The following is a 56992-nucleotide window of genomic DNA, read 5'->3' as shown; positions in this document are numbered from 1 at the left end:
GACGGATCTGTCAAAGAGGCGATAAACTCACTGGCCTGGGCCTTGATGATGGCTTGCTCCAGTTCCTCTTCAGTGGCATCGGGACGACCATAAAGAATATTTTCTCTGATGGACCTGTGCAGCAAGGAGGTATCCTGAGTCACCATGCCTATCTGTGAGCGCAGCGAATCCTGGGTGACTTTACGTATATCCTGACCATCTATCAGAATTTTTCCCTTTTCCACATCATGAAAACGCATCAGCAGATTGACCAAGGTGGACTTACCGGCACCCGAGCGACCCACCAGACCGACTTTTTCACCTGGCTTGATCTGTAAATCCAAGCCTTCCAGCACGCCGCTCTGTTCTCCATAGTGAAAGCTGACCTTATCGAAATCGATTTGTCCTTGCTCAACCAAAATGGCTTTGGCGTCTTCGGCATCCAGAATGCGGGTGGGTTTGGACAGGGTGCTCATACCATCGGCCACTGTCCCTATATTTTCAAACAGTGAGCTGATTTCCCACATTATCCATTGCGACATGCCGTTGAGCCGCAGAGCCAGGCTGACGGCGATCGCTATGGCGCCGACACTGATGGCACTGTCGCTCCAGAGCCAGATGGATAAGGCTGCCACGCTAAAGGCCAGGAAATAGTTCAGCAGCTGCACACTGACGTTAATTCCGGTGACCAGACGCATCTGCCGGTGCACGGTATCCAGGAAGGTTTTCATGCTCGACTGAGCGTATTCGGCTTCCTGCTGGGTGTGGGAGAAGAGTTTGACCGTGGCAATATTGGTGTAGCTGTCGACGATTCGACCCGTCATGGTTGAGCGGGCATCGGCCTGCTCGGTAGACACGGCTTTCAGCTTGGGCACGAAATACCACTGCAGGCCGATATAGATGGCAAGCCATGCCAACATGGGCAGCATCAAGCGCATATCGGCACTGGCTATCATCACCAACATGGAGGTGAAATACACCATTATGTAGACCAGCACGTCCAGGAGTTTCATCACGGTTTCCCGCACCGCCAGAGAGGTTTGCATCACCTTGGTGGCTATGCGGCCGGCAAAGTCGTCCTGATAGAAGGAAACACTCTGTTTCAACAGGTATTTGTGCGCCAGCCAGCGGATGGCCATCGGATAGTTGCCCAGCAGACTTTGGTAGACAATCAAGGCGTGCAGCAAGATGAGTACAGGCAAGAGCACGAGTACCAGCAAGGTCATGCCGAGTAACTTGAGTCCTTCATCCTGCAGCAGGGTTTGTGGATCCTTGTCTACCAGCCAGTCAACCAACTGCCCCATAAAGCCAAACAGCGACACTTCCAGCATGGCCAGAATCGCGGTCAATATTGACATCAATATCAGCGGTCGTTCGAAACCTTTGGTGTAGTGGCGGCAAAAAGCATAGAGCCCTTTGGGCGGCGGAGATGGATCTATATCCGGCAGTGGATCCGTCCAGTGTTCAAAGCGGGAAAACAACGTCTTTATCATGGCCTTCTCTTGGCAAACTGTTATGGGCGATTTATCTCTTGGCAAAGAATGATTCTTGCCCGGTTATGCGGGCAGACATCGGGCCTTGCGGATCTGGAGTGATTTTTATTCAAGCCGTTCCAGCATACCCAATTTTTATCTGTAGGGCAGCTATTATTCCGGATCAATAGTTTGGGTTTGGTCTCGGGGTTCAGTTCCGTTTTCCGCTGGTTTCCCCCGTGTTCGCGGGGTAATCTGCATCCAGGTTATAGACGATAGTGAAACAGATGATGACGATTTTTACCGAGCTCAGCGCAGACACCTGTCGCCGGGCGAGACTTAGTCGCGATCCCAGGTTTGATGGCCGCTTCTTTATCGGGGTGAAGACGACGGGGATCTATTGCCGGCCTATCTGTCCGGCGGTGGCGCCGAAAGAGGAAAATGTCGATTACTTTTTCTCGGCCGCCGCCGCGGCAAATCAAGGTTTGCGCCCCTGTTTGCGTTGCCGACCGGAAAGTGCGCCCGGCTCCTGTGCCTGGAAAGGCACGAGAACCACGCTGGAGCGGGCGGTAACTCTGATAGAGCAGGGCGCCTTGAGCGGCGAGTCGGCGAAAGGTGTCGAGCACTTGGCACAGCGCCTCGGGATCAGCAGTCGTTATCTGCGCAAGCTGTTTGTCGAAGCGCTGGGCCTGTCTCCCAAGCAATACGCTGCGTTTCAGCAGTTGATGTTTGCCAAGCAGCTGCTGCACCAAACCCGGCTCCCTATCACGCAGGTGGCCTTGGCTGCGGGATACACGAGCATTCGCCGCTTCAACGAAGTGTTTCAGAGTCAGCTGCAGCTTACCCCGTCGGCGCTCAGACGCAGCGCTGATACGCAAATGGACGACAGTAACAGGCTGCAACTTTTTTTGAGTTACCGGCCGCCATATGCCTGGCAAGCGTTGCTTGATTTCTATCGCCTGCGGGCGGTAACAGGAATGGAGTGGTTTGAACTTGATGGCCGCCAGGGCTATGGTCGCAGCCTGTTACTCAACAGCGACAAAGGCGGGTTCAAAGCTTGGTTTTTTGCCGAGTTGCAGGCCTCGCAAAATAGAGTCGCAGTTACCCTGGCATTGGAAGAGGGCGCCGAGTTTAGCTTGTTACCGGTATTGGTCAATCGGATAAGAAGGATATTGGATCTCGACGCTGATATGCAGCAGGTTGAGCAAGTGTTGCAACCTCTCACACTGGCAGACTCCACCTTTGGTTGGGAGCCGGGGCTGAGGCTGCCGGCAGTAGGCTCTCTGTTTGAAGCTGGGGTGCGGGCTGTTCTGGGCCAGCAGGTCAGCGTTACCCAAGCCACAAAACTGTTGGGGCAGTTGGTGGCTGTCAGAGGTGAGAGGCGAGTTATCGCCGGGCGCGAAATCAGCTTTTTCCCCGAGCCCGAAAGCATGTTGGCGGCGGACTTTGACGAGTTGAAAATGCCCGGAAGCAGAAAGACGGCATTGGCTGAGTTGGCGCGTTTTCAGCTTGAGCATGGTGATACCGAGCCCGAGGCTTGGCTCAGTTTGAAAGGGATTGGCCCCTGGACCATAGCCTACGCCAGAATGCGCGGGTTGTCGGATCCTGATGTGTTGCTCGGCGGCGACTTGATAATCCGTAAACGTCTGCTGACGCTGTTTGGTAAAACGGCAATCTCGACCGGGGTAAACGGGAACTTGGCTCAACTCAACCCGGATTCGGCTAAACAAGGTGCAGTTGGTCAGCATAAAGGCAAGAAAAGTGCTGACAAGAAAAGTATGGACAACAAGAGTGACGCCAAGAAAAGTGCGGCCCATTACCAAGCGTTACTGCAAGGTGTCACTGAAGCGGCGTCGCCCTGGGGCAGTTATCTTACTCTACAACTTTGGCAGTCGGCATAGAACCCATTAATAGCAATGAATGAAGAGCTCTGAGATGGGTTGCAGAGGTGACAGGCATCAGAGTCAAACCCCTATTCAAAAGCCATAAAATCAAGGGATTAATCCTATGAATACACAAGATAAACCGAGCTTGGCCGTATCGCTGAGTAAAGAGTGGCCGGCAGCAGAATTGGTGCCGGTAGCGGAGCTTATCATGGATTCGGCTGTGGGCCGGCTATGGCTTGCTGCGGGGCCCCATGGGCTGTCACATCTGTCGGTTTTGACGGGGGATGACAGAGAGCGCCGGATCCCGCTGGCGAGCGCGAATGCGGCGCAAAAGGCGCGGGCTGAGGCGATATTGGCGCAGACCAAGAGCCAGCTATTGGAGTATTTTGCCGGCGCCAGACAGGTCTTCGAGCTGCCGTTGGCTCCCAAGGGGACACGCTTTCAACGCGCCGTTTGGCAGGGGTTGCTGAGGTTGCCATACGGCAGTTTTACCAGTTACGGCGAGCTGGCCGTAAAGATTGATAACCCGAAAGCGGTCCGCGCTGTCGGCACTGCCAATGGTGCCAACCCGATAGCGATCATCGTGCCTTGTCACAGAGTCATAGGTAAGGATGGCAGGTTGACCGGCTATGCCTGGGGCCTGGCCATGAAGCAACAACTGCTTGACTTGGAAGCAGGTCGTCCAAGTTAATCTTTTGGCATAAATCAACGAAATCCTCCGGCGATTTGAGGTATTCTGAAGCCTGATTGAAGTCGCGTATTACTGAGGAAAACACAGATGCAACCACTCTTTTGGCTGGAAGAGGGAGAGTTGGCAGGAAGCCGGGGCCCAGCAGGCCAGAACTGGGATCTCGATGAGCTGCAGCGCTCCGGGATAGGTGCCATTCTTTCCCTGGCTGAAAATGTGGCGGCTGATTGGCCTCAGTCGCCATTTGAGTTTGCCTGTATCCCTTTGCCGAGTGGAGAAACCCCGCTGGATGCCGATTTACGGCTCTGTGTTGAACAGTTGCCCAAGGCGCTCGACTTTATCAAGCGCCAGCGTGCAGCCGGGCTTGGGGTACTGGTTCATTGCGAGTCTGGGCAAAACCGTACTTGTCTGTTGCTGGCCTACTATCTGATGGAACATGGTGTGGCACCGCTGCATGCGGTTTCCCGTGTTCGAGCGGTGGCCGATGCCGCCTTTGAATCCCATGGCTGGGACCAGTTTGTGTTCGATGTGCTCTATGCTTTACAGGAATAGCAAGCCAGAGCAGGAGGCGGGAATGCTGGATCCCGGAACGAATTAATGCTTGAATACTCTTCACTATTTCGAAGAATATTCAAAATGTTGCCACAGTTTGGAATACTGTTGATCCTCTTGTCATTGCTGAGTGCCTGTAGCTCGGCACCGACACGGGATCCCGCTTACAGCGACTCCAGCTATCTGGCAACGCCGGAGAGTTCTGTCTTGCTGGATTATCTGGAACCTCAATTGTCCATCCACCCATCGCAGACGGGTGTGCTGCCGTTGACCGAAGGTGTCGATGCCTTTATTGCCAGGTTGGCGCTTATCCGCAGTGCCCAGAGCAGTATCGATCTGCAGTACTACATTTATCGGGCCGATGAAACCGGCAAAACCCTGGTGTGGCAACTGTTGGAAGCTGCCGAGCGCGGTGTGCGGGTAAGGCTGCTGCTGGATGACACCACGAGTGCGCCGCTTGAATCCGGACTGGCGGCCTTGAATCATCATCCCAATATTCAGGTTCGCCTCTATAACCCAGTATATTCCCGCACCTTCAGAGGCTTGTCTTGGCTGTTCAGTTTCGCCCGCTTGAACCACAGAATGCACAATAAGTCGCTGACGGTGGACAACATGGTTTCTGTGGTGGGAGGGCGCAACATAGGCAATGAGTACTTTTCTGCCAACGATGAACTTGAGTTCGGTGACTTTGACTTGCTCGCCATAGGAAAAGCCGTCCCGGCTATCTCTGATCAGTTTGATCTTTACTGGAATGCGCCGCTGACCATTCCACTTGAGCAGCTGCTGCCCAAGCGTCTGACCCGGGAAAAACTGCTGCAGGCCGATGCCAAGATGCGGCAGGAGCAGCAGGCGATGCAGGATCACCCCTATTATCAGCGCCTGTTGCAGAGCCAGTTGATAACCAACATGGAGCAGCAGCAACTCGACTGGTATTGGGGCGAAGCCAAGGTGTTGTTTGACCCGCCCGATAAGCTGCGCAGCGCCGAGCCCGAGAGTTGGATGCTGGCCGATATCGGTCGTTTTCTGTCCCAGGTTGAAAACAACATACTGATCATCTCGCCCTATTTTGTGCCCACCGCCAAAGGGGCTGATGCCCTGGCACAGGCGGTAGCCAATGGAATTGAGGTTACTGTGGTGACCAATAGCCTGGCAGCCACAGATGTAGTGGCCGTGCATGCCGGCTACAAGAAGTATCGTAGGCAACTGCTGGAAGCCGGTGTCAGCCTCTATGAAGTCAAGGCCGACCCTGACCATAAGCCTTCTTCATGGCGCGGCAGCTCACGCACCAGCTTACATGCCAAAACTTTTGTGCTGGACGATAAAGATGTGTTCGTCGGCTCGTTCAATTTTGATCCCCGCTCTGCCTGGATCAATACTGAAATGGGAATTCTGCTACATCAGCCCAAGCTTGCTGAACACATGCAGCGGCAGCTGGGCGGCGCCTTACTGCGCAATGCTTACCGATTGGCGCTGGAGGAGGATGAGCTGGTGTGGCACGACGATGCCAAACAAGAGGTGTTCTATAATGAGCCTGCCGCCGGTTTCTGGCGCCGTCTCAGTGCCGATATCCTCAGCCTTTTGCCTATTGAGTCGCAATTGTGAACTGCAGTAGGCCACCATAGGTTCAAGCCTGTGTTATCCTGAAGCGTTTAACTTATTGTCTGTTATGGTGTTGTTATGAAGAGTAAGGCCAATCAATCTCAGGGACTGCTGCTGTTTCATCTGTCGGCAAGCCAGCTGTTTGCCATCGGCACCTTGAAGATCCGTGAGTTGGTACCTTATATGCCTCTAAACCAGATCCCCCAATCTCATTCAGCTGTGATGGGGGCGGTAAACTTCAGAGGACACACTATTCCCGTAGTGGATATGGCGGCGGCCGTTGGTTATCGCCCGGTCACCGCAGAGGAGCGCAAGAGCTGTTTTATCATCATCACAGATTGTCAGCGGATGGAGATAGGCTTTCTGGTTCGCGGCATAGACAAGATCCTCGAATGTAACTGGCGAGATATTGAATCACCGCCGGATAACCTGGGACGCAATGCCTATCTCACCGGAGTGACCCGCTACGACAATAAGCTGGTACAACTGCTGGATGTTGAGTTGCTGCTGTCGAAGATTTTCCCGATTGCGGCCCAGAGTGTGGCCATGCTGACCGATGTGCAAAGGGAAAGGTTGAAACCGCTGCGGATCTTGCTGGTGGACGACTCCAAGGTGGCCAGAAAGCAACTGTCCGATGCACTGGACTCCATAAATATCCCCTATGAAGTCACCTCAAACGGTGCTCAGGCTTTGGCCATCATGGAAAAGGCCGCGGCCGAAAAGCGCCCTGTAGATCTCCTGGTGAGCGACATCGAAATGCCGGGTCTGGATGGTTATGAACTCGCCTTTGAGGTGAGAGACAAACCGGCACTCGCCGGAGCTTATATTATTCTGCATACCTCGCTTTCCAGTGAGATCAGTGTCAGTCAGGCGCACCAGGTAGGTGCCAACGAAGCCCTCACCAAGTTCGATGCCCATGAACTTATTGATGCCATGCTCAGAGGCGCCCAAATTGCGCAAGATAGTCAAAAATGACATCACTGTTGCCAAAATGCGTGCTCAGGGTTATCCAGACGACACAAATAGGCTTCAAAGCTAGACATTAGCGGTTTCATCCGCTAAAAACGTAACTCCTGTGGCACTGGTGCCAGAAAGATAATAACGACAGGTCAGGCAATGAACCAATCTTCTTTACTTTTGGCCCGATTGGCCAAGAGCAGTCTTGTACTGCAAATCCTTTTGGGGATCATCGCGGGCATGGGGCTCGCACACTTTGCTCCGGAATGGGCAAAGAGCGTTTCTTTCCTTGGAGATCTTTTTGTCGGCGCGCTTAAGGCGATAGCGCCGATCCTGGTATTTCTGCTGGTGGCGGCATCGATTGCCAATCAGAAGAAAAATACCAAGAGCAATATGCGGCCAATTATCGCCTTGTACCTGTTCGGTACTTTTGCCTCGGCACTTACAGCTGTGGTAATGAGCTTTATGTTTCCCACCACACTCAAGCTCAGGGCGCCTGAACAGTTATTGTCGCCGCCGCAAGGTATTCTGGAAGTTCTCAATACTCTGTTGTTCAAATTGGTCGACAACCCAGTCAATGCTCTGATGAATGCCAACTATATCGGTATTCTGGCTTGGGGTATTGGTCTTGGATTGGCACTGCATCATTCCAGTGATTCGACCAAACAGGTATTTGCCGATGTCAGTCATGGGATCTCACAGATGGTGCGCTTTATTATCCGCTTGGCGCCGATAGGCATCTTCGGTCTGGTGGCCGTGACCTTTGCCGAGAGCGGTTTTGAGAAAGTGTACAATTATGGCCGTCTGCTCGGTGTCTTGCTGGGAAGCATGGCTATCATAGCTCTGGTCGTGAATCCGCTCTTGGTGTTCTACAAGACAAGACGCAATCCTTACCCGCTGGTGTTCGCTTGTCTGAGAGAGAGTGGCGTAACCGCCTTCTTTACCCGTTCGAGCGCCGCCAATATTCCGGTGAACATGGCCTTGTGCGAGCGCCTCAAACTGCATAAAGACACCTACTCGGTTTCTATTCCTCTGGGGGCCACTATCAACATGGGCGGGGCGGCAATTACCATTACCGTACTGACCCTGGCAGCTGTGCATACCACAGGCACCAGTGTCGACTTGCCTACCGCTTTGCTGTTGAGCCTGGTGGCCGCTGTGTCGGCTTGTGGTGCCTCCGGGGTGGCAGGTGGTTCACTGCTGCTGATCCCTCTGGCTTGTAGCTTGTTTGGCATCAGCGACAGCATCGCCATTCAGGTGGTGGCTGTTGGCTTTGTTATTGGGGTCATTCAGGATGCGGCCGAAACTGCACTGAACTCTTCCACCGATGTGTTGTTTACCGCGGCAGTCTGCCAGGCCGAAGAGCGCAAGCTAAGCTAAGGAAGGTGCGAACAAGCCCCATGTGTGCTCTGCGTCGACTTACAGGCCTGGATGCAAGGCGTGGTTCGCAGCAAATGGCCCTAGTCCTTTGCAAGAAGCACAACACAGCAGGCAGGCCTGTAAGCCACGCCCTTCGGGGCTTTCACAGCAACCGGCTCTCAGCGTTATCCGACTTCGACAGGCCCCGGCATGCCTTCAGTCAGATGCCTTGAACGCCAATTGCTGTGCAAGCCAGAGTGCCACGAGGACTTATTCGCACCTTCCCTAAGAAATATTGTTGAAGATAAAGGGCGGCCTCGGGGCCGCCCTTTGTTTTTGGCCCCCATTTGCCATGGTGTGACCGTTTAAACGGCCGACGGGAAGGGCATTGTGTGAGTCATTTCATAAATTGCTTAAATTAGCTGCAATAAGTGATCTTGATCACACTTTTATTTTTTCACTGGGCTACACTGCGCACATTAGAGAGATTTCATTCTAACTTATTGGTTTTTAATGATTTGGAATCAAATTTTTCACTTTTCTGTTACTTTTGGCCGGGTAAAGGGGCACTATGAGTTCTATGCTTAATGTCATGCATTTGGGGTCAGCCAAAGAGGCTGGGCTGACATGGTTTAAGGGTATGGATATGTCTGGAGTAGAAAAGCGCAAGCGTCTGCACCGACAGAACGAACAACAGCGAGAATTTCTTGGTTGTTGGCAGGATAGTCGCCCCGGCAGTGGTGAAGAACTGACCTTGTATCGTGAAGGTGGCAAGCTGTTTTTGGAAACCTGGTTCAGCGATGGTTGCCACAGCGTGGATGAGATGAAGTCCAAACAGATCAATGCCGGTTTATGTCTGGAAGATATGGGTGGTAACCTGTTTGGTGAGTACTTTATTTTAACCGCAGAGGGCAAGCTGCAGTTTTGCACCGAAGGAGGTGATAGCTTCAGTCTGGAACCCAAATCTGTGATGAGTGCCTGATAGCAGTTTGACTAAGTCTTGAAAAGAAAACGCCCGCTTAGCGGGCGTTTTCTTTAGCTGTTTTTTCTAAGGCTTTCTTTATCAAGCCTTGCAAGGGTCAGAAAGGTGACAGGCTGACAAAATGCATCTCGGCGCCCGAGTAAGGGTGGCAAAATGCCAGGCTGGCCGCATGCAGACAGAGCCGCGGACGGGCACTTTCAATCTCACTCTCACCATAGAAATCATCCCCTAAAATCGGATGCCCCAATGCGAGCATGTGGACTCTGAGCTGGTGAGTCCGGCCGGTTTCCGGTTGCAATGCCACCAGGCTGGAATTTTCACGGTGCTCAAGCACCTTGTAGTGAGTGACCGCTCTCTTACCTTGCTCCGAGACTTGCTGCAGAGGCGGATTGGCCTTGTCCGCTGCCAGTGGCAAGTCGATAACACCAACTGGCTGTTCAAGATGTCCTGCCACCTCGGCCACATACAGCTTATCGCTTTGCCGCTCCTGAAACTGGGTCTTGAGACTGGACTCGGCGGCCTTGTTACGGGCGAATACCATGATCCCTGAGGTGGCGCAGTCCAGCCTGTGCACCAATATGGTTTCCGGATACAGGCGTTGCAAGCGGGTGAGGGCGCAGTCATGGGTTACGGCGGCGCGCCCAGGGTTGGACAACAGCCCGGATGGCTTGTTGATGATAATAATATCGCGATCCAGATAGCGGATATCGAGCCAGGGCAGGGCCGGTGGGCGGTACTCAAAAACTTGCATGAACTCTCCTTCGTGAAGGCGCAATTCTAACAAAGCCATGGGCCCGGCAAAAGTGGCTTTGAGGGTTCACCGAACGTGGCAGTTGGCACTTTGCTTCAATCAGAGAAATTCTGCCGGGGTCTTTCTGGCCCATATCCGGCTGTAAGCCATCAATTGTGGGTAAAAGGTTCGAAAGGCGATTTCAATTTCGGTATCGAGTTTTTGCAGCGCCTGTTGGGCGCCGTTGAACAGCTCAGGTTTTGAAAGGCGACGACTCACACCTGTCACCGCACTGTTGAGTCCCTGGCGGCTTTGATAACTCAATAGCCAATTCTGCTGTTCCATCACAGGCGCCAGTTTGGTTAAGCCTTCGGGTAGGGAGGGAGTTTGCCTTAGGCTCTCGTAGGCCTTGTTGCAAAAGGCAGCTAAAGGTTGATGATGATATTCCTCCCAGTATTTGGCCAGCATATGGTCAAAGGCCAAATCCATCAGTACAGGCGCCACTCTGGCAAGTGGCTTGGGGAAAGTACGCACTAACTCGCGGGTTAACTCGTGGCTATCGGTCAACTTGTCTATCTGTCTGTGGAGCCAGAGCCCTTGTTGCAAATGTTTGGGAAACTGTTGGATATTGCCTTTGGCAAAGTCGCCGGCGAGATTGGCGCCGAGAGAGGTTTGGCTGATATCGGCCAGATGCAGGTGTGCAAGGAAGTTCATATTGGCTACTGGGTGTCGAATTCGCCCTCAAGTTACCATGACAAGCCGGCAAATGAAAACAGTCTCTGGCGCCTCGATGAATGTTCTCTTTTTGCTCAGTGAAATAAGATGCTACGCTTAGCGTTCGGTGACGCAGAGGATCAAGGATGATGTGGGACTGGTTCAATAAACTTATCAACAAAACGCCACGGCCCCAGAGACGCAGGGTCGAGGTGGACATTCCGTTCGAGCAACTCGAATATCGGCGCGAGCCCTTCGATGACAACAAGCCCCTTGCCGAAACGGCAAACGAACCGCTGGAGCCTTGATCTTAACGCCTCAAATCCCTAGACTAGCCGCCGTTTCCAGCTAAGCCGAGGCCCATTCATGCGTGTAGCAGACTTTTCTTTCGATCTTCCAGAGGAACTGATTGCCAAGTTCCCTATGGAGAAACGCAGTGCGTCCAGATTATTGACTCTGGATGGTAACAGCGGGGCCCTTAGCGACTGCCGCTTCACCGAATTGTTGAACCTGGTTCAGCCAGGCGATCTCATGGTATTCAACAATACCCGGGTTATTCCGGCGCGCCTGTTCGGGCAGAAGGCAACCGGCGGTAAGCTGGAAATCCTGGTGGAGAGGATGCTGGATGATAAGCGGGTGCTTGCCCATGTGCGTAGCTCCAAGTCACCGAAAGAAGGCAGTGAAATTTTACTCGATGGCGGCTTCAAGATGTTGATGAGAGCGCGTCACGATGCGCTGTTTGAACTTGAACTGGTATCCGGTCCGAGTGTGCTCGAAGTGCTTGAGCAGGTAGGCCATATGCCGTTGCCACCCTATATAGACCGTCCCGATGAAGATGCCGACAAAGAGCGCTATCAGACAGTTTATAACCAAACCCCGGGCGCAGTTGCGGCGCCGACAGCCGGTTTGCACTTTGATGACAATATGTTGGCCGAGCTGAAAGCCAAAGGCGTGGATATTGCCTTTGTGACCCTGCATGTTGGCGCCGGTACTTTTCAGCCGGTGAGGGTCGATAACGTCCTGGAACACAAGATGCATTCTGAGTGGGCCGAAGTGCCGGCCGAGGTGGTGACAAAAATCCACAACACCAAGGCGGCCGGGAAACGGGTGATCGCGGTTGGCACCACTTCGGTGCGCTCGCTCGAGAGCGCAGCCCGCGCCAGTGAAGGCGAATTGCAGGCCTTCAAAGGGGATACAGATATTTTCATCTATCCCGGATATGAGTTTCAGGTAGTGGATGCCATGGTCACCAACTTCCACCTGCCGGAGTCGACGCTCATCATGTTGGTCAGTGCTTTTGCCGGCTTTGATGAGGTGATGAACGCCTATCGGCACGCGATTGCCGAAAAATACCGCTTTTTCAGTTACGGTGATGCCATGTTTGTGACTAAAAAAGCTCACTGATTACGACTTTTGTTTTAAAATACCCGCCTCAATGAGCGGGTATTTTGTCTTAAGGGTGAACCTTTGCCTTTTTGACCCTCTGTTGTCTATACGCTGCGGCCTAAGTCCGCGTAATTAAGGTCAGACTGTTTCTCTGACGAGGTAAATCATGAAATTTGAATTGGATACAACTGATGGCCGCGCACGCCGGGGCCGATTGATTTTTGACCGTGGCACAGTCGAAACCCCGGCTTTTATGCCGGTTGGAACTTACGGCACTGTGAAGGGGATGACTCCGGAAGAAGTGCGCGCCACCGGAGCCGATATTCTGCTGGGGAACACTTTCCACCTCTGGCTGCGCCCAGGTGAAGAGATCATGCGTAAGCATGGTGACCTGCACGATTTCATGAACTGGCAGCGGCCGATTCTTACTGACTCGGGTGGTTTCCAGGTTTTCAGCCTCGGTGATATCCGCAAGATCACCGAAGAAGGGGTGCATTTCCGCTCGCCCATTAATGGCGAAAAGATTTTCATGGATGCCGAGAAGTCGATGCAGATCCAATATTCGCTCGGCTCGGATGTGGTGATGATTTTCGATGAGTGCACGCCGTATCCGGCCACTCACGACGAAGCCCGCAAGTCGATGCAGATGTCACTGCGCTGGGCAAAACGTTCACGGGACGAGTTCGACCGCCTGGAAAACCCCAACTCACTGTTTGGGATTATTCAGGGCAGTGTCTATGAAGATCTGCGTGATGAAAGCCTCAAGGGCTTGTTGGAAATAGGTTTTGACGGTTATGCCGTCGGCGGCTTGGCTGTAGGGGAACCCAAGGCGGACATGCACAGAGTACTGGAGCATGTTTGTCCGCAGATCCCAACAGACAAGCCCCGTTATTTGATGGGGGTAGGCAAACCGGAGGATCTGGTTGAAGGCGTACGTCGCGGTATCGACATGTTTGACTGTGTGATGCCAACCCGTAATGCCCGCAATGGCCACCTGTTTGTCACAGAAGGTGTTATCAAGATCCGCAACGCGCGGCATCGTGACGACACATCACCGCTGGATCCGGAATGTGACTGCTACACCTGTAAGAACTACTCACGGGCGTATCTGTACCATCTGGACCGCTGTAATGAAATTCTCGGGGCCCGTCTCAATACCATACATAACCTGCGTTACTACCAAAGGTTAATGGAAGGTTTGCGCGGCGCCATTGAGACAGGTACATTAGACGCCTTTGTGAAGGACTTCTATGGTCGTCAAGGCCGTGAAGTACCTGAATTGGTGGATTGATTTTATTTGCTGATAAGAAGAGAAAAATATGTTTATTTCAAATGCTTACGCTAGTGCGGCCGGTGCTCCTCAGTCTGGCGGTACCATGGAATTGGTGTTCATGCTGGTGATCTTCGGTCTGATCTTCTATTTCATGATCTTCCGTCCTCAGTCCAAGCGTGTTAAAGAGCACAAAAATCTGATGGCGTCCCTGGGTAAGGGCGACGAAGTCCTGACCAGCGGTGGTATCATAGGCAAAATTGCCAAGATCAGCGACGAGAATGATTATGTTCTGCTGAGCCTGAACGACAGCACCCAGATCACCATCAAAAAAGATTATATCGCGGCGGTATTGCCAAAAGGCTCTATCCAGTCGCTATAAGCCAAGGGGGCTGAGGCGTGTTAAATAAGTATCCTTTATGGAAGAACCTGATGGTGGTGATTATCATCGCCATCGGGGCTTTCTATGCCGTACCTAACCTCTTTGGTGAGGATCACGCGGTACAAGTGGTGGGCACCCGCGGTGCGGATGTGACTGTCACTACCCAGACACAGGTTAACGACTTGCTGCAAAGCAAGGGGATAGGTGTCAAGCGTTCCGAGTTGGAAAACGGTCAGTTACTCGTCAGAGTCAACAATGCCGAACAGCAGTTGTTGGCCAAAGAAGCGATAGCCGAAGCCTTGGGTGACAAGTTCAGCGTGGCGTTGAACCTGGCACCGGCGACACCGGCTTGGCTCGAGTCTCTCGGTGGTTCACCGATGAAACTGGGTCTTGACCTTCGTGGTGGTGTGCACTTCCTGATGGAAGTGGACATGGGCGAAGCCATTCGCAAGATGGAAGAAGCCAAGATCGCCGATTTCCGCAGTCAGCTGCGGGAAGAGGGGATCCGCTACTCGGGTGTCAAGGCTACGGCCAAAGGTATTGAGATCAAGTTCCGCGATGCCGAGAACCTGGCCAAGGCCGAGAGTTTCCTGAAGAGTCGCTCCAACGATATGGTATTCAGCGATGCCAGCGAGGGCAGCAACTTTGCCCTGATGGCCACCATGAGCGAAGTCTACCTCAAGCAGGTGAAAGAAGACGCTCTGTCGCAGAACATCACCACTATTCGTAACCGGGTGAACGAACTTGGGGTTGCTGAACCTGTAGTACAACGTCAAGGCGCCGAGCGCATTATCGTAGAACTGCCTGGGGTACAGGATACGGCTCGTGCCAAAGAGATCCTCGGGGCGACCGCTTCCATTGAATTCCATATGGTCGATGAGAAAGCCGACATGAACGCGGCGCAATCGGGACGGGTACCACCCGGTTCCGAGGTGTATCCTCGTCGTGAAGGCGGTATTGCCGTATTGAAGAAAGAAGTGATGCTGACCGGTGATCATATTACCGGCGCTCAGCCAAGCTTCGACCAATACAGCCGGCCTCAGGTGAGTATCAGCCTGGACGCCAAGGGCGGCAGTATCTTCTCCAACGTGACCAAGGACAACATCGGCAAACCGATGGCGACCCTGTTCATCGAGTATAAGGACAGCGGCAAGCGTAACCCTGATGGCAGCGTGAAGATGGATAAGATAGAGGAAGTGATCTCTGTCGCAACCATTCAGGCTCGCCTCGGCCGTAACTTTGTTATCACGGGTCTGTCTCATGGTGAAGCCCAGAATCTGGCGTTGCTGCTGCGTGCCGGCGCGCTGATTGCACCTGTATCCATAGTTGAAGAACGCACCATAGGCCCAAGCCTGGGTGCCGAAAACATTGAAAATGGTATGCAGGCGATGCTCTGGGGTATGGCAGTGGTATTGATCTTCATGCTGATCTACTACCGTGCCTTTGGTGTTATTGCCAACCTGGCGCTGTGTGCCAACCTGATCATGGTTGTTGGTGTGATGTCGATGATCCCGGGCGCAGTACTGACTCTGCCGGGTATCGCCGGTATGGTGCTGACAGTGGGTATGGCGGTGGATGGCAACGTGCTTATCTATGAGCGTATCCGTGAGGAGCTTCGCGCAGGTCGCAGTGTTCAGCAGGCTATTCATGAAGGTTATGGCAACGCGTTCTCCACCATTGCCGATGCCAACATTACCACCTTCATCACCGCACTTATCCTGTTCGCTGTGGGCAGCGGCGCCATCAAAGGCTTCGCCGTGACCTTGATGATAGGTATCGCGACATCCATGTTTACCGCTATTGTCGGCACCCGGGCGATTGTAAACGCCATGTGGGGCGGCAAGCGCGTGAAGAAACTGTCGATCTAAGGAAGCTGATTATGTTGCAGATTTTATCATTTAAAGGCTCTATCAACTTCCTGCGTCACGCTCTGCCCATCAGTATTATGTCGGCAGTGCTGGTAGTGGCTTCCCTGGCTTCCCTGGCAACCAAGGGGATCAACTGGGGACTGGATTTCACCGGTGGCACCTCTGTCATCATGGAATTCAGTAAACCCGCTAACCTGGACGAGCTGCGTCTTGCCTTGGACACTGAGCTGACCTCGGGCGCCGTGGTACAGAACTTCGGTTCCAGCCGCGATGTGGTAGTGCGCCTGCAGGTGCGAGAAGGCATCAAGAGCGACCTTCAGGTCAAGGAAGTCTTCGCCGCTGCAGCCAAACAAGACCCGGCTGTGCAGCAAAAGAGCGTAGAGTTTGTTGGCCCTCAGGTCGGTAAGGAATTGGCAGAGCAGGGCGGCCTGGCGGTACTGGTTGCGCTTATCTGTATTCTTATCTACGTCTCTTTCCGGTTCGAGTGGCGTCTGGCCATGGGCTCGGTTGCCGCGCTGGCGCACGACGTGATAGTGACACTGGGCTTGTTCTCCTTCCTGCAGTTGGAGTTTGACCTGACGGTACTGGCAGGCTTGCTGACCGTGGTGGGTTACTCGCTCAACGATACTATCGTAGTGTTTGACCGTATCCGTGAGAACTTCCTCAAGATGCGTAAGGCAACACCTGTGGAAGTGGTGAATACCTCAATCACCCAGACCATGAGCCGTACCATTATCACCACCGGAACCACGCTTATTACTGTGGTTGCGCTGTTCCTCAAGGGCGGCACTCTGATCCACGGCTTTGCCACGGCATTGCTGATGGGGATTTTGGTGGGTACTTACTCCTCCATCTATGTGGCGAGCTTCCTGGCAATTAAGCTTGGGATCAATCGTGAGCATATGATGCCGGTGGAAGTAGAGAAAGAAGGCGCCGATCAGCCCTCGCTGATGCCCTGATAAACCCAAGTTGAAAAAGCCACCTGCGGGTGGCTTTTTTGTGTCTGGATAGCTGGAAACGATTTTGAAGTCAGGCTCCCCAATCAGTTTTTGGTGTAGATTTGCGGTTTTGTTATCAAAAAGTAAATTCACTTAATTCTGTCACTCGACAGTCCAGGCGTTTATCAGTAGCATGGGCAGCGGATCCTTCCACAGGATCCATTCCTTAATTTCTCTGCTGCGGTAGAGCCTAAAGTTGTAGGAAGAAACATGGAAGAACGAAAAGTCATGGTAGCCGGTGGTAATCTGCTGCAGGCTCATACCTGGAAGGGAATGCTTGAGACCTCAGGATTGAGGGTCGAACTGCGTGGTGAAGCTCTGCTGGGCGGTGTGGGAGAGTTGCCGGTTGATATGCAAACCGTTGAACTTTGGGTCCCGGAATCTCAGCGGGAACAGGCTCAATCGCAGCTGGCCAGTCTCAATGCCGATAGACCCCAGTGGCAGTGTCTGCAATGTCATGAATTCAACGACGCCAGTTTTGAGCTCTGTTGGCAGTGCAGCGCCGAACGCAGCGAGTGCCATAATTAAGTTATCGCTGGCACAGCCGGAGAGTGGCAAATGACAAACAGCCTTGATTTTATGGCCTTGGTCGAACAGGCAAGAGGTCAGGTCCGTGAGCTGAGCATTGAAGAGTATCAGCTGGACGACGGTTGGCAACTCATCGATGTACGTGAAGATCATGAGTGGCTCAAAGATCGTCTGCCGCTGGCCAAACACTTGTCCCGCGGCATACTGGAGCGTGATATTGCCAAGCGATTTCCGGACAAGTCGGCCGTACTGTTACTCTATAGTGCCGGTGGGCAACGCGCCTTATTGGCAGCACTGAGCCTGCAACAGCTGGGATACCGAAATGTGGCCTCGCTTGCCGGTGGTTATCGAGCCTGGTGCGCCCACGAACTGCCTTTGGTACAGGATTAATGCAATATTTTCCCCTTTTTGTTGATACATCGCGGATAAGAGTGCTGCTGGTCGGTGCCGGTGAAGTGGCCAGCCGCAAACTGGATCTCTTGGCCAGAACCGAAGCCGAAATTCACGTTGTGGCGCCCAAGGTGAGCGCCGAGGTGGAAGCCTATGCGGCCAGTGGCCGAATTTGGCTGTCGCGCCGGGGCGTGGAGGAGCGGGATCTTGCCGAGCGGGAGCTGGTTTATCTGGCTACAGCCGACAGTCATCTGAACCAAACACTGGCGTCCAAGGCGCGCGAGCTTGGTGTATGGGTCAATGTGGTCGATACCCCATCCGAGTGTGATTTTATCACCCCCTCAATCGTCGATAGAGGGCGACTGGTAATGGCTATCAGCACAGCAGGCGCCGCGCCTGTGTTTGCAAGAGACTTGCGAGCCAAACTTGAAACTCTGCTGCCACCGACCCTCAGCCCTTTGCTGGATTTTATCGCCGAGCACAGAGAGGAAGTGCAGCAGCGCCTGCCTTCGGTGGATGCCAGGCGGCGCTTCTGGGAGCATTTCTTTAAGCTCAATGGTGACAGGTTTGACGCCAGCACCCGGGAGAATTTCGAGTTGAGCTTTGCCTCAGGTGAAGCCCAAGGGGAGTTACTGCTGTTGGCAGATGACTGTCATCTGCAGTTGTTGCCGCTGGCTGCGATGCCTATGTTGCAGCGGATAGACAGCCTGATAACAGATGCCGCCCCTACGGCTGAGTTGCTGGAGCTTATCCGCCGGGACGCGTCACGTACTGCGCCCATGGCAGACAGCGGCCTGTTGGCATCCTATCAAGCCGGTATGCGGATGTTGCGTCTTGCCGACGCAAACGAAGTCGCCAGGCTCAAGGCGGCGTTTCCGTTCGCCAAACATTTGCGCCCCGGCGCTATTTAACCCCTTTATTTCCTTATTGAGGCAGCATCAGCCTCTTTATCACAGAGAAGTTATCATGGCCTTGAAGGCGAGTATTTTTAAAGTTCAGCTCAGTATTGCTGACATGGACAGGCATTATTATCAGGATCATCAGCTGACCATTGCTCAGCATCCGTCGGAAACCGACGAGCGTATGATGGTGCGCTTGCTGGCTTTTGCGCTCAACGCCACTGACAGTTTGGCCTTCAGCAAGGGCTTGTGTGTCGATGATGAGCCTGAACTTTGGGATCGCGAGCTCAACGGTGATATTCGTTTGTGGGTCGAGTTTGGTCAGAGCGATGAAAAATGGCTGCGCAAGGCCAGCGGCCGCGCCGATGAAGTGCAGCTGTTTACCTATGGTGGCCGCAGCGTGCCTATATGGTGGCAACAGAATCAGCATGCCTTTAACCGTTATGGCAACCTCAAGGTTTGGGAGATACCCGAAGAGCAGGTGAAGGAGATGGCGCAATTGGTCAGCCGCTCAATGAAACTGGGCTGCAATATCAGCGATGGGATTATTTACCTGAGCAACGACAGTGCCAGTGTGATGGTGGAGCCCAAGGTGTTGAAGCCCTTGGCGCTGTGATTGTTTCGGTTGCTGCGAGTTGTTTTAAATAACAAGAGCCGCCTCAAAAGGGCGGCTCTTGGGTTATGCAGGTTTCCTGAGCTTAACCCTCTTCAGGGATCACTTCATCGACCTCGTTACGGCCTTTGGTCTTTATTATCACCAGGGCGGTTACCAGCAGGGTCACCACTATGCCGCTGATGGTGGATACTGTCATTGGCAGACCGGCACCCAGGGTACTGGAGTTGAGCAGGAAGCTTATCACTACCGTGGTCATAAACATCGCCGGAATGGTACAGATCCAGTGCAGCTTGTTGTGGCGCAACAGGTAGGCCGAGGCTGTCCACAGCATCATTACCGCTGTTGCCTGGTTGGCAACCCCGAAGTAGCGCCAAATTACACCGAAGTCTACCTGGGTCAGTATCGCCCCTATGACGAACAGCGGAATTGCCAGCATCAATCGCTTGGGCATCTCTGTCTGAGGCATATTGAAGTACTCAGACAAGATCAGCCTGGCGGAGCGGAAGGCGGTATCGCCGGAAGTGATAGGCAGAATGATGACTCCAAGCACCGCCATAAAACCACCGACAGCACCGAGAAGACCGGTTGAAGCACCGTAAACCACGTTGGCAGGGTTGCCGTCCATACCGGCTTTAAGCCCTTCGACGCCGTCGAAGAAAGACAGGGCCACGGCACACCAGATAAGGGCAATGATACCTTCGCCTATCATGGCACCGTAGAACACGAAGCGGCCATTGGATTCATTTTCAACGCAGCGGGCCATCAAGGGAGACTGGGTTGCATGGAAACCTGAAACGGCACCACAGGCGATGGTGATGAAGAGCGCCGGCCACAGCGGGGCATTGTCCGGATTCAGGTTCTGCAGGAAGTCACCGGCTTCAAAGCCCGGCAGCAGAGTATGCTCACTGGACAGCACTATGGCTATGGTCAAACCGACAGACATGAACAGCAGCAAGGCGCCGAAGAAGGGATAAAGGCGACCGATAATTTTGTCTACCGGCACTATGGTGGCAATCAGGTAGTAAACAAAGATGATGCCGACAAACAGGCCGACGCTGCCGCCGGTGAGTTTACCGAGCAAGCCGGCCGGAGCTGAGATAAACACCACACCCACCAACAACAGCAGTATGATGGCGAAGATGTTCATAAAATTCTTGGCACCTTTGCCAAGGTATTTACCCGCCAGGTTAGGCACTGACTGACCGCCGTTACGTACCGACAGCATGCCGGAGAAGTAGTCATGCACGGCACCGGCAAAGATACAGCCGATAACAATCCACAACATGGCTGCCGGGCCGTAAAGGGCCCCCAGAATAGGGCCGAAAATAGGGCCCACACCGGCTATGTTCAGCAGTTGGATAAGGTAGACTTTGCCCTTGGACATGGGCACATAGTCGACACCATCTGTTTGGGCGTAGGCGGGTGTTTGTCTTTTATTGTTAATCCCGAATATTTTTTCTACAAAAGTACCGTAGATGAAGTAGCCGCCGATCAACAGACCGACACACAGCAAAAACCACATCATAGTTGTTATCTCCCCGATTTGAGTTGACGCAATTGTAAACACTTTGGTTACAAGGCCCAGCGGGAACTGGGTCAGCGGTCAAAAGTCGGGGGTGAGCGGTTATCTAGGGCGCCGAGCGGTTGTTAGCTTGTGCTTTACTGGTAACCAAACAGCTGTTTCAGCGGCTTGAGAAAGCGTCTCGATACCGGGATCTTGGCGCCGCTGCGGGTGGTGACCTCGGCGCCTGTTTCCAGCAGTTCTATCTCGGCAATGGCAGTGGGCGCCACCAGATACTGGCGATGGCATCTGAGCAGCGGGGTTTTTTCTTCCAGTAGCTTCAGTGTCAACTGGGTATGAACCTTCTCCCTGGCGGTCGCCACATGCACCCCACCGAGATCGCTGAAGACAAACTCCACCTCGGTGACAGGGACCACCTTGAGACGGTTGCCGCTGAAGCAGGGCAGGTGTTGCAGTTGTTGTGGCGCTATGGCCGACAGCGACTGAGGCCTGAGATCCCGGCGAAGCTTATCCAGGGTCTGGCTGAGGCGCTTCTCATCCAGGGGTTTGAGCAGATAGTCGAAGGCATGGTTATCGAAGGCCTTGACGGCAAATTCATCGTAGGCGGTAACAAACACTACTCTGGGCATATTGTCGGGATCCAGCATGGCGATAAGCTCCATGCCGCTGATCCTTGGCATTTGAATATCCAGGAACAGCAATTGAGGCTTGAGCTTGGCTATCGCTTGCATGGCCTCTATGGCGTTGCCACATTGGCCGAGAATTTCAATGTCGCCGGCCTGAAGCAGCAGCTCTGCCAACTCTTCTCGGGCAAAAGGTTCGTCATCGACAATAAGACAAGTGATCACAGGGCTGTTTCCGTTATGGGTAAATGTATGCTGACTCTAGTGTAACTGTCGCGCCGGCATTCGACACTGACACCGTAATCTGTGCCGAAGAGATTCTGTATTCTTTTGTGCACCAGGTTCATCCCCAGGCCGTCAGATTCTTCGGCGGGTTGATAGAGCCCTGCATTATCCGTGACTTCCAGTATGAGCCTGTCATCGGTGCGGCGGCCTTCTACCTGAATACGGCCAGTGTCTATCAGATGCGAAGTGCCGTGTTTGACCGCGTTTTCTATGATGGGTTGCAGGGTAAAGGCCGGCACTCTGATCGCCAGCAGAGATTCGGGAATGGCGATATCTACCTCGAGCTTATCAATGAAGCGGGCCTTTTCTATGGTGAGATAGGCTTCGATATGCTCAAGCTCATCTCCCAGGGTCACCAGGCCGGCAGTACGCTTGAGGTTAATCCGTAAAAACTGACTCAGCTGTTGCAGCAAGGTTCTGGCCATGGGCGGATCGCGACGAATGATTGCCCCTATGGTATTGAGCGCGTTGAACAGGAAATGCGGGTTGACCTGAGCTTGCAACAGCTTGAGCTCGGCCTGGGTCAGCAGGTTTTGCTGCTGCTCGAAACGGCCGTAGAGAATCTGATTCGACAGCAGGCGGGCGATACCTTCCCCCAGAGTACGGTTGATATTGAGAAACAGCTTGTTCTTGGGTTCATACAGTTTAATGGTCCCTATGACCTCGTTGTCGCTGCGAAGCGGGATCACCAAACTGGAGCCTAATTTACAACCGGGGGAGATGGAGCAGGCATAGGGAACCTCTACTCCGTCGGCAAACATCACCTTATTCTGCTGTATGGCATCCAGGGTTATTTGGGACGATATCAGGGTGCCGGGCAAGTGGTGATCGGCTCCTATGCCGATAAAGGCCAAGAGTTTTTCCCTGTCTGTGATGGCCACGGCGCCGACACTGGTTTCCTCTATGACTATCTTGGCAACCTGGGTGCTGGTTTCCTCGTTGAAGCCGGAGCTCAAGAGGCCCACACTGCGCTCGGCGATTTTCAGCGCCTTGGTAGAGAAACTGGACGAGAGCTTATCGAACATGGTTTTTTGGTCCCGCACCATGCTCATGAACAGGGCTGCGCCTATGGAGTTGACCAGCAACATGGGTGGGGCTATTTGGCGCACCAAATCCCAGGCTTCATCAAAAGGCTCTGCCAGTAGCAGGATAATGCTCATCTGCATCATCTCGGCATAAAAGGTGATAAGACACACCAGAATGGGATTGAATACCAACTCGGCCTTGCCCTGACGGCGCAGATAATAGCTGATCATCCCGGCGGATAAACCTTCCAGGGTGGTGGAAACCGCGCAGGCCAGATCGGTAAAACCACCCAAGCTATACCTGTGTAAACCTCCCGTCAGGCCGACCAGCAAACCTGTTGTCGGGCCGCCGAGCAGGCCACCGAGTACGGCGCCCATGGCGCGGGTATTGGCGATGGCACCATGGGTCTGCTCACCAAAGTAAGTGGCCATGATGCAAAAGCTGGAAAATACCAGATAGAGAAAGATCTTATGGGGCAGCCGGGTCGATGCCTCAGTAAACAGCTTGAACAAAGGGGTCTTGCTGACCAGATAAACAATCACCAAATACAGGCTCATCTGTTGTGTCAGCAATAGAATAAGGGACATGAAAACTCCTCTTGCACAAGCAAACCGCCGCCATAATGACAAACAAGTTGCGCAAAATCAGGGAATGCTGCAGCAAAATCCGTTAAAAATCGGCAGCGACTCATTATTTTGTGGAGGATACATGAATTCTTCGGTACATGGCCATCAGGTGCTGCAGTTGTTGCTGGAACAAACCGCTCCCATTCAGAGGAACAATCTCAAGGCACTGATGCAGGAGCGTTTCGGTAAAGACGCCCGTTATCATACCTGCAGCGCAGAGGGAATGGATGCCGACGCCTTGCTCAACTTCCTGGCCGCCAAGGGCAAATTTATCGAATCACCTCAGGGGCTGCGCACCCTTGAGAGCAAAATTTGCCGTCACTGAGTTTCGCCTGCCTCATCTCGGGCGATCATTTCGGCCTGGGCTTTATCGCTCAGGTTATGAAAGTCGCGAATGAAGATCCGCAGTAGCCTGGATTTGGCAATACCTGTCTTACGGGCGATGCTGTCCAGCTGGCTGATGCTGGCTTCGGTCAAGGTAAAAGTGGCATGGCGATAGAGACGGGTGGATTTTTTATCCAGACCCGTTTGGGATTTGGCGGCCGCTATCCCGGTTAAGCGGCTGGGTTTCCCATGAGCATAGTTGTTGGCATCTTCGATAAAATCCTCGACAGAGACCTTCTTTGCCTTGGGTTTGATCTTTTGGCGTTTGAGATCAGTTAAGCTCATAAGAGTTTTCCGGCGGAATGGCTAACAGCTCGTCGGCGATATTGCGAATTTCCTCGGCGGCTTTTCCATCGGGCTCAATTTCGATGACCGAGGAGCCTTTTTCTTCGCTGTCATCATAAATGTTACGGCTGAAGGTCACTGAATCCAGCACCCTGAGACCGAATGAGTTGACCACATCCTTGGCTTCAAGAATGCGTTTGAACTGTGAGGGCAGGGCCGGGCATTGGGTCAGTACAATTGTCGCCACCATCTTGGGATTGACCATCTTACAGGTGCTGAGCATATCTTCCATATGCGGCAAGGTCTTCAAATCGCGCCGCTTGGGCCTCAAGGGGATCACCACATAGCTGGCAACCGACATGGCGGCGCGCATTGCCAGGTTGTCCTGACCGCCACAGTCGACTATCACATAGTCGAAACGTTCATCGAGACTCAGGAGATCGTTGCGGATCTTGCCGTAGAGCTGAATACAGTTGATGGCCGGCAGGGAAGGGTCATTGTTACGGGCCTGGATCCAGTCGGATGTGGTGCGCTGTGGGTCACAGTCGACCATCAGTACATTGGCCTGATATTTCTGGGTAATGTGTACAGCCAAATTCTGGGCCAGGCAGCTCTTGCCACTACCACCTTTCTCCCCACCTACGAGCAGTATCATGAATTTTCTCCCCGTGTCCTCGGTACTTATGTTGAATTAAAGTATAGAACACCCCGGATACTGCGTCGGAGTCTAGATAAGTTGCATAGCGATGTGAAAACTCTTTGGATGACTCTCGCTGCAACGGCACACCTGTCCTTTTACAGTGTTTTGGGCATCGGTTCCGGCATGGAAGGTCACGGATACCAGTTCTCCCAAGGCAAAAGGCTGACTGTATTCAAACAAAATTCCCCGTCTGGACAGATCGATACAGACACCATCGTCAATGTGCTCATTGCCCGCTTTATCCAACCAATGAAGCCTGATCCGCTCCGCCTCCAGATCGACTCGCAGTGATCTGCGTCTTTCGATAAAGTCATCCAGATTTTCATCCATGTCGGTCCCCTTTAATTCAATGGATAGTCGGCAGTTTCCCATGCATTATCTAAGTTAGAGTCACTCGTTGCCGTGTATGCATCCAAGGCCAAGGTCGAACTACCCTGATAAACCTTTCTTGCCCTATTTGCCACCACAGCTTTTATTTTTGCTGAGTGAGTCAACTCTCATGTGCAATGGTATAAGTGTTTTAAAAATAGCATAGATTTGTCGGTAACTGCGGCCGGTTATCTCGAGCCGATAAAAAAGAACCCGGCGTTTGCCGGGCTCATCGAATTCAGTTGTCATACTCTTGATTCTTGGGGTAGGGCATCTTCAACTGCCCCCAGCGGATCACTATTACGGTTGCCGCCAGTACCAGGGTCGAGATTGAAATGGCTACTATGCGCCAATCCTCCATCGACTTCATATCCAAAATTAAGTAACGGGCCAAAGCTACAATCGCGATATAGAGTGGCATACGTACAGGCAACTTGCCGGACTCGGCATAATTGGCCACCATTGCCAACACTTCCAGATAGATAAACAGCAACAGCAGATCGGCAAGGGCCACAGCCCCCATTTTGAAGATATGCACTATCTCCTGGCCAATGGCGACGACTGTGGCAATGGCAATAACAATCAACACCAGATGTTCGACGGCTTTAAGGCTCTTAGAGCCGTATTTGCGATACAGTTCCATGAAAACTCCCTGAAATCATTTCCTAAATAGTATCAGCAAATTTTCTGCCTGCCGCGAAATCTGTGTGATAGCTTTCACAGAACCTTTAACCGGGGCGGCCATCCAGCCTCGCTCGGCAAAGGATTGGTGCGTAAAGCAAAACAAAAGTGGCAAATGCCATCAGCCAGCAGATAATCGCGCCCATCAGCAAGATTTGGCTTACCTGGGGCACAATAGCTGCCGTAACCCGCAATATTGCAGCCAGTAATATCAAGCCAAAGGCGGGTATCATGGGCCAGGCAATCTGCAGCGGTCTGCCGGAATGCCCCAAAGATACCCTCGCCATCATAGCCAGGATCATTCCACCCATACCGCCAACGGTCAGGGCATGAAACCCCAACATCATCTGACCGCTGACACCGATAATCAGCAGCCCGATCGGAATACACAGGTAACTCAAATGCAGTGACCACAGCAGTGGTACCTTGAGACTGGCGCGCCAGCCCCAACGAGCCCAGCGCAGCAGTAGCGCAGCACCTGCCAGCAAGGCCAATGCTTGTGTCAGCCAAGGGTAGGGTAAAAATAAACTGATAAGCATCAGGGGTAAGGAGGCGAAGCTGAGCGCTTCGAGTAAAGGGGTTGGCGCCTTGCGGTTAAAGCTGGTGGCGCGCTCGGTAAAGAAGGGGATCACCCTGCCACCGAGTAATGCTACCAGGAGAATGACCAGCAGCGCCGCGGCTTGCAGTGCTTTTTGTGCCAATCCGGGCTGTTCAAGGCCGAGATAAGAGAGGAGGTTGGCACCGAAGAGCAATAGCAGCAGAGGCACAAACACCAGGTTGCGCCACTGTTTTACTCGGATTACAGCCAACCCGAGCAGTAGCGCCGTGACTGGGAAGAAGGCCAGATCCAGCAGCATTACCAAAGTAAAAGGGGCTATGCTGGCATCGAGCAAGAGTAGTCTGGGAGCCAGCCATAGACACCAGAGCAGCAGCAATGGCCAGCCTCTTATACCTGGAACCCCTGTCCAGTTTTGAACTGCTGTTAACAAAAAGCCCGCGACAACAGCGCCTGTGAAGCCGAACAGCATTTCGTGACCATGCCACCACAGAGGGTTAGCGTGGGGCGTCAATGGTACTTGACCACTGAGTAACGCTCCCCAAAGTAAGAGTGACAACAAGCCGAACAGGCTGGCGCCGAGAAAAAAAGGTCTGAAGCCCAAACGGAAGAGCGCCAGCGGAAACTGCTTGTTGGCCGGTTCATCGATGTTGAGGATGCCACCCTGAGTGTTGCGAGTGCCGGATTTGCTCATAGTCTAGCCTTAAATACCCAAACAAAATACTCGGGTATTTTAAGGTGTAATATAAATGCATGTAAATATATCCAAAGAGTTATCTGTATGAGAGACTGAGGGACGATCCCCATCCTTGGTTATTCCGGCTTGGCTCGGCCAGAGCCTTATTGATTCAATCTGATTTACTTGAACGGATTGAAGTCCGCTCTATCTTCTTGGCGTTCAGGCGTAAAAAAACCGCCATAAGGCGGTTTTTACCAACAGACTTCAGCACTTAGCAGCCTATTGCGATGTTTGCTTAAGCACTTGTCTGATAACTTACTTCAGAGCGTCGCTCAACAGGGGACGGAAGCGTTTGACCAGCAGGCTGGTGGCTTTAGGCGCACCGGCAACGATATTGCCAGAGAGCAGATAGTTGTGACCACCACTGAAGTCGGTAACTGTACCACCGGCTTCACGAACAATCAGATCGCCGGCAGCAATATCCCACGGCTTGAGGCCCAGTTCGAAGAAGGCGTCTACACGACCGGCAGCCACATAGGCCAGATCCAGCGCGGCTGAGCCGGCGCGGCGCAAGTCGGCACACAGAGAGAAAGTCTCGCCAAACAGCTTCATATAAGTTTCAGTATGCTGACGGGCCTTGAAAGGGAAGCCAGTGGCAACCAGACTAGCGCCCAGATCGCTGACATTGTTTACACGGATACGGAAATCATTCAGCTTGGCCCCTTTACCACGTACGGCGCTGAACAGTTCATCGCGAACAGGATCATAAACAACGGCAACTTCAGTCTTGCCTTTGTACTGCATGGCGATGGAAACGGCGAAGTGAGGTACACCATTAACAAAGTTATTGGTGCCGTCCAGAGGATCAACAATCCACAGATAATCTTGGTTGGTGCCGCGGTTTTCGCCATTTTCCTCACCCACTATGCTGTGGTCAGGATAGGACTTGCGGATCTGATAGATAATTGCTGCTTCTGCTTCCTTGTCTACACTGGTCACAAAATCGTTGACACCTTTGGCATCGACTTCAATACGGTCGAGTTCGGTGTAGGCACGCATAATAGTTTGGCCCGCAGCGCGAGCAGCGCGCACGGCAATAGTCAGCATCGGATGCATTGCAATCCCCTGGATGTTAAAGAACGGACAAAAATTCGGCGCAGATTATACCCTAGTTGTCAGTTATATCAAATGGCGATTTTTCTATAAGCAAAAAAATGTGCCTGTGGTACCATCCGCCTCCTGATTTTTTTATTTTTGAAGTTGTTCCATGCTCTCCAATATTCGTGTCGTCCTGGTAGGTACCACGCATCCCGGAAATATAGGTTCTGTGGCCAGGGCCATGAAAACAATGGGATTATCCAACCTTTATCTGGCGGAGCCCAAAGTTGAGCCAGATGGCCAGTCCATTGCGCTTGCCGCCGGTGCCTCCGATATTCTCAAACATCTGGTCAAGGTCGATAGCCTGGAAGAGGCGATTAAAGACTGCAGCTTGGTGATTGCCACCAGTGCCCGCAGCCGCACTCTCGACTGGCCCGTGCTCGAACCCCGTGAAGCGGGCAGTAAATTGGCGCTTGAGAGCAGTCAGGGCCCGGTCGCCATTGTCTTTGGCCGTGAAAGCCATGGCCTGAGCAACGAAGAGTTGCAGAAATGCCACTATCATGTGTGTATCCCCGCCAACCCGGAATACAGCTCACTCAACCTGGCCCAGGCGGTGCAGCTTATCTGTTATGAAACCCGGGTGGCTTGGCTGGAGAAGCATCAACAAGCCGAGCAGGAGCTGGTTGAGTATCCCAGCAGTGAAGATCATGAGCGTTTCTTTGAACATCTGGAACGGACACTGCAAAAAACCGGCTTTATTATCAAGAATCATCCGGGACAGGTGATGATCAAGCTGCGGCGCCTGTTCACCCGAGCCAGAATCGAAACGCAGGAGATGAACATACTGCGCGGGATCCTGACATCGGTAGAGAAAAAGGTCGACAGCAAAGAAGAGTAATCCGAGGAATCAAGATGGGTGTGATAGCCAGACTGAAAGAGGACATAGGGTCCATTTACCATAGGGATCCTGCGGCGCGCGGTGCGCTGGAAATATTGCTCAACTACCCGGGTATGCAGGCTATTTGGCTGCACCGCATCAGTCATAAGCTGTGGAAGGCCAATTGGTGTTTTCTGGCGCGTTGTTTGTCCACCTTTTCCCGTTGGCTTACTGGGGTGGAAATACACCCGGGCGCAACCATAGGCCGGCGCTTCTTCATCGACCACGGCATGGGGGTTGTTATAGGGGAAACCGCCGAGATTGGCGATGATTGTACCCTTTATCACGGCGTGACCTTGGGAGGCACCACCTGGCAAGCCGGTAAACGTCATCCGACCCTTGGCAATAACGTGGTCATAGGAGCGGGGGCCAAGGTGCTGGGCCCCATTACCATGCATGATGGTGCCCGGGTTGGTTCCAACTCTGTGGTGGTCAAAGACGTGCCCAAGGACACTACCGTTGTGGGCATTCCTGGCCGGGCTGTCACAGTGGCGTCGGCTCAGTCCAAGGAAACCAGCGAGCGTCGCAGCGCCATGGCCAAGAAATATGGTTTTGACGCCTACGCCGTGTCACCCGACAACCCCGACCCTGTTGCCAATGCCATAGGCCAGATGCTGGACCATATGCATCTGATGGACTCCAAAGTACAGGAAGTCTGTCAGGCGGTTCAGAAAATGGGTGGCAGTGTTTGCACCGAGCGCCTGCCAGAGCTGGATGTGGGCGAGTTCAGCGAGGCCGAAACCGCTGCGGCGGAAAAGCGCCAGCAGGCAATGGATGAGTTTGATCCCATAATCTGATACTTAATGGCTATTTTGTGGGCTTTTGCCATTGAATAATCGCGGCGAAAAAGGTTAAATACCCCACTAAGCAGACAGGGTATTCAACCTGATTTATGAACCACTAATACCCGAGTAAACAAGTAGGATTTATACTTGACTAAATTGCTCGGGTATGTTGAAATTCCCACATACCTGTTTGGGAGCCGTGGTCGTTTTATGAAACTTACATCTAAGGGTCGCTACGCAGTGACAGCCATGCTGGACGTGGCCATACATTCGGCGCAGGGGCCGGTACCGCTGGCAGATATTTCCGAGCGCCAGGGGATTTCCCTTTCTTACCTAGAACAACTCTTTGCCAAACTGAGAAAACAAGGCTTGGTCGCCAGTGTGCGCGGTCCCGGTGGTGGTTATCGCCTCGGACTGGAAGCCAACGATATCTCGGTGGGCATGGTGGTACATGCGGTGGATGAATCTGTCGATGCCACCCGTTGTCAGGGACAGGGGAATTGCCAGAGTGGCACCCGCTGTCTGACGCATTCGCTCTGGGGTGACCTGAGCAAACAGATTTCTGACTTTTTAAATGGCATCAGCCTTGCTGCACTGATGCAGAAACGGGATGTACAGTTCATCTCGGTAAAGCAAGATAAGATGCAGCAGGAGCAGAGAGTCAGCGCTTGAGCTGATCCTCTGGTGGATATAAAAACGAATAATGTACGTTGTATGTAGCCTCGGCCGAGACTGCGAAGTACGGAGTGTGTAATGAAGCTTCCTATCTATTTGGATTATGCCGCAACAACGCCTGTAGACCCCCGGGTTGCAGACAAAATGGTACAGTACATGACAATGGACGGTGTATTCGGTAACCCCGCATCCCGTTCACACCGCTACGGCTGGCAGGCCGAAGAAGCAGTGGATATTGCCCGCAACCAGGTCGCGGAGCTGATCAATGCCGATCCCCGTGAAATCGTGTTCACCTCCGGCGCCACTGAATCTGACAACCTGGCTATCAAAGGTGTTGCCCACTTCTACCAGAAGAAGGGTAAGCACATCATCACCAGCAAGACAGAACATAAGGCCGTACTGGATACCTGCCGTCAGTTGGAGCGTGAAGGTTTCGAGGTCACTTACCTGGAACCTGCGGCCAACGGTATTATTCCCATGGAGCGCCTGGAAGCGGCCATGCGCGACGACACTATTCTTGTCAGCATCATGCATGTTAACAACGAGATTGGCGTGATCCACGATATTGATGCCATCGGCGAACTGTGCCGTAGCAAAGGCATCATCTTCCATGTGGATGCTGCCCAGAGTGCCGGTAAACTGCCTATCGATATTCAAAAGACCAAGGTCGACCTCATGTCTATCTCGGGTCACAAGATGTATGGCCCTAAAGGCATAGGTGCCCTGTATGTGCGCCGTAAGCCTCGTATTCGTCTGGAAGCCCAGATGCACGGTGGTGGTCATGAGCGTGGTATGCGCAGCGGCACCCTGGCGACTCACCAAATTGTGGGTATGGGCGAAGCGGCAGCCATTGCCAAAGCCGATATGGAAAAAGATAACGAACGTATTCGCTATCTGCGCGACAAGCTGTGGAACGGTATCAAAGATATCGAAGAAACCTATCTCAATGGCGATATGGAGCAACGTGCCTGCGGCAGCTTGAACGTCAGCTTTAACTATGTGGAAGGCGAGTCGCTGATGATGGCGCTCAAGGACTTGGCCGTATCTTCCGGCTCGGCCTGTACCTCTGCCAGTCTGGAGCCCAGCTATGTGCTGCGTGCCCTGGGGCTGAACGACGAGATGGCGCACAGCTCAATCCGTTTCTCCATCGGTCGTTTCACTTCCGAGGAAGAGATCGACTACGCAATCGAAACCATTAAAAACTCTATTGGCAAACTGAGAGAAATGTCACCACTTTGGGAAATGTTCAAAGATGGTGTGGACCTCAACCAGGTGCAGTGGGCACACCACTGATCCCCGCGGATAGATGAATTTGGAGCAGTATCATGGCTTACAGTGAAAAAGTGATAGATCATTACGAGAACCCGCGTAACGTAGGTTCTTTCGACAAGAACGACCCCTCCGTAGTGACCGGCATGGTGGGTGCGCCTGCCTGTGGTGACGTGATGAAACTGCAGCTCAAGATTGACGACCAGGGCATCATTGAAGATGCTCGCTTCAAGACTTACGGCTGTGGCAGCGCCATCGCATCAAGCTCTTTGGTGACCGAATGGGTTAAAGGCAAGTCCATCGAGGAAGCGGCTGCCATCAAGAACACGGATATTGCAGAAGAGCTGGCTCTGCCACCTGTGAAGATCCACTGTTCTATTCTGGCCGAAGACGCCATCAAGGCGGCTCTGGAAGAGTACAAGTCCAAGCAAGCTAAATAACGCCAGGAGTTAAGATGGCTATTACTATGACGCCTGCCGCCGCCGAGCGTGTCCGTGCCTTTCTGAGCAACAGAGGAAAAGGCATAGGTTTGCGCTTGGGGCTTAAGACTTCAGGCTGCAGCGGGATGGCTTACGTTCTGGAATTTGTCGACGAACTCAATGAAGATGATGAGGTTTACAACATAGATGGTGTCAACATCATCATAGATGCCAAGAGCTTCATCTATCTTCAGGGGATCGAGCTGGACTTTGTCAAGGAAGGACTCAACGAAGGCTTTAAATTCAATAACCCTAACGCCAAAGGTGAGTGTGGTTGCGGTGAGAGCTTCACGGTTTGAGTTTCACCGCCGCCTTGAGAGTATATGAATTATTTCGAGCTGTTTGATTTAACTCCCTCCTTTGATGTGGACACCGCCGAGCTGGCCAGTCGCTATCGCGATCTGCAGCGGGCGGTGCATCCCGACAAGTTTGCCAACGCCAGTGAACAGCAAAAACTGCTGGCCATTTCCCGCACTGCCCAGATAAACGACGCCTTTCAGATCCTGAAAGATCCTATCCGTCGGGCCGAACATATGTTGGCGCTCAAAGGTGTGGATATCAGTCACGAGACCACCACGGTTAAAGACACCGCCTTTTTGATGCAGCAGATGGAATGGCGTGAAGCGCTGGAAGAGATAGGCCAGAGCGGCGATGCCCAGAGCGATATCGATGAGCTCGATGTTTCATTTGCGGCTTACCGTAAGCAGGTGACAGAGCTGCTGCGTAACCAACTTCACAGTTCCAAAGAGGCCGACGCAATAGCCGCGGCAGATCAAGTCCGCAAGTTGAAGTTTATGGCAAAATTGCAGGATGAACTGCAGCGGGCCCAGGATGCGCTGTTCGACTGACGTCGCCTTCGGCCTTCAAGCATATTCCTACGGTTGGCTCAATTTTTGATTGGGCCAACTTTTTAAACACAAGATGGAAGACTATGGCACTTTTGCAGATTGCTGAACCCGGCCAAATGGCCGCTCCTCACCAACACAGATTGGCCGCAGGGATAGACTTGGGTACTACCAACTCCCTGGTTGCTGCGGTTCGCAGCGGCGAGGCGAGCACGCTGGCCGACGAGCAAGGCCGGCATTCATTACCATCTGTGGTGCACTATGGCGAGCAGGGTGTTCGTGTGGGTCACGATGCCCTGGCCGATTCGGCCAAGGATCCTGAAAACACCATAGTGTCGGTGAAGCGTTTCATGGGCCGCTCTTTGGCCGATGTGCAAATCGGTGAGCAAGCTTTCCCTTATCAGTTTGAAGCCAGTGAAAACGGTCTGCCTCTGTTTGTGACCCGCGCCGGTAAGATGAATCCGGTTCAGGTGTCTGCAGAGGTATTGCGCCCCCTGATTGCCCGCGCCGAGTCTACCCTGGGCGGGCCTTTGGAAGGCGTGGTTATCACAGTGCCTGCTTATTTTGATGATGCCCAGCGTCAGGGAACCAAAGATGCGGCAGCTTTGCTCGGTATCAAGGTGTTACGCCTGCTCAACGAGCCAACTGCGGCCGCCATCGCCTATGGCCTGGACTCGGGACAGGAAGGCGTCATTGCCGTCTATGACTTGGGCGGCGGTACCTTTGATATCTCTATTTTGCGCCTCAACCGCGGCGTGTTTGAGGTACTTGCAACCGGTGGCGATTCCCGCCTGGGTGGTGATGACTTTGATGAGCTGCTGCAAGGCCTGTTGCGTGAACGCATGGCGCTGGAGTCGCTTTCAAGCCAGGAAGCGCGGCAGTTGCTGATGGAAGCCCGGCGGGTAAAAGAAGCGTTGACCGATAGCGACAGCACTATTGCTAAGCTGACACTGAAAGATGGCAGTGAGTGTGAAGCCGAGGTGAGTCGCAGTGAGTTTGACCAGTTGATAAGCACGCTGGTGAAGAAAACCATTCAGGGTTGCCGCAAGGCCCTACGTGATGCCGGAGTGGATACTGATGAGGTACTGGAAACCGTGATGGTTGGCGGCTCTACCCGGGTGCCTCTGGTGCGGGAAATGGTCGGTGACTTCTTTGGCAAGACGCCGCTGACGTCCATCGACCCTGATCGAGTGGTCGCCATAGGCGCTGCGGTACAGGCCGATATCCTGGTGGGTAACAAGCCTGACTCGGATCTCTTGCTGCTGGATGTGATCCCGTTGTCGCTCGGCATTGAAACCATGGGCGGTTTGGTGGAGAAGGTGATCCCGCGCAATACCACCATTCCGGTGGCCAGAGCCCAGGAATTCACCACCTTCAAAGACGGTCAGAGCGCCATGGCGTTTCATGTGGTGCAAGGTGAACGTGAACTGGTGGCCGATTGCCGCTCTCTGGCACGCTTTACCCTCAAGGGCATTCCACCATTGGCCGCTGGTGCAGCGCATATTCGGGTGACCTTCCAGGTCGATGCCGATGGTTTGCTCAGCGTCACCGCCATGGAGAAGTCGACCGGGGTGCAATCCAGCATCCAGGTTAAACCTTCCTTCGGTCTGAGTGATACTGAAATTGCCGGAATGCTCAAAGATTCGATGCAGAACGCCAAAGAGGATATTGAGCTGAGAATGCTCACCGAGCAGCGAGTGGAAGCGGCCAGGGTACTGGAATCGCTGCACTCGGCGCTGGCGAAAGATGGCGAGCTGCTCAGCCAGGAGGAGCGCGCTCTGGTTGACCGCGCCATGGCTGACTTGAGTGAAACCGCTGCCAATGGCGATGTTGATGCCATCAAGGCGGCGATAGAAGCGGTGGATGCGCAGACCCAGGAGTTTGCCGCCAGACGCATGGACAATTCGATTCGGGCCGCACTGAAGGGTCAGTCGGTCGATAACATATAGGTGAGACTATGCCACAGATAGTATTTTTGCCCCATGAAGAACTGTGTCCTGAAGGCGCCGTGGTGGAGGCAGAGGTGGGTGAATCCATTTTGGATGTCGCGCTGAAAAACGGCATCAACATAGAGCATGCCTGCGAGAAATCCTGCGCCTGTACCACCTGCCATGTGATAGTGCGTGAAGGCTTCGATGAGCTTGAGCCAAGCGATGATCTGGAAGACGACATGCTGGACAAGGCTTGGGGCCTGGAGCCTGAAAGTCGTCTGTCCTGTCAGGCCAAGGTGGTTGAAGGTGATATGGTTGTTGAAATCCCCAAATACACAGTCAACATGGTCAGTGAAGGCTAAGGAAGGTCCGAACAAGTCCTCGTGGCCTTATCTTTTGTAGAGAGTGGCCTGCACAGCAATTGGCGTTCAAAGCATCTTCCCTAAGTGCTGACATCTTTTGAAAACCGGCCCCAAGTGGCCGGTTTTTTATTGCTATGCTTGGCGTGCAGAGATTGATTTCCAACACGGCAGGCGTATGATGCGCTGTCTTTTTCACTCTTAGGGACACTGACCTGGATGCAGATTGCAATTTTGTCACAGAACAAAACCTTATATTCCACACGCCGTTTGGTGGAGGCCGCCCAGGAACGGGGTTATCAGGTGCAGGTGATCAATCCGCTGGAATGCTATATGAATATCAGTATGCAGCAGTCCAGTATTCATATCGGGGGCGTCGAGTTGCCGTCCTTCGATGCGGTGATCCCGAGAATAGGTGCCGGCATTACTTTCTACGGCACGGCTGTGGTGCGTCAGTTTGAGATGATGGATACCTATACACTCAATAGCTCCATGGGGATCTCCCGCTCAAGGGATAAGCTGCGCTCCATGCAGTTACTGTCCCGCAAAGGCATAGGATTGCCAGTGACAGGTTTTGCCAATAAGCCCAGCGATATTCCGGATCTTATCGACATGGTCGGTGGCGCTCCCTTGGTGATTAAACTCTTGGAGGGCACTCAGGGGATAGGTGTGGTGCTGGCTGAAACCCGTAAGGCGGCCGAGAGTGTGATTGAGGCCTTTATGGGCCTCAAGGCTAACATCATGGTACAGGAATATATCAAGGAGGCCCAAGGGGCCGATATCCGCTGTTTTGTGCTCGGCGACAAGGTCATTGCCGCCATGAAACGCCAGGCTCTGCCGGGAGAGTTTCGCTCCAATCTGCATCGGGGCGGCACGGCAACCTTGGTGAAGTTGTCTCCGGAAGAGCGTTCAATCGCGGTGCGCGCCGCCAAAACCATGGGGTTGAATGTTGCCGGCGTGGATATTTTACGCTCCAACCATGGACCCGTGGTGATGGAGGTCAATTCATCCCCCGGACTCGAAGGGATTGAAGCCGCTACCGGCAAAGATGTTGCCGGCGCCATCATAGAGTTTATTGCCAAGCAGAGGCGTAAGGGCAAGACACCAAGCGAAGCCTGATCTTGGTCTCAACCAAGGCTATTAAGGCTTCAACTGCGGCGCTATACTCAAAGTCAGTACTTATCTGAAGCAGGAGTAACCATGGGACTCAAGTGGATAGATTCATTAGACTTGGCTTTGGAGTTGCTGGAGGCACATCCTGATGTGGATCCAGAGCAACTGCATTTCCCTGAGCTTTACGAGTGGATATTGGCGTTGGAAGCCTTCGATGATGACCCTAAACGCTGCAGCGAGAAAATTCTCGAAGCCGTGCAGCAATGCTGGATCGAGGAAAAGTAACCCCCCTCTGGCAGAAAACTGATCCCGGTCAAATTATCACCATCATGAGTCAACTATATTAGCTTAGTTAATAAATTGTTGTGCCGGTTTCGGAGGTTTGTCATGTCACGTTTCTTCGCCTGTAGTTTTGGATTATTTGCTCCGGCCGTGCTGGCACATTCGGGGCATGGTGGTGTTGGCTTGTTTCATCATTTTCCTCAGTTTATGCCTTTGTTATTGCTTTTGGTTTGCCTTTGCGGCGGTTACCTTTGGCTCAAGCGTCGGCATTGAGTCTTTGAGTACCTCCTCCCGGTAGATTTTGCCGGGCGCTTTGCGAGATAGGATTAGGATCTGGCGCATTTATTTCGTATAATCCGCGCGAAATTTTAAAAACTCGCTGATTAAGGAAGCTAGTCATGGCGATCGAACGTACTTTTTCTATCATTAAGCCTGATGCGGTAGCCAAGAACCACATTGGTGCTATCTACAACCGTTTTGAAACTGCCGGCCTGAAAATTGTTGCCGCCAAAATGGTTCACCTGACCAAAGAACAAGCCGAAGGTTTCTACGCTGAGCACAGCGAGCGTCCTTTCTTTGGTGCTCTGGTTTCTTTCATGACTTCTGGTCCTATCATGGTTCAGGTTCTGGAAGGTGAAAACGCCGTTCTGGCCAACCGTGAAATCATGGGTGCGACCAATCCTGCTGAAGCTGCCCGTGGAACTCTGCGTGCTGACTTTGCTGACAGCATCGATGAGAACGCTGTTCACGGCTCTGATGCTCTGGCATCAGCCGAGCGCGAAATCGCATACTTCTTTGCTGCTGATGAGCTGTGCCCTCGCACTCGTTAATTAACAGCAAATAGACAAAAGGAGCCGAATGGCTCCTTTTTTGTTTGATTTTTGTGTGCAGTGAAATTCTACATACATCACATTTTTCATCAAAAGCGTTGCATTAACAGTGGGTTGAAAAGTAAGCGTTGTAAATAAAATGTTTTGATACTTAATGATACACCTTGGCCGTAGCCGGCATTTGTTCTGTAAAAATATCATTAGTTTTTGATTTATAAGGTGCTTGAGTTTTACAAATTAAACCAGGTGTCAACAATTCGTTATCATTTAAGTGATTGATAATGTTGCTGTTATTGGTATGTTTCTCGTTTGGGGGGCTGAGTATTACATAGAATAAGAACACGGTGTTCCCTCCCTGCCACCGTGCTTGAAAAAGGAATGAGAATATGTCAACGCAGACTGCAGTCGCTAAGGCCATCCGCTTTAGTCTGTTTGCTTTTGTTTCCACATCAATCCCTACAATGGTTTATGCCGCCGATGATGCTCAGGCTACAGAACAAGTAGAACGTATTGAAGTCACTGGCTCCCGTATCAAACGTACAGATATGGAGAATGCTTCTCCTGTTGTTGTGATGAGTGCTGCCGATATTGAGAAAGGTGGCTTTAACTCGGTTCAGGATGTACTGGGTAACCTGTCGCAGAACTCAGGTGGCTCCATGTCTCAACAAGAGGTGCACGGTTTTACCCCTGCCGCTTCCTCTGTCAACCTTCGTGGTGTGGGCGCCGGTCGGGTACTGACCCTGATCAATGGTAAGCGGGTGCCCAAGTATCCCTTTGGTGCCGGTGGTACCGACAGCTTCGTGGATACTGCCAATATTCCTTTGGGTGCGATCGAGCGTATCGAGATCCTGACTACAGGTGCCTCGGCTATTTACGGCTCTGACGCCATGGGCGGTGTTATCAACATCATTCTCAAGAAAGATGTCGAACAGACAACTTTCAAGTACCGTTTCTCCGACACGGATGAAGGTGGTCTGCGCAACAATCAGTTCTCTTTCATGACAGGTGTCAGCAGTGATACGGCTAACCTGACTTTCTTTGCCGAATATGAAGACAGAACGGCACTGAAAGGGACAGATCGCTCAGAATGGGGCACAGATATTGTCGATGGAGCGTATTACTCAGGTTACAGCTCCTACGGTGCCAACCTGGTACAGGACCTCGGCAACAACAAAACTTCGCTGACCAAGACCTTGTCACCGGCAGAATGTGAGGCCCGTGGTTATGTGGTGATGGAAAATGGTCGCTGTGGTTTTGACCGCTCCAAGCAGCGTGATTTCATGCCGGAGCAGAAGCGCTACTCGACCATGATCAACCTCACCAAGGAGCTGAATGCGGATCATCAGTTGTATTCCCGTATCGATTACACTCATTCCTCGACCTTTACCGAGATTGAGTCTGCGACAGTGGGCACTGATTTCAAGTTCAAAGTGGCGGGTAATGCGGTCACTATTTTTAATGAAGACAAAGGTTTTTCCCAGACTTTCGACAACAAAGATGTTGCATTCGGTGGTGACTTTGCCAATGCTGCAGACGGCGACTACTACTACACCCGCCGTATGAGTGAGCTGGGGCCACGTACCTCTGACTTTGAAACCAATAACTTCTCTTTCATCATAGGTTCCAAGGGGTTCCTGACCGACAGTATCGAGTATGATACTTCCTGGTCTATTGCGCGTCAGACAGTGGAATCCCGCAGCAACGGTTCTCCAACTTACCAGAGCACCTTCGACTACCTGACCTCTGGCGACAGCGGCAAGTCTCTGCTGGATGTGATCTCTCCTGAAGATGCGGCACTGCTGAACTACGAAGGTAACAAGAAGGGACAATCTACTCTGTCCAGCTTTAGTGCCGGTATCAATGGTGATGCGTTCGAACTTGCCGGAGGCACTGCTGCCTACGCTGTGGGTATCGAATACAGCAAGGAGTGGTTCTACGATAAGTCTGACAGCTTCACCTCCAACGGTGGCGTCATAGGCAAGGGGGGCAGCAGCGCCGAAGGTGAACGTGAGCAGTATGCTGCCTATGCCGAGCTGGCCTTGCCATTGCTGGATCAGTTGACCATGACACTGGCCGGACGTTATGACTACTATGATGATGAGTCTGATGTTGGTGGCCAGTTTACTCCGCAAGTGTCACTGGAATACCGTCCAATCGACAGCCTGATGCTGCGTGCTTTGTATGCCGAGACTTTCCGCGCACCGGATATGCAGCGTTTGTTTGGCGATCCTACCACTGGCTACAGTACAGTTATCGACACTCCGCGCTGTGAAGCCTATGGTGAATGTGACAAGATTGAGTCTTTGCCGATTGCCATCGGTGCCAACCCAGAGTTGGAAGCCGAAGAGGGTAAAAACTACAACCTGGGTCTAGTCTGGGACTATGAAGGTATCAACCTGACGGTGGACTACTGGATGGTTGAAATCGACAATCTGGTGAATGACCCGAGTGCGCAGTATATTCTGGATCACGCCGATGCCTTTGCCGACAAGATTGAACGTGACAGCAATGGCAAGTTGCTGAAAGTGAACACTCAGGCGATGAATATGTCTTCTCGTGAGACTGCCGGTATCGATTTCTCTCTGGGCTATCGCTATGAAACCGAGAGCTATGGTGAATTCAGCAGCCGCCTGGAAGGGACTTACCTGACCCGTTGGAAGGAAAAGCTGACTCCGGATTCAGAGGAGCTGGACCTTATCGATGGTGAGGGATCTGCGCCTCAGCTGCGTGCCAACTTGAACCTGGGATGGTCTTACAACGACTTCTCCACCAACATTCTGTTCAAGTATATCGACAGCATGAATGGTGAGCGGATGGATTACTTTGTCAGCGAAGGTCTGGACAGCACTTATCCGGTGAAAATCGATAGCCATGTCGAGGTTAACCTGGCTGCCAGTTACTTCATCTACGACAATCTGAAGGTTTCTGCCGGTATCAACAACCTGTTTGATTCAGGACCGGAGATCGATTACACCCAGTCCAGCTGGCCTCATTACCCACGAGCCTACTATAACGTTATTGGACGTGAATATTATGCAGGGGTAGAGTTTACTTTCTAATAGTATTCAAACCTTGAAAACCGGCTTAATAAGCCGGTTTTTTTATGCCTAAAATAAACAAAGGGAAAATGATGTTAGATACATATTGATTCAGGTGTTTGCTAAATGTTTATTCTGGTTCGGTGTGATTTTTTTTGCCACGAGATAGTTGTTTCTTAAATATTAAATTTATGGAACCTTTAAACTTAATAAAAACATATTTTTCAATATGTATCGCTTGTGTGTTTTTGTTTTAAAATTTTGATTTATAGGTGTTTTTAAGTTTCATTGGCAGTTTCGCTCTATTTGTTTGTATCAATTAGTTACCCAGTGGTTGTTTTTGTGTTTTGTTTGTTGACCATATTGTTTTATTTGTGGAGTATCTTTGTGAGTGTTGCAATTTGTTTGCAATGTTTAAAACAAAAATAATCAGATATTTCTTGCAGAAAGAAACATCAGGGAGACAAGTATGAGTTCCATCAGTTTAACTGCAAAGGCAGTTCGTCGCGGTTTACTTGCTGCGGCAGTTACGGGAATAGCTTTCAGCGGATATGCAACCGCTGAAGAAGCAAAAGAAGGCAAAGTCGAGCGTATTGAAGTAACTGGTTCACGTATCAAACAAGTGGATATGGAAACCGCTTCACCTGTTACTGTTATCACAGCAGCCGATCTTAAGGTTACCGGGGAAACCTCGGTTGCCGATGTATTGAATAACTCCAGTATCAACAGCTTTGGTTCCTGGCGTGGCATGTCCGGCTATGGTGCCGGGGCCAGTGCCACCAGTGATGTGGATTTACGTGGTCTGGGTTCTCAGGCAACCTTGATCCTGCTCGATGGTCGCCGTATGCCGGGTACCAGCTCAAGCTCAGGAACCGTTGCCGATACTTCCAGCATCCCAATGGCGATTGTTGAGCGAATCGAAATTCTGCGTGACGGCGCCTCTGCAGTTTACGGCTCGGATGCGGTTGCCGGGGTAATTAACATCATTACCAAGAAAGACTTTGAAGGTGTTGAGCTGAACTACACCGGTGAATCACCTGATGTGGAAGGCGGCGATTCTTCACGTTTCTCTGTAGCGGCCGGTTTTAGCACAGATAAGGGCAATATCACCCTGACGTTCGAGCATTACGATACTACCTCTGTGTACGATAAAGATGTTTGGCGCTTTGATGATCCTAGCTGGAACGGCATCAGCTCCTATAGTGTGATCCCAAGAGCTACCTATATTGGCGCCGATGGTAAATCGGCCAATTATACCAATAGCGAGCTTTGCTCCCAGGCACCGAATGTTATTGATGGTACCGACGGCGCCAATGCCGGAACCTGTTACTATGACTTTGGTAAGGTGACCAAGCTGTTTGGTAATGTGAACCGCAACAGTATTCTGTCTAACTTCAATTACCAGCTGACTGACGACATACAGTTCCGTGGCCGCGCTTCTGCCAGTCTGAGTGAAACCAATACCCGTTACGCGGGCACCCCGGTATCAACCAACGCCCCAACCATGGCTGCGGACAACCCAATGAACCCATTGGGCACAGATATCACTGAGATCCGTATGCGTTCGGTACAGATTGGTGAGCGTGACACTACCACTGAAACCAACTCAATCGACTTCCTGGCCGGGTTGGTAGGTTATTGGGATGTGGGTAACGGTATCGATTGGGAAATCAATGCCCAGCATACACGTTCAACCACTGACTCATTCAACTACAACCTGATCAACGACAATATCGTTCAGGACCTGATCAACACAGGCAACTATGATGTCTTCAACACCACAGGCATGAGCTATGAAGATTGGGATGCGCAGATGGCTGATCTCTATGGTCAAGCGGCCCATACCGGTGTGTATCAGGCGCAATTTAACAGCACCCAATTTGATGGTCTGTTGTCCGGCATGCTGTATGAAGGCAACGGTATTACTTTGGCCGCTGTTGTCGGTGCCGAGTATGAGATGATTGAGTTTGTGCAGCTGAGTGACCCGCAATCTGCTGCCGGTATTATCTCCGGTGGTTCGGGTGGCGACGATGTTGATGCAACCCGGGATCGCAGTTCTGGCTATTTGGAACTGCAATCTTCGCTGCCATACAATGTGGATCTGTCCGCTGCAGTTCGTTATGAGCGCTATGAGCAGGAAGGTAACATAGCTTCCGGCTTTGCCTCTTCAACCTTCGATTCAGTTGTGCCTAAGTTCTCTGCGAGCTGGCGTCCGGTTGACTCTCTGTTGCTGCGTGCCAGCTGGGGTGAGTCTTTCCGTGCCCCTAATATGGGTGAGATGTTCTCCGGTGAAGCGCTGAGTTTTGAACGTACCCTGGATACTGTCTGGTGTAGTGCCAACCCCGGGGCCGATGAAAACTACTGTAGCCCAAGTAACCAATATAAGACCTTCTATGGCGGTAACCCGGATCTGAAAGCGGAAGAGGGTGAGTCCTTGACCCTGGGCTTCGTCTGGAACGTGACTGACGATTGGAGTATTGAAACCTCTTACTATGACATCAGCTACGACAGCAAGATTGAAGTGGTCGATGTTGCGGATCTGATCCGTGAAGAAGAAGCCAATGGTGGTTCGCCTTATATCATTCGTGGCAGCGATGGCAAGATTGAGACCATTCACAGCCAGTATCGTAACTTGAGCGCGCTGGAAACTTCCGGGATTGACTTTGTCACCAGCTACAACCAGGAAACTGATTTCGGTGATTTCCGTCTGAAGTTGGAAATGACTCATGTACTGGAATATAAGACCAAGGCCGATGCCGAGTCTGACTTCTTCGATGAAGCAGGTCTGCAGGACAAGCCTGAATGGCGTGGCAGTGCGTCAATCAACTGGAGTCGTGATAACTGGAGTGCAGCTTGGACTACCTACTATATAGGTGGCCAGGATTCAGGAGCTGTTGAATACAACAACGAATACCTAATCAACGTACCAAGCTACTTCAAGCACAACGTCCAGGTAAGCTACGCCCACGACTGGAATGGTTCCATCACCTTGGGTGTGAATAACGCCTTCGATGAGGAAGCACCAACCTGGTACAACTATGCTGACTATCGTGATGTCAACACAGGTCTGTACGACGTACTGGGTCGCACCTGGTTTGTAACCATTAATCAGAAGTTCTGATAAAACGCCGATTCTCCCTTACGGCTCAGCCCCGCCATTTTGGCGGGGCTTTTTTGTATAGAGCCCCCCAACTAGGCTGGGGGTTCCGTTTATCCGAATAAAAGCTTGTCTGTCAGGAGCCGAGGACATACGCGCAAAGAAAGAGCGGAGTTTTACGATAGTCATAAAAAAAGCAACCCTTGAGGTTGCCTTCATCGCTCTTGATTGATCAATCAGTGATTCAATCGCAATTCTTGTCTGTGTTCGTGTTTATATTGCTCATGGCAACGTTCACAACGCTGCTCGGTCGGATCTCTGTCGAGCCGATATGCTTCGATTTCAGCCTCACAGTCTGCACAAAGGCCATAAAGCCCTAAATCCAGTTGGCAGAGGGCGGCATCCAGTCTCAATAGTCTGTGGTAGAGAGGATGTTTGCAAAGATCGGCCTGAATCATGGTTTCAATCAGATCACTGAGTGACATCTGGGGATCCCAGTGGGGTCCGAGCACCATTATCTCTTTCCTGAGATCGATTTCTAACGCCGACAATGCTTGTCTGATATGGGAGCTGCTCACTGATAATTGCCTGTAAAGATTGAGTCTACGGTCATTTAGTCTAAACAGCCGGGTCAATGTCACTATGATAAAGATCAAATCTGGGTGACATTTTCTGTCGTTAAGGCGCTAATTTGTCAGAATTGCTCACATCTTGTCATCTATTTCGCGATGAGCTCGGCTGAGAGTGGCCACTATGTCGTCGGTTTGCTTGTGTACCCTGAGCTCCCTGAACAGGGTATCGGCCTGTGGATACTGGCGATTGAGGTAGCTGAACCACTGTTTGATCCGTGCCGGGTAGTAGCAACTCTTGCGGCCGCTGAGCTCTTTCTGGCTGTAACTCATCAGCAGTGCCAGGGTCTGTTGCCAGCTGTATTGCATGGCGCCGTTTTTGATGTGATCCGCCAAATTGGGCAGAGAGATGGCGCCGCGGCCCACCATGATACTGTCGCAACCCGTTACTTCCATGCAGCGCAGGGCATCTTCCCGGTTCCAAATCTCGCCGTTGGCGATCACGGGAATGGCCAGTTTTTCACGGATCTCAGTGATATATTCCCAATAGGCGGGTGGACGGTAACCGTCTTTTTTACTGCGGGCATGGACAGCCAACTCAGTGGCGCCGGCTTCATAAATCGCCAGCGCGTTTTCCATAAACAGGCTCTTGTCTTCGAACCCCAGGCGAATTTTGGCGGTCACCGCATGAGGTTCAGGAACCGCCTGCCGCATGGCTTTGACAATCTTATGGATCTGCTCCGGATACTGGAGTAACACGGCACCGCCTTTGCTGCGGTTGACCATCTTGGCCGGACAACCAAAGTTGGCATCTACCCCTTGGGAGCCGAGTTCTATTGCCCTCAAGGCGTTTTCAGCCATCCAACCAGGTTCCTGCCCTAAAAGCTGTACCCTGACCGGCGTACCACTGAGAGTCATGCCGCCCTGCAGCAGTTCGGGGCAGAGGCGATGGAAGACTTTTTCAGGCAAAAGTTGATCCACCACACGTACAAACTCTGTGACCATCAGATCATAAGGATTAATTGCAGAGAGCAGTTCCCGCATCAGATTGTCAACAACCCCCTCCATAGGGGCGAGAATAATACGCACGTGTTTAAGGCCTGGCTGAAATAGAAAGTGGCGCATTCTACCTTAAATCCCATCCGGCACCAATCGACAGTTGAAAAGGCACAGGCTTATTCGAGAGATCTAACTGTTAACAGCTTGATCTTATCGGCATTTGCTATTTTACTCATGTATCCCTACATGGGGTTTTAGGTAAAAACTGTGATCCGTGGTTGAAAATGTGAAATAGATTCTGCTGTCCCCGGGTCTGATATTGCAAGCCGGCAATCGAGGCCGGTCACTCGTAACAACTCTATGAGCAACAGGCAGGAAAGACAATGAAGACAGTCAAGACAACTACAGTAGCAGCCGCTTTGGGTATGGTTATCGCAGGTTCCACCGTCGCGGCAGAGGCCCAAGCCAGTGCTTTCGGTTTTCAGGCAATGGAAGCCGGTTATCAATTGGTTGGTAATGAAGGCAAGTGCGGCGAAGGTAAATGTGGTGATAAGAAAGCCAAAGAAGCCGAGCACAAGGGCCGTGAGGGTAAATGCGGCGAAGGCAAGTGTGGCGAAGGGATGAAGAAAGCTGCCGAAGGCAAATGTGGTGAGGGCATGAATAAGGCCGCCGAGGGCAAGTGTGGTGAAGGCATGAAAAAAGCCGCAGAAGGAAAGTGCGGTGAAGGAAAGTGTGGCGAAGGAATGAAGCATTCCGCCGAGGGTAAAGCCAAAGCCGAAGCCAATAAGGTCAAGGAAGGCAAGTGTGGTGAAGCCAAGTGCGGTAGTAACCACTGAAGCTGAATAGTGCAGGGCGCATTGCGCCCTGTCTGAAACCACAAAGGCGGTAATTATTTATGAATAACTGTGTCGGTTTGGGGCTTAGGCGGGAGATGCTGGCCGAGTTTTGTCAGGCAGCACCCAAGGAGGCCGATTTTTTCGAGGTCGCGCCGGAAAATTGGATGCGCCTGGGGGGTAAGTTTGGAAAGCAGTTTCGACAACTGACCGAGAAGCATTCATTTTACTGCCATGGGCTCAGTCTTTCTATCGGTAGCCCAGCTCCGCTGGATCTGGCGTTTATCAAGGAGATTAAGCGCTTTCTCGATTTGCACCAGATAGATGTCTATTCAGAACACTTAAGCTATTGCTCTGCCGATGGGCATATGTACGATCTTATGCCTATCCCTTTTACTTATGAGGCTGTACGGCATGTCAGTGCCAGGGTCAAACAGGTGGAGGCGATTCTGGAGCGGCCACTTATTCTGGAAAATGTGTCCTTTTATGCTGCTCCGGGTGCCGAGATGACAGAGCAAGAGTTTGTCTGCGCTGTGCTGGAAGAGGCTGACTGTCGTCTGCTGCTGGATGTCAACAACATCTATGTCAACTCGGTTAATCATGGCTATGATCCTGCAGCTTTTCTGGCGGCCATGCCCAGTGAGCGCATCGCTTACCTGCATATTGCCGGTCACTATCAGCAGGATGAAGATCTGATTATCGATACCCATGGCGCCGATATTATCGACCCTGTCTGGCAACTGCTGGCAGAGTGCTATAGGTTGCACGGGGTGCATCCCACCTTGCTGGAGCGGGACTTTAATATTCCCGAAACCCAAGTCTTGTGTCAGGAGTTGAAGCAGATAGACACGCTGCAACACCGGGCCTTGGGTGCATTTGCACAAGAGAGGAGAGCTTGATGGCCTTGGCCCAATTACAACAGGCTTTTGTTGCCTATTTGCGGCGGGATGATATGCCTTTGCCGGCCGGCACCGATGAACGGCACATGCGGGTATATCGCGAGCTTTTTTTCAATAATGTCAATGGCTTTGTTTCCAATGCCTATCCGGTTCTTAAGTCGTTGCATACAGAGGCGCAGTGGTTGGCGTTGGTAAAGGATTTCTTTGCCCGCCATGATTGTCAAAGCCCGTTGTTTATCGATATTGCCGCCGAGTTTCTCGACTATCTGTGCCGGGAACAGGCAAGCGCTTTGGATGCCATGCCTTTTATGCTGGAGCTGGCACATTATGAACTCTTGGAACTGCAGGTATCTGTGGCAGTGGACAGTTCGGCGCCTTGGCTGGAGCCGACCGAGCTCCAGGCGCTGGAGCAACTGGCTGCAAAACTGCAATTGGCCGTCACCGCCAGAGTGGCGCAATATCAGTTCGAAGTTGACCGAATTAGCCCAGATTTCCGCCCGGATTCGGTGGCGGCCACCCCGGTATTTTTCTGTGTCTATCGTGACCGGGAAGAGGAGGTGCGCTTTTTAAGGCTCAATCCCATGACGGCGCAGCTGTTGGCCAAACTGCAGCAAACGCCGCTGAGTTTTACCCGGTTACTTGCTTGGCTGGCAGAGACATTTCCCCAGTTTCCTGAGCAACAGCTTTGTCAGGGCGCGCTCACTACTTTGGCGGAGCTGGCGGTCTTGGGCATTATTCGTAAGCAACCCACAACCGCCATCCAAGCCACAACACCTTGTCAGGCATGAGTTTATTTTAGTTGTACTTGCCTTGGGCTGACCCTTTGGCTGACATTGATGCCTGAGTACGGCCTTAATACAAGGGAGTGGCTAATCCCATTGAAAAAACATGGTTTTTATCGGCGTGAGAAAGGGCTAGAATAGCGCGGTTTTGTGATTGAGATCACTCCCACACTGGCCCTAGAAGTAGAGGAGCTGTCATGAGTCAGCCGTTTAAAGACCCATTCAATATTTTGTATTTTCTTGGTTTTATTCTGGTAATGCTGTTACCTACACTGCCTGCCAGTCTGTCTTGGCTGAAACACGCGGGATTGATCTGAAGCAGCAAGATCCAGCTTTTGCTACAATGGCCACCCTCAGCGGTGGCTTTTGTTTAGGGGCGACCGGTTTTCCAGAGGAAATTGGATGGTTATCAAAAGAGGCTTCTTTTTAATCTCGGGTATCTTGAGCCTGGCTATGGGATTACTCGGCATCGTCTTGCCTGTGCTGCCCACGGTTCCCTTTATTTTGTTGGCCGCTTTTTGTTTTGCCCGCTCCAGCGAAAGGCTACACGATTGGCTGCACAGTCATCCTTGGTTTGCCCAGCCTCTTGCCGATTGGCATTCCCGTAAAGCGATGCGTAAAGGATTAAAGCGAAGGGCTTTTTTGGTCAGTGGTGCCAGTTTTGCCCTCAGCATTGCCTTGGTGCCACTTTGGTGGGTGAAACTCTTACTTGCCGTTTGCTGTGTCTGTCTGTTGTTGTTCCTGTGGCAGATCCCCGAGCTGGAAGATAGTGAGTGATCCTGTAGACAAAAACGCCGACTTGTCGTGATTTTGTCATTCAGTTGGGGTAGCCTTGGCGCGCCTTGAAACCACCAGGGAAATTTAATGAGTTTCAACATTTTGCTTGTTGATGATAATAACATCAGCCAACAGGCTTTGGCCGAACTGTTCCAGAGCCAAGGTTGGCACTGTACGTTGGCCACCAATGGCATGCAGGGGCTGGCGTGCGCCGAGCGGCAAAACTTCGATGCCGTGATTAGTGGCTTTTTCATGCCTTTGCTCGACGGGCCGCACTTCGTCCCGCTACTCAGGCAACTCGACGGTTATGCTAACCTGCCTGTCGTGGTGCTAAGTACTCACAGCCAAGAGGAAGTGGCCGCCAGTATGGATATGTCCCAGGTTAATGGCTTTTGGAGAAAACCATTGAACTGTGACACAAAGCAACAACTCCTGGATCACTTATCGACAGAGATTGTTGCATGGCGGATTAAAGCGGCTTAAGCTTTAGCCGGATTTTTGAAATGCAGTCCACCTCAGTGTGGACTTTTTTGTTGTAAAGAGCCGGGCCCAGTGTCTGGAAATGAAGTATTGAGACTATGGCAATGAACTCCGACAGCTTAAGCCTGATTAAGCAAAGCATTAAAACCATTCCGGATTATCCTAAAGCCGGGATCCTGTTCCGCGACGTAACCAGTCTGCTTGAAGACCCGGTTGCCTACCAGTTAAGCATTCGTTTGCTGGTGGATCATTATAAAGATCATGGTTTTACCAAGGTTGTCGGTACCGAAGCCCGCGGTTTCCTCTTTGGTGCCCCTCTGGCGCTGGAGTTGGGTGTGGGCTTTATTCCCGTGCGTAAGCCCGGCAAGTTGCCAAGAGAAACCATAGCCGAAAGCTATGAGCTGGAATATGGCCACGACACCCTGGAAATGCATGTTGATGCCATAGTGCCGGGTGACAAGGTACTGGTTATCGATGACTTGCTGGCAACCGGTGGCACCATTGAAGCCACAGTTAAGCTTATCCGTCGCTTAGGCGGCGAGGTGAAAGACGCCGCATTTGTGATCTCCCTGCCGGACCTGGGCGGTGAACAGCGCCTGACCGAGCAAGGGCTCGAACTGGTTAAGCTGTGCGAGTTTGACGGCGAATAAAAGCTCAGCCCTGCTGCTTTGCGGGTCGTCTCGGTAGCGTGAAGTCATACCTCATGTTATTGTTTTACGATCCGCGGAGCTTGCTCCCGCAAAGATACTTTTATGGATTTTGGGGAGTTTCATGTCCTATCAGGTACTAGCCAGAAAATGGCGACCTGCCAGTTTTGATCAGGTAGTCGGCCAATCTCATGTCTTGCATGCATTGACCAATGCCCTGAGTCAGCAACGACTGCACCATGCCTATCTGTTTACCGGTACCCGCGGCGTCGGCAAGACCAGTTTGGCGCGCCTGTTTGCCAAAGGGCTCAACTGCGAAACAGGGATCACCGCCAAGCCATGTGGCCAATGCAGTGCCTGTCAGGAAATTGCCCAGGGGCGTTTTGTCGACCTTATCGAAGTCGATGCGGCTTCCCGTACCAAGGTAGATGATACCCGCGAACTGCTGGATAATGTTCAGTATCGCCCAACCCGTGGGCGTTTCAAGGTTTACCTGATAGACGAAGTTCATATGCTGTCCCGCAGCAGTTTCAATGCGCTGCTCAAGACACTGGAAGAACCCCCTGAGCACGTCAAATTCCTGCTGGCCACCACAGATCCGCAAAAGCTGCCGGTGACTGTACTGTCCCGCTGCCTGCAATTTAACCTAAAGAGTCTGGATCAGACGGAGATGGCCAGCCAGTTGCAGCATATTTTGCAAAGCGAAGGTCTTAAGTTTGAAACTTCTGCGCTGACGCTTCTGGCGCGAGCCGCCAACGGCAGTATGCGAGATGCCCTGAGCCTGACAGATCAGGCTATCGCCTTTGGAGCCGGGCAAGTGATGCTGGAGCAGGTACAAACCATGCTCGGCGCCATAGATGAGCGCCAGGTGCTGGCGCTGTTTGATGCGCTCCTCACAGGCGACATCGCCAAAATGATGCAGGAAGTGGCCAAGGTGCTGGCATTTGGCGCCGATGCTGCCGAAGTGCTGCGTAGCTTGCTGGAGCTCTTGCATCAGATAACCCTGAGTCAGTTTGCGCCGGCGGCGGCCAATCTGTCGCTGTTTGGTCCCAGAATTAACCACTATGGTGAAAACCTCACCCCCGAGCAGGTGCAGCTCTATTACCAGTTGCTGCTCAGCGGTCGCAAGGAGCTGCCTTATGCACCGGATCCCAAGTCAGGGCTGGAGATGGCGTTACTCAGAGCCGTTGCCTTTGTGCCGGAAACGCCGCCCAAACGCTGGCAAAGGGGTGAAGTCGCCGATCTGTCTGCCTTGGATGACAGCAGCAGTGCCGCTGCGCCTGCGGCGGTCGGGGCGCTGAATCAACCCCTGGCAAGCAATAACGCCGATGAGATAAAACCTCAAGCCGCCTCTGCTCAATCTGTTACAAGCCAGGCTGTCGAAGCGCAAGCCGAAAAGACGCAAGCTGCCAAGATGCCAACACAGGTAAGCCCGGCGGCTGAGACGCAGGCGAGCAATGTTGACTCACAGATGGCTGCCGATGAGGGCGAAGATGCAGACGAACAGGCCTTATTGGCCGAACAAGCGCTGCTGTTATCCCAGGCCGGTAGCATGGGGTTCCGGAATGAGGCCTCTGAGCCTGCTAAAGTGGCCGAGTCTCTGCCGGCACGGCAACCGGCTGCAGCTCAACCTCACAAGCTTGTGTCACAAGCTGAAACCTCGGCTATTAACGATGAGCAGCAATCCCAGGATGACTTCTATGCTGCCATGGGCTATTCACTGCAAGGTGAAGGGCAGGATAGCAGCCTGGATTTTTATCAGCAGCAGATGTCGATGGACGGCCAAATGCCATCCGCTGCTGACAAGAGTACCTCCGAGGCATCGCTATCAAATAAGCCATCAAGCGAGCCAGTGCCTGCCGATGCCAACATAGACTCGGGCAGCGATGACATCTTGGGTGATGATCTGCTCGATCAGGTGCTTGCCACCCGGGATTTGCTGCTCAGTGATATAGAGGCCGCCAGCCCCAAGGACGGTGAAGAAAAAAAGCCCTTGCTGGAGCGCCGCAGCGCGGCTGCAGCACCTGAGTCCGATGCTGTAGCGGCCACTCAGTCAGAAGCGGCAGCAGAGCCAGGAAACAGCCCTGAGCTGAGCAAAAGCCCTGAGCGGGTAGACAGCCCTGAACCAAGCAATAGCCCTGAGCCTTCCCAAGCAGAAGCGCAAACTCCTGTGGAGGTGCCCTCCAAATCTGGCCCAAATCATGTTGCGGCGCTCAAGGAGGACAGGCCACCATGGGAAGATGCCCCAGAGGGTGCGGTTGAAGCGGGTCGCGAGGCAATGCAAGACAGTGAAACGGTTCAAAACGTGGCTTTCCCACAAGCCGAACCAGAGTCTGTGCCTGAGTTTTTGCCTGAGCCTGAACCACAACCACAACATACCGCGCAGCAGACAGCACAGGAAGCTGTACCACAGGCGGTAGACGAGCCGGGACATGAGCTGAAAAATGAGCTTGGGCAGGGATCTGGCCAAAGCGCTACAGTAAATACTGTAAACACAGGAGCTCGGCCTGCATCCGAGCCGGGCCAAGCACCAGGCCCGGAGTCCGCTGAGGCCTTCGCCCATGCTCCGCCCAGCGGTCATCCACAGGATCTCTATTGGTATAAATTGATGTCCTCGCTCGAAATAGGCGGCCGGGTTCGGCAACTGGCGGTAAACTCAGTCTGTGAGCGGATAGCTGAACCGCTGCCCTTGCTGCTCAAGCCGGATCAGAAGCACTTGGCGGCAGATTCGGCCATCAAACAGCTCGAAGAGGCGCTTTCCAAACTGTTTGGGAAACCTTGCCGCACAGAGATTGTCGTAGGAGTAGATGACCAAAGGGAAACGCCGTTGGAAATTCGTCATCGTTTTCATCAGGAACTCCTGAGCGGGGCTCATGCTTCATTGATGAATGATGAAAACATTCAATGGCTTGTCAGTCATATGGGGGCCGAACTGGATCAGGATACTCTAGGGTATCCCCCTGAGCTGCTCAGTCAACGGGCTAATTTGATTGCAGACAAGGCGCCCTAGGGCACTGTGGATGTTACCCGCTTCATAAGATTGCCGCTCAAAGCGACTCTTGGATTGCCAAGCGGGTTTATTTCAGTAAGATTAGCCAACTTTGACCTGTTACTCACAACTTGAATTGAAGAGATAAAGCTATGTTTGGAAAAGGCGGTATGGGCAACCTGATGAAGCAAGCCCAGATGATGCAAGAAAAAATGGCCAAAATGCAGGAAGAGATTGCCCGCATGGAAGTCACTGGTGAGTCAGGCGCAGGATTGGTGAAAGTCACCATGACCGGCAGCCACAATGTTCGCAAAGTCGAGATAGATCCCAGCTTGCTGGAAGACGACAAAGACATGCTGGAAGATCTGATCGCCGCGGCATGCAACGATGCGGCTCGCCGTGTTGAAGAGAACCAAAAGTCCAAGATGGCCGAAGTGACAGGTGGCATGCAACTGCCTCCTGGCATGAAGATGCCATTCTGAGTCGGAATAACAGATGAAATTCAGCCCACTGGTGGATGAATTGATCCAGTCGCTGCGCTGTTTGCCCGGTGTCGGCCCTAAATCGGCACAGCGGATGGCGTTTCAACTGCTTGAGCGCGAGCGTAAAGCCGGGCTCAAGTTGGCTGAAGCATTGGAGCGGGCCATGAAGGAGGTGGGGCATTGTCAGTCTTGCCGCACCTTCACTGAGGAAACGCTGTGTCCAATTTGCGCCAGTCCTCGGCGCGGCAACGCCGATACCATCTGCGTGGTTGAAACGCCGGCCGATGTGTTGGCTATCGAAGCCGGTGGGCATTTCAGTGGCCGTTATTTTGTGTTGCTGGGGCATCTGTCGCCTCTCGATGGTGTCGGACCCGAGGAGTTGGGGCTGGCGCTGCTGGAAGAGCATCTGGCCAAAGGCGAGATTGCCGAGCTGATCCTGGCCACGAACCCGACGGTTGAAGGTGATGCCACGGCGCATTTTATTGCCGATATCGCCCATCGCTACCAAGTCAAGGTGAGCCGAATCGCTCATGGGGTTCCGGTAGGCGGTGAGCTGGAATATGTCGACAGCACAACCTTGGCATTGTCGTTCAACGGGCGAATGCCGCTCTGAAACTTGGGTTAATGTGCCTTCTGTGAATACCGGCCCCGCTTATGCGGGGCTATTTTTTAACTGTGACAGGTGTGCCTGCCTTTGGGAGAATAGTTTGCCGTCCATGGGTAACCCGAGTCATTGGGGCTGGTAGCTGCCTACCTCGGGTTTAAACACTTTCACTATACGGTTCCAACTATTGATGGCATTGATAGCTATGGTCAAATCTGTCATCGCCTGAGGGCCGAAACAATCCAGCACCTGTTGGTACTCTTCATCGCTGATGCTTAAACCGGCGGTCAGTTTCTCGGCCCAACCGAGGGCGACACCTTCTTCGTAGCTATAGATGGGCATGTCCCGCCAGGCATTGAGGCCAAAAATTCGTTCGGCCTTTTCGCCGTACTTCAGTGCGTCTTTACTGTGCATATCAATACAAAAGGCGCACTGATTGATCTGTGAAACTCTGAGTTTGACCAGCTCCCAGATAGTCACTGACATGGTTTCCGATGCATTGAATTGTTGGTGGAAGTAGCTTTCCTGTTGGTAAAGAATCTTCATTGCCTGTGGTGCGGCGTTCGCGTAATCGAGTCGTTTCATCATGATATCTCCTGAGATAGGGTCTCAGACGATAACCAGGCAAAGAGCGCAAAGATTGGATATTTCCGACATGGATGGAAATCGTCAATCGGCGTCCAGGCGATATTTTGGGCCATGTGAGGGCTATTTTTTCGACGGCTGTTATCGGTCTGTGTCCTTCCGCCCTTGAATTTAAAAATCGCATCCCCATTTAGTTAAGCAACTCAAGTTGGTTTAACCTATTGCGATAAACAAGGGAAGCTATTCATGTCACATCAAGAAACTCATGGTTTTCAAACTGAAGTCAAACAACTTTTGCATTTGATGATCCACTCTTTGTACTCCAACAAAGAGATTTTCTTGCGTGAATTGGTATCCAATGCTGCCGATGCCGCCGACAAACTGCGTTATCTGGCGCTTACCAACGATGCGCTTTATGAAGGTGATGGCGAGCTCAGGGTACGTATCAGTACCGATAAGGAAAAGGGCACTATTACCATTGAAGACAATGGTATTGGTATGACCCGTGACGGCGTTATCGAGCATCTGGGTACCATTGCCAAGTCAGGCACTTCAGAATTCTTCAAAAACCTCTCCGGTGATGCCGCCAAAGACTCGCAGCTGATCGGTCAGTTCGGTGTGGGTTTCTACTCGGCCTTTATTGTGGCCGACAAGGTAACGGTGAGAACCCGCGCTGCCGGTCACAAGGCCGATGAAGGCGTGCAATGGCAGTCTGCAGGTGAAGGCGACTTTACCGTTGAGAACATAGTCAAAGAAAGCCGTGGTACCGAGATTACTCTGCATCTGCGGGAAGAGGAAAAAGAGTTTGCCGACGACTGGCGTTTGCGCTCTATCATCACCAAGTACTCAGATCATATCTCCATTCCGGTAGAGATGTGGAAGGAAGGTTCGCCCGAGTCTGAAGGCCCGGATGGTGAAAAAGTACCTGCGACCGAAGGTCAATGGCAAGTGATGAACAAGGCCACCGCGCTTTGGACCCGCAACAAGTCTGAGATTTCCGATGAGGAATATCAGGAGTTTTACAAGCATATCTCCCATGACTTCAGCGATCCTCTGCTGTGGAGTCACAACCGGGTCGAAGGTAAGCAGGAATACACCAGCTTGCTGTACATTCCTTCCAAGGCGCCTTGGGACCTATGGAACCGGGATCGCAAGCAGGGTCTGCAACTCTTTGTTCAGCGTGTATTTATCATGGATGACGCCGAGCAGTTTATGCCCGCTTACCTGCGTTTCGTCAAAGGCCTTATCGACTCAAACGACCTGCCGCTGAACGTTTCCCGTGAGATACTGCAGGACAACAAGGTGACCCAAGCCATGCGCACGGCCATCACCAAGCGGGTGCTGGGCATGCTGGAGAAACTGGCAAAAGACGACAGTGACAAGTACCAGCAGTTCTGGGCCGAGTTCGGCCAGGTACTGAAAGAGGGCCCTGCAGAGGATTGGAGTAACCGCGAGCGTGTGGCCGGCTTGCTGCGTTTTGCCTCGACCCACAATGACACTGCGGCGCAGACGGTATCGCTGGACGACTACATAGGCCGGATGAAAGAAGGTCAGAGCAAGATTTACTATATTGTTGCCGACAGCTATGAGGCGGCGGCCCACAGTCCGCACCTGGAACTGCTGCGCAAGAAGGGCATCGAAGTGCTGTTGATGTCTGATCGCATCGACGAATGGCTCATCAACCATCTGACCGAGTACAAGGAAAAGGCGCTGCACTCTGTGACCCGCGGCGAGTTGGATCTCGGTGAGCTGGAAGATGAGAATGAAAAGGCCGAACAGGAAAAACTGGCGGCCGAATCCGAGTCTTTGCTCAAGCGTATCAAAGAAGCGCTGGGTGATAAGGTGAAGGATGTGCGGGTGACCACGCGTTTGACCGATACCCCAGCCTGTGTGGTGGCCGGTGAAGGTGAGATGTCGAGCCAGATGATCAAGCTGATGCAGGCCGCCGGCCAACAGGTGCCGGAAGTCAAACCGACATTTGAGCTGAACCCGACGCACCCGCTGGTGGCCAGGCTCAATGAAGAGGCAGACGAAAGCCGCTTTAATGACTGGAGTAACCTGTTGTTGCAACAGGCAATGTTGTCAGAAAAGGGCAGCCTGGCCGACCCATCTGAGTTTATCCGCTTGATGAACCAGATGCTGCTTGCCAATCTTAAGTAAGCCAATCAAAAAAGGGCCTTTATGGCCCTTTTTTACTCGGGAATAGCCCGACCATCCAACAAGGATTGCTATGGAAACACGTATCGAACTGACCCGCGACAATATTCAACAGGTGGTGGAAGCCTCGAAACAACAGTTGGTCGCGTTGGTCTTCTGGGCCCAGCAGAGCCCGGAGAGTCTGGGGCTGCTCGGCACCATGGAAGCATTGGCAAGCCGTTATCAGGGGCAACTGCTGTTGGCGGCCGTTAACTGTGAAACCGAGATGGAAATTGCCTCCTATTTCCAAATCCAGAGCCTGCCGACCACTTTGTTCCTCAGTCAGGGCCAGCCGGTTGACGGATTTGCTGGGGTGCAGGACGAGTCGCAAATTCAGGCCATGCTGGATAAACATCTGCCCGCCGCCTGGGAGTTGCAACTTGCTGACGCCAGAGAATTACTCGCAGGAGGCGATGCCGCT

58 protein-coding genes (2 of these 58 running past the window's edge) are annotated in these 56992 nt (G+C 52.4%); 43 read left to right on the top strand and 15 right to left on the bottom strand.

Translation table 11 applies throughout. The features are described 5' to 3' along the window. Positions 1-1460: the 5' portion of an ABC transporter ATP-binding protein gene (locus tag ACWAU4_RS14505; RefSeq protein ID WP_044735871.1), read on the bottom strand. It extends 370 nt beyond the left edge of the window; only the first 1460 of its 1830 coding nucleotides appear in the window; it begins with the start codon at positions 1458-1460; its stop codon lies off the left edge, out of view. A 278-nt stretch (positions 1461-1738) separates the two neighbouring features. On the opposite strand from ACWAU4_RS14505, the gene ACWAU4_RS14500 reads away from it, so the two are divergent. The 7 genes from ACWAU4_RS14500 to ACWAU4_RS14470 all read left to right on the top strand — a co-directional run bounded on the left by ACWAU4_RS14500 (position 1739) and on the right by ACWAU4_RS14470 (position 9474). Then, the gene (locus tag ACWAU4_RS14500; protein WP_208124898.1) at positions 1739-3352 is read left to right on the top strand and encodes a DNA-3-methyladenine glycosylase 2 family protein; all 1614 of its coding nucleotides are present in this window, start codon (positions 1739-1741) and stop codon (positions 3350-3352) included. A gap of 106 nt (positions 3353-3458) precedes the next feature. Next, positions 3459-4028: a methylated-DNA--[protein]-cysteine S-methyltransferase gene (locus ACWAU4_RS14495; RefSeq protein ID WP_243756787.1), complete on the top strand. Its 570-nt coding sequence runs from the start codon at positions 3459-3461 to the stop codon at positions 4026-4028. Positions 4029-4115: 87 nt separating this feature from the next. Beyond that, a complete protein-coding gene (locus ACWAU4_RS14490; protein ID WP_045282645.1) occupies positions 4116-4577 on the top strand; it encodes a dual specificity protein phosphatase family protein in 462 nt (153 codons plus the stop codon). Between the two features lie 84 nt (positions 4578-4661). After that, complete coding sequence (locus ACWAU4_RS14485) at positions 4662-6179, top strand: phospholipase D family protein (protein WP_208124897.1); 1518 nt, start codon at positions 4662-4664, stop codon at positions 6177-6179. Positions 6180-6254: 75 nt separating this feature from the next. Continuing rightward, complete coding sequence (locus ACWAU4_RS14480) at positions 6255-7151, top strand: chemotaxis protein (RefSeq protein WP_025012086.1); 897 nt, start codon at positions 6255-6257, stop codon at positions 7149-7151. Positions 7152-7292: 141 nt separating this feature from the next. Continuing rightward, the gene (gene sstT / locus ACWAU4_RS14475) at positions 7293-8513 is read left to right on the top strand and encodes a serine/threonine transporter SstT (RefSeq protein WP_454290308.1); all 1221 of its coding nucleotides are present in this window, start codon (positions 7293-7295) and stop codon (positions 8511-8513) included. Between the two features lie 625 nt (positions 8514-9138). Then, positions 9139-9474, top strand: a complete 336-nt coding sequence (locus ACWAU4_RS14470) for a hypothetical protein (protein ID WP_243756786.1) — start codon at positions 9139-9141, stop codon at positions 9472-9474. Positions 9475-9571: 97 nt separating this feature from the next. Here ACWAU4_RS14470 and ACWAU4_RS14465 read toward each other — a convergent pair whose 3' ends face one another. Then, positions 9572-10225, bottom strand: coding sequence for an RluA family pseudouridine synthase (locus ACWAU4_RS14465; protein WP_208124896.1), 654 nt, complete (start codon positions 10223-10225; stop codon positions 9572-9574). 99 nt (positions 10226-10324) lie between these two features. Further along, positions 10325-10918 carry an acyl carrier protein phosphodiesterase gene (locus ACWAU4_RS14460; protein WP_028781043.1) on the bottom strand — a complete coding sequence of 198 codons (594 nt, stop codon included), beginning with the start codon at positions 10916-10918 and terminating at the stop codon, positions 10325-10327. Positions 10919-11064: 146 nt separating this feature from the next. On the opposite strand from ACWAU4_RS14460, the gene ACWAU4_RS14455 reads away from it, so the two are divergent. From ACWAU4_RS14455 to ACWAU4_RS14410, 10 genes are all read left to right on the top strand, one after another. Next, positions 11065-11226, top strand: a complete 162-nt coding sequence (locus tag ACWAU4_RS14455) for a hypothetical protein (protein WP_156029248.1) — start codon at positions 11065-11067, stop codon at positions 11224-11226. Positions 11227-11284: 58 nt separating this feature from the next. Next, complete coding sequence (gene queA / locus ACWAU4_RS14450; protein ID WP_096142295.1) at positions 11285-12322, top strand: tRNA preQ1(34) S-adenosylmethionine ribosyltransferase-isomerase QueA; 1038 nt, start codon at positions 11285-11287, stop codon at positions 12320-12322. Positions 12323-12470: 148 nt separating this feature from the next. Then, positions 12471-13595, top strand: a complete 1125-nt coding sequence (gene tgt, locus ACWAU4_RS14445) for a tRNA guanosine(34) transglycosylase Tgt (RefSeq protein WP_028781041.1) — start codon at positions 12471-12473, stop codon at positions 13593-13595. Between the two features lie 28 nt (positions 13596-13623). Continuing rightward, on the top strand, positions 13624-13956 hold the full coding sequence (yajC, locus tag ACWAU4_RS14440) for a preprotein translocase subunit YajC (protein WP_025011473.1): 333 nt from the start codon (positions 13624-13626) through the stop codon (positions 13954-13956). Between the two features lie 17 nt (positions 13957-13973). After that, a complete protein-coding gene (secD, locus tag ACWAU4_RS14435; protein WP_044734800.1) occupies positions 13974-15824 on the top strand; it encodes a protein translocase subunit SecD in 1851 nt (616 codons plus the stop codon). Positions 15825-15835: 11 nt separating this feature from the next. Continuing rightward, positions 15836-16783 carry a protein translocase subunit SecF gene (gene secF, locus ACWAU4_RS14430; protein WP_028781039.1) on the top strand — a complete coding sequence of 316 codons (948 nt, stop codon included), beginning with the start codon at positions 15836-15838 and terminating at the stop codon, positions 16781-16783. A 249-nt stretch (positions 16784-17032) separates the two neighbouring features. Further along, positions 17033-17350, top strand: coding sequence for a putative signal transducing protein (locus ACWAU4_RS14425; protein ID WP_025889448.1), 318 nt, complete (start codon positions 17033-17035; stop codon positions 17348-17350). Between the two features lie 30 nt (positions 17351-17380). Next, positions 17381-17740, top strand: coding sequence for a rhodanese-like domain-containing protein (locus ACWAU4_RS14420; RefSeq protein WP_208124895.1), 360 nt, complete (start codon positions 17381-17383; stop codon positions 17738-17740). Further along, complete coding sequence (locus ACWAU4_RS14415; RefSeq protein WP_045282647.1) at positions 17740-18651, top strand: precorrin-2 dehydrogenase/sirohydrochlorin ferrochelatase family protein; 912 nt, start codon at positions 17740-17742, stop codon at positions 18649-18651. The genes ACWAU4_RS14420 and ACWAU4_RS14415 overlap by 1 nt, the downstream gene beginning before the upstream one ends. Before the next feature lie 55 nt (positions 18652-18706). After that, the gene (locus ACWAU4_RS14410) at positions 18707-19255 is read left to right on the top strand and encodes a YaeQ family protein (protein WP_208135924.1); all 549 of its coding nucleotides are present in this window, start codon (positions 18707-18709) and stop codon (positions 19253-19255) included. An 82-nt stretch (positions 19256-19337) separates the two neighbouring features. On the opposite strand, the gene ACWAU4_RS14405 is transcribed toward ACWAU4_RS14410, so the two are convergent. The 3 genes from ACWAU4_RS14405 to ACWAU4_RS14395 all read right to left on the bottom strand — a co-directional run bounded on the left by ACWAU4_RS14405 (position 19338) and on the right by ACWAU4_RS14395 (position 23298). Next, positions 19338-20780, bottom strand: coding sequence for a carbon starvation CstA family protein (locus ACWAU4_RS14405; protein WP_044734796.1), 1443 nt, complete (start codon positions 20778-20780; stop codon positions 19338-19340). Between the two features lie 134 nt (positions 20781-20914). Next, positions 20915-21625: a two-component system response regulator BtsR gene (btsR, locus tag ACWAU4_RS14400; RefSeq protein WP_025889454.1), complete on the bottom strand. Its 711-nt coding sequence runs from the start codon at positions 21623-21625 to the stop codon at positions 20915-20917. Further along, complete coding sequence (locus tag ACWAU4_RS14395; RefSeq protein WP_101059845.1) at positions 21622-23298, bottom strand: sensor histidine kinase; 1677 nt, start codon at positions 23296-23298, stop codon at positions 21622-21624. The genes btsR and ACWAU4_RS14395 overlap by 4 nt, the downstream gene beginning before the upstream one ends. A 121-nt stretch (positions 23299-23419) precedes the next feature. On the opposite strand from ACWAU4_RS14395, the gene ACWAU4_RS14390 reads away from it, so the two are divergent. After that, positions 23420-23662 carry a YecH family metal-binding protein gene (locus tag ACWAU4_RS14390; protein ID WP_025011482.1) on the top strand — a complete coding sequence of 81 codons (243 nt, stop codon included), beginning with the start codon at positions 23420-23422 and terminating at the stop codon, positions 23660-23662. Here ACWAU4_RS14390 and ACWAU4_RS14385 read toward each other — a convergent pair. The 6 genes from ACWAU4_RS14385 to suhB form a co-directional block, all read right to left on the bottom strand. Then, positions 23656-24006: a hypothetical protein gene (locus ACWAU4_RS14385; protein ID WP_025011483.1), complete on the bottom strand. Its 351-nt coding sequence runs from the start codon at positions 24004-24006 to the stop codon at positions 23656-23658. The genes ACWAU4_RS14390 and ACWAU4_RS14385 overlap by 7 nt on opposite strands. After that, a complete protein-coding gene (locus ACWAU4_RS14380; protein ID WP_025011484.1) occupies positions 23993-24661 on the bottom strand; it encodes an AAA family ATPase in 669 nt (222 codons plus the stop codon). Before ACWAU4_RS14380 ends, ACWAU4_RS14385 begins: the two co-directional genes overlap by 14 nt. Before the next feature lie 72 nt (positions 24662-24733). Then, positions 24734-25036 carry a PilZ domain-containing protein gene (locus tag ACWAU4_RS14375; RefSeq protein WP_025011485.1) on the bottom strand — a complete coding sequence of 101 codons (303 nt, stop codon included), beginning with the start codon at positions 25034-25036 and terminating at the stop codon, positions 24734-24736. 277 nt (positions 25037-25313) lie between these two features. Next, the gene (locus tag ACWAU4_RS14370; RefSeq protein ID WP_028781034.1) at positions 25314-25718 is read right to left on the bottom strand and encodes a phosphate-starvation-inducible protein PsiE; all 405 of its coding nucleotides are present in this window, start codon (positions 25716-25718) and stop codon (positions 25314-25316) included. An 85-nt stretch (positions 25719-25803) separates the two neighbouring features. After that, on the bottom strand, positions 25804-26970 hold the full coding sequence (locus ACWAU4_RS14365; protein WP_454290573.1) for an NnrS family protein: 1167 nt from the start codon (positions 26968-26970) through the stop codon (positions 25804-25806). A 336-nt stretch (positions 26971-27306) separates the two neighbouring features. Further along, positions 27307-28107, bottom strand: coding sequence for an inositol-1-monophosphatase (gene suhB / locus ACWAU4_RS14360; protein ID WP_028781032.1), 801 nt, complete (start codon positions 28105-28107; stop codon positions 27307-27309). A gap of 151 nt (positions 28108-28258) precedes the next feature. On the opposite strand from suhB, the gene trmJ reads away from it, so the two are divergent. The 14 genes from trmJ (at position 28259) to ACWAU4_RS14290 (ending at position 43753) form a co-directional block, all read left to right on the top strand. After that, the gene (gene trmJ, locus ACWAU4_RS14355; protein WP_025889458.1) at positions 28259-28987 is read left to right on the top strand and encodes a tRNA (cytosine(32)/uridine(32)-2'-O)-methyltransferase TrmJ; all 729 of its coding nucleotides are present in this window, start codon (positions 28259-28261) and stop codon (positions 28985-28987) included. A gap of 14 nt (positions 28988-29001) precedes the next feature. Then, positions 29002-29823 carry a serine O-acetyltransferase gene (gene cysE, locus ACWAU4_RS14350; protein WP_025011488.1) on the top strand — a complete coding sequence of 274 codons (822 nt, stop codon included), beginning with the start codon at positions 29002-29004 and terminating at the stop codon, positions 29821-29823. 198 nt (positions 29824-30021) lie between these two features. Next, positions 30022-30483, top strand: coding sequence for a Fe-S cluster assembly transcriptional regulator IscR (iscR, locus tag ACWAU4_RS14345; protein ID WP_025011489.1), 462 nt, complete (start codon positions 30022-30024; stop codon positions 30481-30483). Between the two features lie 81 nt (positions 30484-30564). Continuing rightward, positions 30565-31779: an IscS subfamily cysteine desulfurase gene (locus tag ACWAU4_RS14340; protein WP_025011490.1), complete on the top strand. Its 1215-nt coding sequence runs from the start codon at positions 30565-30567 to the stop codon at positions 31777-31779. Between the two features lie 32 nt (positions 31780-31811). Then, positions 31812-32195, top strand: a complete 384-nt coding sequence (iscU, locus tag ACWAU4_RS14335; protein ID WP_025011491.1) for a Fe-S cluster assembly scaffold IscU — start codon at positions 31812-31814, stop codon at positions 32193-32195. Between the two features lie 14 nt (positions 32196-32209). Next, the gene (gene iscA / locus ACWAU4_RS14330; RefSeq protein WP_025011492.1) at positions 32210-32533 is read left to right on the top strand and encodes an iron-sulfur cluster assembly protein IscA; all 324 of its coding nucleotides are present in this window, start codon (positions 32210-32212) and stop codon (positions 32531-32533) included. 24 nt (positions 32534-32557) lie between these two features. Further along, entirely contained in the window at positions 32558-33082 is a 525-nt protein-coding gene (gene hscB / locus ACWAU4_RS14325; protein ID WP_454290307.1) for a co-chaperone HscB, read from the top strand. An 83-nt stretch (positions 33083-33165) separates the two neighbouring features. After that, on the top strand, positions 33166-35028 hold the full coding sequence (gene hscA / locus ACWAU4_RS14320; protein WP_044734792.1) for a Fe-S protein assembly chaperone HscA: 1863 nt from the start codon (positions 33166-33168) through the stop codon (positions 35026-35028). Positions 35029-35036: 8 nt separating this feature from the next. Then, positions 35037-35372 carry an ISC system 2Fe-2S type ferredoxin gene (gene fdx, locus ACWAU4_RS14315; protein WP_025011494.1) on the top strand — a complete coding sequence of 112 codons (336 nt, stop codon included), beginning with the start codon at positions 35037-35039 and terminating at the stop codon, positions 35370-35372. Between the two features lie 216 nt (positions 35373-35588). Next, a complete protein-coding gene (gene rimK / locus ACWAU4_RS14310; protein WP_454290306.1) occupies positions 35589-36488 on the top strand; it encodes a 30S ribosomal protein S6--L-glutamate ligase in 900 nt (299 codons plus the stop codon). Positions 36489-36569: 81 nt separating this feature from the next. Next, on the top strand, positions 36570-36767 hold the full coding sequence (iscX, locus tag ACWAU4_RS14305) for a Fe-S cluster assembly protein IscX (RefSeq protein ID WP_025011496.1): 198 nt from the start codon (positions 36570-36572) through the stop codon (positions 36765-36767). 395 nt (positions 36768-37162) lie between these two features. Next, positions 37163-37594 (top strand): nucleoside-diphosphate kinase, encoded by a 432-nt coding sequence (ndk, locus tag ACWAU4_RS14300; protein WP_025011497.1) that lies wholly within the window; start codon positions 37163-37165, stop codon positions 37592-37594. A gap of 386 nt (positions 37595-37980) precedes the next feature. Then, positions 37981-40653, top strand: a complete 2673-nt coding sequence (locus tag ACWAU4_RS14295) for a TonB-dependent receptor (protein ID WP_107005349.1) — start codon at positions 37981-37983, stop codon at positions 40651-40653. 448 nt (positions 40654-41101) lie between these two features. Further along, positions 41102-43753, top strand: coding sequence for a TonB-dependent receptor (locus ACWAU4_RS14290; RefSeq protein ID WP_025011498.1), 2652 nt, complete (start codon positions 41102-41104; stop codon positions 43751-43753). A 212-nt stretch (positions 43754-43965) separates the two neighbouring features. Here ACWAU4_RS14290 and ACWAU4_RS14285 read toward each other — a convergent pair whose 3' ends face one another. Beyond that, the gene (locus tag ACWAU4_RS14285; RefSeq protein WP_025011499.1) at positions 43966-44307 is read right to left on the bottom strand and encodes a TraR/DksA family transcriptional regulator; all 342 of its coding nucleotides are present in this window, start codon (positions 44305-44307) and stop codon (positions 43966-43968) included. Positions 44308-44433: 126 nt separating this feature from the next. Further along, complete coding sequence (locus ACWAU4_RS14280; RefSeq protein WP_025890163.1) at positions 44434-45387, bottom strand: tRNA-dihydrouridine synthase; 954 nt, start codon at positions 45385-45387, stop codon at positions 44434-44436. A 293-nt stretch (positions 45388-45680) separates the two neighbouring features. Between ACWAU4_RS14280 and ACWAU4_RS14275 the strand changes: the two genes are divergently transcribed. The 9 genes from ACWAU4_RS14275 (at position 45681) to recR (ending at position 53799) form a co-directional block, all read left to right on the top strand. Continuing rightward, positions 45681-46133, top strand: a complete 453-nt coding sequence (locus ACWAU4_RS14275) for an HvfA family oxazolone/thioamide-modified RiPP metallophore (protein WP_025011501.1) — start codon at positions 45681-45683, stop codon at positions 46131-46133. A gap of 59 nt (positions 46134-46192) precedes the next feature. Next, a complete protein-coding gene (locus ACWAU4_RS14270; protein WP_028781029.1) occupies positions 46193-47029 on the top strand; it encodes an HvfB family MNIO-type RiPP peptide maturase in 837 nt (278 codons plus the stop codon). Continuing rightward, positions 47029-47817 carry an HvfC family RiPP maturation protein gene (locus ACWAU4_RS14265; RefSeq protein ID WP_062793806.1) on the top strand — a complete coding sequence of 263 codons (789 nt, stop codon included), beginning with the start codon at positions 47029-47031 and terminating at the stop codon, positions 47815-47817. Before ACWAU4_RS14270 ends, ACWAU4_RS14265 begins: the two co-directional genes overlap by 1 nt. A 396-nt stretch (positions 47818-48213) precedes the next feature. Beyond that, a complete protein-coding gene (locus ACWAU4_RS14260; protein ID WP_025888748.1) occupies positions 48214-48588 on the top strand; it encodes a YbaN family protein in 375 nt (124 codons plus the stop codon). Between the two features lie 87 nt (positions 48589-48675). Further along, positions 48676-49071 (top strand): response regulator, encoded by a 396-nt coding sequence (locus ACWAU4_RS14255; RefSeq protein WP_028781028.1) that lies wholly within the window; start codon positions 48676-48678, stop codon positions 49069-49071. A 95-nt stretch (positions 49072-49166) separates the two neighbouring features. Next, positions 49167-49718 carry an adenine phosphoribosyltransferase gene (gene apt / locus ACWAU4_RS14250; RefSeq protein WP_025011504.1) on the top strand — a complete coding sequence of 184 codons (552 nt, stop codon included), beginning with the start codon at positions 49167-49169 and terminating at the stop codon, positions 49716-49718. A 121-nt stretch (positions 49719-49839) separates the two neighbouring features. After that, a complete protein-coding gene (gene dnaX / locus ACWAU4_RS14245) occupies positions 49840-52725 on the top strand; it encodes a DNA polymerase III subunit gamma/tau (RefSeq protein ID WP_454290305.1) in 2886 nt (961 codons plus the stop codon). 131 nt (positions 52726-52856) lie between these two features. Further along, positions 52857-53186 (top strand): YbaB/EbfC family nucleoid-associated protein, encoded by a 330-nt coding sequence (locus ACWAU4_RS14240; RefSeq protein WP_107005352.1) that lies wholly within the window; start codon positions 52857-52859, stop codon positions 53184-53186. Between the two features lie 13 nt (positions 53187-53199). Then, positions 53200-53799, top strand: a complete 600-nt coding sequence (recR, locus tag ACWAU4_RS14235; RefSeq protein ID WP_025011506.1) for a recombination mediator RecR — start codon at positions 53200-53202, stop codon at positions 53797-53799. A gap of 117 nt (positions 53800-53916) precedes the next feature. Here recR and ACWAU4_RS14230 read toward each other — a convergent pair whose 3' ends face one another. Then, a complete protein-coding gene (locus ACWAU4_RS14230) occupies positions 53917-54378 on the bottom strand; it encodes a carboxymuconolactone decarboxylase family protein (RefSeq protein ID WP_045282655.1) in 462 nt (153 codons plus the stop codon). Between the two features lie 243 nt (positions 54379-54621). Here ACWAU4_RS14230 and htpG point away from each other — a divergent pair, with 243 nt between their 5' ends. After that, positions 54622-56535 (top strand): molecular chaperone HtpG, encoded by a 1914-nt coding sequence (gene htpG / locus ACWAU4_RS14225; protein ID WP_208124892.1) that lies wholly within the window; start codon positions 54622-54624, stop codon positions 56533-56535. 70 nt (positions 56536-56605) lie between these two features. Further along, positions 56606-56992 carry the 5' portion of a tetratricopeptide repeat protein gene (locus ACWAU4_RS14220; RefSeq protein ID WP_028781268.1) on the top strand. The gene runs 459 nt beyond the window's last position, so 387 of the gene's 846 nt are visible here — the first part of the coding sequence; the start codon lies at positions 56606-56608; its stop codon lies off the right edge, out of view.

Source organism: Shewanella sp. FeAMO (assembly GCF_053653955.1).
Note: the sequence above shows the minus strand (reverse complement) of the source record. Positions and strands in the feature narration are given on the sequence as shown.

Bases quoted from the DNA above. Each gene is read 5' to 3' on its own strand.
- ACWAU4_RS14240 (WP_107005352.1), top strand. From the start codon at position 52,857: ATGTTTGGAAAAGGCGGTATGGGCAACCTGATGAAGCAAGCCCAGATG.
- trmJ (WP_025889458.1), top strand. From the start codon at position 28,259: ATGCTCTCCAATATTCGTGTCGTCCTGGTAGGTACCACGCATCCCGGA.
- iscX (WP_025011496.1), top strand. From the start codon at position 36,570: ATGGGACTCAAGTGGATAGATTCATTAGACTTGGCTTTGGAGTTGCTG.
- htpG (WP_208124892.1), top strand. From the start codon at position 54,622: ATGTCACATCAAGAAACTCATGGTTTTCAAACTGAAGTCAAACAACTT.
- ACWAU4_RS14415 (WP_045282647.1), top strand. From the start codon at position 17,740: ATGCAATATTTTCCCCTTTTTGTTGATACATCGCGGATAAGAGTGCTG.
- ACWAU4_RS14275 (WP_025011501.1), top strand. From the start codon at position 45,681: ATGAAGACAGTCAAGACAACTACAGTAGCAGCCGCTTTGGGTATGGTT.
- ACWAU4_RS14375 (WP_025011485.1), bottom strand. From the start codon at position 25,036: ATGGATGAAAATCTGGATGACTTTATCGAAAGACGCAGATCACTGCGA.
- rimK (WP_454290306.1), top strand. From the start codon at position 35,589: ATGCAGATTGCAATTTTGTCACAGAACAAAACCTTATATTCCACACGC.
- cysE (WP_025011488.1), top strand. From the start codon at position 29,002: ATGGGTGTGATAGCCAGACTGAAAGAGGACATAGGGTCCATTTACCAT.
- ACWAU4_RS14470 (WP_243756786.1), top strand. From the start codon at position 9,139: ATGTCTGGAGTAGAAAAGCGCAAGCGTCTGCACCGACAGAACGAACAA.
- yajC (WP_025011473.1), top strand. From the start codon at position 13,624: ATGTTTATTTCAAATGCTTACGCTAGTGCGGCCGGTGCTCCTCAGTCT.
- hscA (WP_044734792.1), top strand. From the start codon at position 33,166: ATGGCACTTTTGCAGATTGCTGAACCCGGCCAAATGGCCGCTCCTCAC.
- ACWAU4_RS14340 (WP_025011490.1), top strand. From the start codon at position 30,565: ATGAAGCTTCCTATCTATTTGGATTATGCCGCAACAACGCCTGTAGAC.
- ACWAU4_RS14370 (WP_028781034.1), bottom strand. From the start codon at position 25,718: ATGGAACTGTATCGCAAATACGGCTCTAAGAGCCTTAAAGCCGTCGAA.
- ACWAU4_RS14255 (WP_028781028.1), top strand. From the start codon at position 48,676: ATGAGTTTCAACATTTTGCTTGTTGATGATAATAACATCAGCCAACAG.
- iscR (WP_025011489.1), top strand. From the start codon at position 30,022: ATGAAACTTACATCTAAGGGTCGCTACGCAGTGACAGCCATGCTGGAC.
- ACWAU4_RS14460 (WP_028781043.1), bottom strand. From the start codon at position 10,918: ATGAACTTCCTTGCACACCTGCATCTGGCCGATATCAGCCAAACCTCT.
- apt (WP_025011504.1), top strand. From the start codon at position 49,167: ATGGCAATGAACTCCGACAGCTTAAGCCTGATTAAGCAAAGCATTAAA.
- ACWAU4_RS14425 (WP_025889448.1), top strand. From the start codon at position 17,033: ATGGAAGAACGAAAAGTCATGGTAGCCGGTGGTAATCTGCTGCAGGCT.
- ACWAU4_RS14230 (WP_045282655.1), bottom strand. From the start codon at position 54,378: ATGATGAAACGACTCGATTACGCGAACGCCGCACCACAGGCAATGAAG.
- ACWAU4_RS14485 (WP_208124897.1), top strand. From the start codon at position 4,662: ATGTTGCCACAGTTTGGAATACTGTTGATCCTCTTGTCATTGCTGAGT.
- iscA (WP_025011492.1), top strand. From the start codon at position 32,210: ATGGCTATTACTATGACGCCTGCCGCCGCCGAGCGTGTCCGTGCCTTT.
- ACWAU4_RS14455 (WP_156029248.1), top strand. From the start codon at position 11,065: ATGATGTGGGACTGGTTCAATAAACTTATCAACAAAACGCCACGGCCC.
- secF (WP_028781039.1), top strand. From the start codon at position 15,836: ATGTTGCAGATTTTATCATTTAAAGGCTCTATCAACTTCCTGCGTCAC.
- ACWAU4_RS14405 (WP_044734796.1), bottom strand. From the start codon at position 20,780: ATGATGTGGTTTTTGCTGTGTGTCGGTCTGTTGATCGGCGGCTACTTC.
- recR (WP_025011506.1), top strand. From the start codon at position 53,200: ATGAAATTCAGCCCACTGGTGGATGAATTGATCCAGTCGCTGCGCTGT.
- ACWAU4_RS14270 (WP_028781029.1), top strand. From the start codon at position 46,193: ATGAATAACTGTGTCGGTTTGGGGCTTAGGCGGGAGATGCTGGCCGAG.
- ACWAU4_RS14465 (WP_208124896.1), bottom strand. From the start codon at position 10,225: ATGCAAGTTTTTGAGTACCGCCCACCGGCCCTGCCCTGGCTCGATATC.
- ACWAU4_RS14390 (WP_025011482.1), top strand. From the start codon at position 23,420: ATGAATTCTTCGGTACATGGCCATCAGGTGCTGCAGTTGTTGCTGGAA.
- ACWAU4_RS14290 (WP_025011498.1), top strand. From the start codon at position 41,102: ATGAGTTCCATCAGTTTAACTGCAAAGGCAGTTCGTCGCGGTTTACTT.
- queA (WP_096142295.1), top strand. From the start codon at position 11,285: ATGCGTGTAGCAGACTTTTCTTTCGATCTTCCAGAGGAACTGATTGCC.
- ACWAU4_RS14380 (WP_025011484.1), bottom strand. From the start codon at position 24,661: ATGATACTGCTCGTAGGTGGGGAGAAAGGTGGTAGTGGCAAGAGCTGC.
- fdx (WP_025011494.1), top strand. From the start codon at position 35,037: ATGCCACAGATAGTATTTTTGCCCCATGAAGAACTGTGTCCTGAAGGC.
- ACWAU4_RS14295 (WP_107005349.1), top strand. From the start codon at position 37,981: ATGTCAACGCAGACTGCAGTCGCTAAGGCCATCCGCTTTAGTCTGTTT.
- ACWAU4_RS14260 (WP_025888748.1), top strand. From the start codon at position 48,214: ATGGTTATCAAAAGAGGCTTCTTTTTAATCTCGGGTATCTTGAGCCTG.
- ACWAU4_RS14480 (WP_025012086.1), top strand. From the start codon at position 6,255: ATGAAGAGTAAGGCCAATCAATCTCAGGGACTGCTGCTGTTTCATCTG.
- tgt (WP_028781041.1), top strand. From the start codon at position 12,471: ATGAAATTTGAATTGGATACAACTGATGGCCGCGCACGCCGGGGCCGA.
- ACWAU4_RS14410 (WP_208135924.1), top strand. From the start codon at position 18,707: ATGGCCTTGAAGGCGAGTATTTTTAAAGTTCAGCTCAGTATTGCTGAC.
- iscU (WP_025011491.1), top strand. From the start codon at position 31,812: ATGGCTTACAGTGAAAAAGTGATAGATCATTACGAGAACCCGCGTAAC.
- sstT (WP_454290308.1), top strand. From the start codon at position 7,293: ATGAACCAATCTTCTTTACTTTTGGCCCGATTGGCCAAGAGCAGTCTT.
- ACWAU4_RS14265 (WP_062793806.1), top strand. From the start codon at position 47,029: ATGGCCTTGGCCCAATTACAACAGGCTTTTGTTGCCTATTTGCGGCGG.
- ndk (WP_025011497.1), top strand. From the start codon at position 37,163: ATGGCGATCGAACGTACTTTTTCTATCATTAAGCCTGATGCGGTAGCC.
- dnaX (WP_454290305.1), top strand. From the start codon at position 49,840: ATGTCCTATCAGGTACTAGCCAGAAAATGGCGACCTGCCAGTTTTGAT.
- ACWAU4_RS14395 (WP_101059845.1), bottom strand. From the start codon at position 23,298: ATGTCCCTTATTCTATTGCTGACACAACAGATGAGCCTGTATTTGGTG.
- ACWAU4_RS14385 (WP_025011483.1), bottom strand. From the start codon at position 24,006: ATGAGCTTAACTGATCTCAAACGCCAAAAGATCAAACCCAAGGCAAAG.
- ACWAU4_RS14500 (WP_208124898.1), top strand. From the start codon at position 1,739: ATGATGACGATTTTTACCGAGCTCAGCGCAGACACCTGTCGCCGGGCG.
- suhB (WP_028781032.1), bottom strand. From the start codon at position 28,107: ATGCATCCGATGCTGACTATTGCCGTGCGCGCTGCTCGCGCTGCGGGC.
- hscB (WP_454290307.1), top strand. From the start codon at position 32,558: ATGAATTATTTCGAGCTGTTTGATTTAACTCCCTCCTTTGATGTGGAC.
- ACWAU4_RS14490 (WP_045282645.1), top strand. From the start codon at position 4,116: ATGCAACCACTCTTTTGGCTGGAAGAGGGAGAGTTGGCAGGAAGCCGG.
- ACWAU4_RS14495 (WP_243756787.1), top strand. From the start codon at position 3,459: ATGAATACACAAGATAAACCGAGCTTGGCCGTATCGCTGAGTAAAGAG.
- ACWAU4_RS14420 (WP_208124895.1), top strand. From the start codon at position 17,381: ATGACAAACAGCCTTGATTTTATGGCCTTGGTCGAACAGGCAAGAGGT.